The sequence below is a fragment of the Microscilla marina ATCC 23134 genome (assembly GCF_000169175.1).
In the GTDB taxonomy this organism is placed as follows: domain Bacteria; phylum Bacteroidota; class Bacteroidia; order Cytophagales; family Microscillaceae; genus Microscilla; species Microscilla marina.
Map to the genome: position 1 here is coordinate 173014 of NZ_AAWS01000013.1, position 57671 is coordinate 230684.

The 57671-nt window shown below is 39.7% G+C and carries 48 protein-coding genes and 1 tRNA gene (2 of these 49 only partly in view); 37 read left to right on the forward strand and 12 right to left on the reverse strand.

The annotated features are described in order from the left end of the window. On the forward strand, positions 1-1941 hold the final stretch of the coding sequence (gltB, locus tag M23134_RS14170; protein WP_002697216.1) for a glutamate synthase large subunit. 2517 nt of this gene lie to the left of the window's left edge; 1941 of the gene's 4458 nt are visible here — the last part of the coding sequence; the start codon falls outside the window, past its left edge; its stop codon occupies positions 1939-1941. Positions 1942-2191: 250 nt separating this feature from the next. On the opposite strand, the gene M23134_RS14175 is transcribed toward gltB, so the two are convergent. Further along, positions 2192-2704 (reverse strand): DUF2911 domain-containing protein, encoded by a 513-nt coding sequence (locus M23134_RS14175; protein ID WP_002697217.1) that lies wholly within the window; start codon positions 2702-2704, stop codon positions 2192-2194. A 1430-nt stretch (positions 2705-4134) separates the two neighbouring features. Between M23134_RS14175 and rpoN the strand changes: the two genes are divergently transcribed. The 7 genes from rpoN to M23134_RS14210 all read left to right on the forward strand — a co-directional run bounded on the left by rpoN (position 4135) and on the right by M23134_RS14210 (position 10369). Then, positions 4135-5613 (forward strand): RNA polymerase factor sigma-54, encoded by a 1479-nt coding sequence (gene rpoN, locus M23134_RS14180; RefSeq protein ID WP_002697219.1) that lies wholly within the window; start codon positions 4135-4137, stop codon positions 5611-5613. Between the two features lie 205 nt (positions 5614-5818). Then, positions 5819-6481: a phosphatase PAP2 family protein gene (locus M23134_RS14185; protein WP_002697220.1), complete on the forward strand. Its 663-nt coding sequence runs from the start codon at positions 5819-5821 to the stop codon at positions 6479-6481. A 36-nt stretch (positions 6482-6517) separates the two neighbouring features. Next, entirely contained in the window at positions 6518-7318 is an 801-nt protein-coding gene (locus M23134_RS14190) for an enoyl-CoA hydratase/isomerase family protein (RefSeq protein WP_002697221.1), read from the forward strand. A gap of 601 nt (positions 7319-7919) precedes the next feature. Further along, positions 7920-8282: a TetR/AcrR family transcriptional regulator gene (locus M23134_RS14195; RefSeq protein WP_002697222.1), complete on the forward strand. Its 363-nt coding sequence runs from the start codon at positions 7920-7922 to the stop codon at positions 8280-8282. Positions 8283-8293: 11 nt separating this feature from the next. Continuing rightward, complete coding sequence (locus tag M23134_RS14200; protein WP_002697224.1) at positions 8294-8491, forward strand: hypothetical protein; 198 nt, start codon at positions 8294-8296, stop codon at positions 8489-8491. 97 nt (positions 8492-8588) lie between these two features. After that, on the forward strand, positions 8589-9428 hold the full coding sequence (locus tag M23134_RS14205) for an SDR family oxidoreductase (protein ID WP_002697226.1): 840 nt from the start codon (positions 8589-8591) through the stop codon (positions 9426-9428). Positions 9429-9529: 101 nt separating this feature from the next. Further along, entirely contained in the window at positions 9530-10369 is an 840-nt protein-coding gene (locus M23134_RS14210) for an SDR family oxidoreductase (RefSeq protein WP_002697228.1), read from the forward strand. A gap of 202 nt (positions 10370-10571) precedes the next feature. On the opposite strand, the gene M23134_RS14215 is transcribed toward M23134_RS14210, so the two are convergent. The 4 genes from M23134_RS14215 to M23134_RS38140 form a co-directional block, all read right to left on the reverse strand. Further along, on the reverse strand, positions 10572-10769 hold the full coding sequence (locus tag M23134_RS14215; RefSeq protein ID WP_002697231.1) for a grasp-with-spasm system A modified peptide: 198 nt from the start codon (positions 10767-10769) through the stop codon (positions 10572-10574). A 403-nt stretch (positions 10770-11172) separates the two neighbouring features. Next, positions 11173-11877 carry a hypothetical protein gene (locus M23134_RS14225; RefSeq protein WP_002697235.1) on the reverse strand — a complete coding sequence of 235 codons (705 nt, stop codon included), beginning with the start codon at positions 11875-11877 and terminating at the stop codon, positions 11173-11175. A gap of 24 nt (positions 11878-11901) precedes the next feature. After that, complete coding sequence (locus M23134_RS14230) at positions 11902-12648, reverse strand: hypothetical protein (RefSeq protein ID WP_002697238.1); 747 nt, start codon at positions 12646-12648, stop codon at positions 11902-11904. A 3-nt stretch (positions 12649-12651) separates the two neighbouring features. Continuing rightward, positions 12652-17037: a hypothetical protein gene (locus M23134_RS38140; RefSeq protein WP_002697240.1), complete on the reverse strand. Its 4386-nt coding sequence runs from the start codon at positions 17035-17037 to the stop codon at positions 12652-12654. 265 nt (positions 17038-17302) lie between these two features. On the opposite strand from M23134_RS38140, the gene M23134_RS14240 reads away from it, so the two are divergent. From M23134_RS14240 to M23134_RS14250, 3 genes are all read left to right on the forward strand, one after another. Next, entirely contained in the window at positions 17303-18979 is a 1677-nt protein-coding gene (locus M23134_RS14240; protein ID WP_002697242.1) for a hypothetical protein, read from the forward strand. Further along, positions 18888-19337 (forward strand): hypothetical protein, encoded by a 450-nt coding sequence (locus tag M23134_RS41150; protein WP_157558484.1) that lies wholly within the window; start codon positions 18888-18890, stop codon positions 19335-19337. The genes M23134_RS14240 and M23134_RS41150 overlap by 92 nt, the downstream gene beginning before the upstream one ends. 739 nt (positions 19338-20076) lie before the next feature. Beyond that, positions 20077-20589: a DinB family protein gene (locus M23134_RS14250; protein WP_002697246.1), complete on the forward strand. Its 513-nt coding sequence runs from the start codon at positions 20077-20079 to the stop codon at positions 20587-20589. Between the two features lie 31 nt (positions 20590-20620). Here the strand turns inward: M23134_RS14250 and M23134_RS14255 are convergent, their stop codons facing one another. Then, the gene (locus tag M23134_RS14255) at positions 20621-21106 is read right to left on the reverse strand and encodes a hypothetical protein (protein ID WP_198145021.1); all 486 of its coding nucleotides are present in this window, start codon (positions 21104-21106) and stop codon (positions 20621-20623) included. A 132-nt stretch (positions 21107-21238) separates the two neighbouring features. Between M23134_RS14255 and M23134_RS14260 the strand changes: the two genes are divergently transcribed. Next, positions 21239-22240, forward strand: a complete 1002-nt coding sequence (locus M23134_RS14260) for a hypothetical protein (RefSeq protein WP_002697253.1) — start codon at positions 21239-21241, stop codon at positions 22238-22240. Between the two features lie 153 nt (positions 22241-22393). Here the strand turns inward: M23134_RS14260 and M23134_RS14265 are convergent, their stop codons facing one another. Next, entirely contained in the window at positions 22394-24766 is a 2373-nt protein-coding gene (locus M23134_RS14265) for a S9 family peptidase (RefSeq protein WP_002697255.1), read from the reverse strand. 13 nt (positions 24767-24779) lie between these two features. Further along, positions 24780-24977, reverse strand: coding sequence for a hypothetical protein (locus M23134_RS14270; protein WP_002697256.1), 198 nt, complete (start codon positions 24975-24977; stop codon positions 24780-24782). Positions 24978-25223: 246 nt separating this feature from the next. Here M23134_RS14270 and M23134_RS14275 point away from each other — a divergent pair, with 246 nt between their 5' ends. After that, positions 25224-26204 carry an NAD(P)H-quinone oxidoreductase gene (locus M23134_RS14275; protein WP_045113608.1) on the forward strand — a complete coding sequence of 327 codons (981 nt, stop codon included), beginning with the start codon at positions 25224-25226 and terminating at the stop codon, positions 26202-26204. A gap of 8 nt (positions 26205-26212) precedes the next feature. Here M23134_RS14275 and M23134_RS14280 read toward each other — a convergent pair whose 3' ends face one another. Continuing rightward, positions 26213-27451: a sensor histidine kinase gene (locus M23134_RS14280; protein WP_002697261.1), complete on the reverse strand. Its 1239-nt coding sequence runs from the start codon at positions 27449-27451 to the stop codon at positions 26213-26215. Between the two features lie 427 nt (positions 27452-27878). On the opposite strand from M23134_RS14280, the gene hemA reads away from it, so the two are divergent. The 5 genes from hemA to rpsA all read left to right on the forward strand — a co-directional run bounded on the left by hemA (position 27879) and on the right by rpsA (position 35396). Beyond that, complete coding sequence (hemA, locus tag M23134_RS14285; protein WP_002697264.1) at positions 27879-29156, forward strand: glutamyl-tRNA reductase; 1278 nt, start codon at positions 27879-27881, stop codon at positions 29154-29156. Between the two features lie 325 nt (positions 29157-29481). After that, positions 29482-31545: an OmpA family protein gene (locus M23134_RS14290; protein ID WP_002697265.1), complete on the forward strand. Its 2064-nt coding sequence runs from the start codon at positions 29482-29484 to the stop codon at positions 31543-31545. A gap of 8 nt (positions 31546-31553) precedes the next feature. Next, positions 31554-32498, forward strand: a complete 945-nt coding sequence (locus M23134_RS14295; RefSeq protein ID WP_002697268.1) for a C40 family peptidase — start codon at positions 31554-31556, stop codon at positions 32496-32498. 407 nt (positions 32499-32905) lie between these two features. After that, positions 32906-33427, forward strand: coding sequence for an HNH endonuclease (locus M23134_RS14300; RefSeq protein WP_002697270.1), 522 nt, complete (start codon positions 32906-32908; stop codon positions 33425-33427). 178 nt (positions 33428-33605) lie between these two features. Continuing rightward, entirely contained in the window at positions 33606-35396 is a 1791-nt protein-coding gene (gene rpsA, locus M23134_RS14305; protein WP_002697271.1) for a 30S ribosomal protein S1, read from the forward strand. A 103-nt stretch (positions 35397-35499) separates the two neighbouring features. Here the strand turns inward: rpsA and M23134_RS14310 are convergent, their stop codons facing one another. Next, positions 35500-36522 carry a DUF3829 domain-containing protein gene (locus M23134_RS14310; RefSeq protein ID WP_002697273.1) on the reverse strand — a complete coding sequence of 341 codons (1023 nt, stop codon included), beginning with the start codon at positions 36520-36522 and terminating at the stop codon, positions 35500-35502. Positions 36523-36747: 225 nt separating this feature from the next. Between M23134_RS14310 and M23134_RS14315 the strand changes: the two genes are divergently transcribed. The 19 genes from M23134_RS14315 to M23134_RS14405 all read left to right on the forward strand — a co-directional run bounded on the left by M23134_RS14315 (position 36748) and on the right by M23134_RS14405 (position 56086). Continuing rightward, positions 36748-36818 (forward strand) — tRNA-Cys (locus M23134_RS14315). A gap of 604 nt (positions 36819-37422) precedes the next feature. Then, positions 37423-38691, forward strand: a complete 1269-nt coding sequence (locus M23134_RS14320) for a cytochrome c3 family protein (RefSeq protein ID WP_002697277.1) — start codon at positions 37423-37425, stop codon at positions 38689-38691. Positions 38692-38763: 72 nt separating this feature from the next. Then, positions 38764-42138: a TAT-variant-translocated molybdopterin oxidoreductase gene (locus tag M23134_RS14325; RefSeq protein WP_002697278.1), complete on the forward strand. Its 3375-nt coding sequence runs from the start codon at positions 38764-38766 to the stop codon at positions 42136-42138. Between the two features lie 70 nt (positions 42139-42208). Then, on the forward strand, positions 42209-43669 hold the full coding sequence (nrfD, locus tag M23134_RS14330) for an NrfD/PsrC family molybdoenzyme membrane anchor subunit (RefSeq protein ID WP_045113582.1): 1461 nt from the start codon (positions 42209-42211) through the stop codon (positions 43667-43669). Positions 43670-43729: 60 nt separating this feature from the next. Then, a complete protein-coding gene (locus M23134_RS14335) occupies positions 43730-44260 on the forward strand; it encodes a DUF3341 domain-containing protein (RefSeq protein ID WP_002697282.1) in 531 nt (176 codons plus the stop codon). 53 nt (positions 44261-44313) lie between these two features. Next, positions 44314-45075: a c-type cytochrome gene (locus M23134_RS14340; protein ID WP_157558485.1), complete on the forward strand. Its 762-nt coding sequence runs from the start codon at positions 44314-44316 to the stop codon at positions 45073-45075. A 53-nt stretch (positions 45076-45128) separates the two neighbouring features. Next, on the forward strand, positions 45129-46475 hold the full coding sequence (locus tag M23134_RS14345; RefSeq protein ID WP_002697284.1) for a hypothetical protein: 1347 nt from the start codon (positions 45129-45131) through the stop codon (positions 46473-46475). Between the two features lie 57 nt (positions 46476-46532). After that, positions 46533-47594 carry a cytochrome c oxidase subunit II gene (locus M23134_RS14350; RefSeq protein WP_045113583.1) on the forward strand — a complete coding sequence of 354 codons (1062 nt, stop codon included), beginning with the start codon at positions 46533-46535 and terminating at the stop codon, positions 47592-47594. A 32-nt stretch (positions 47595-47626) separates the two neighbouring features. Next, positions 47627-49534: a cytochrome c oxidase subunit I gene (locus M23134_RS14355; protein WP_002697288.1), complete on the forward strand. Its 1908-nt coding sequence runs from the start codon at positions 47627-47629 to the stop codon at positions 49532-49534. Beyond that, a complete protein-coding gene (locus tag M23134_RS14360; RefSeq protein WP_002697290.1) occupies positions 49524-50549 on the forward strand; it encodes a COX15/CtaA family protein in 1026 nt (341 codons plus the stop codon). Before M23134_RS14355 ends, M23134_RS14360 begins: the two co-directional genes overlap by 11 nt. Beyond that, positions 50546-51466 (forward strand): heme o synthase, encoded by a 921-nt coding sequence (cyoE, locus tag M23134_RS14365; RefSeq protein ID WP_002697292.1) that lies wholly within the window; start codon positions 50546-50548, stop codon positions 51464-51466. The genes M23134_RS14360 and cyoE overlap by 4 nt, the downstream gene beginning before the upstream one ends. Continuing rightward, a complete protein-coding gene (locus M23134_RS14370; protein ID WP_002697294.1) occupies positions 51463-52071 on the forward strand; it encodes a cytochrome c oxidase subunit 3 in 609 nt (202 codons plus the stop codon). The genes cyoE and M23134_RS14370 overlap by 4 nt, the downstream gene beginning before the upstream one ends. Before the next feature lie 29 nt (positions 52072-52100). Continuing rightward, complete coding sequence (locus M23134_RS14375) at positions 52101-52955, forward strand: cytochrome c oxidase subunit 3 (RefSeq protein WP_002697295.1); 855 nt, start codon at positions 52101-52103, stop codon at positions 52953-52955. Between the two features lie 53 nt (positions 52956-53008). Then, entirely contained in the window at positions 53009-53329 is a 321-nt protein-coding gene (locus M23134_RS14380) for a cytochrome C oxidase subunit IV family protein (protein WP_045113584.1), read from the forward strand. 153 nt (positions 53330-53482) lie between these two features. Then, complete coding sequence (locus M23134_RS14385; RefSeq protein ID WP_002697297.1) at positions 53483-54055, forward strand: SCO family protein; 573 nt, start codon at positions 53483-53485, stop codon at positions 54053-54055. A 25-nt stretch (positions 54056-54080) separates the two neighbouring features. Then, on the forward strand, positions 54081-54632 hold the full coding sequence (locus tag M23134_RS14390; RefSeq protein WP_002697298.1) for a DUF420 domain-containing protein: 552 nt from the start codon (positions 54081-54083) through the stop codon (positions 54630-54632). A gap of 11 nt (positions 54633-54643) precedes the next feature. Beyond that, positions 54644-54916, forward strand: a complete 273-nt coding sequence (locus M23134_RS14395) for a hypothetical protein (protein WP_002697300.1) — start codon at positions 54644-54646, stop codon at positions 54914-54916. A 67-nt stretch (positions 54917-54983) separates the two neighbouring features. Continuing rightward, the gene (locus M23134_RS14400; protein ID WP_002697302.1) at positions 54984-55274 is read left to right on the forward strand and encodes a DUF983 domain-containing protein; all 291 of its coding nucleotides are present in this window, start codon (positions 54984-54986) and stop codon (positions 55272-55274) included. A gap of 197 nt (positions 55275-55471) precedes the next feature. Further along, positions 55472-56086, forward strand: coding sequence for a TetR/AcrR family transcriptional regulator (locus tag M23134_RS14405; RefSeq protein WP_002697304.1), 615 nt, complete (start codon positions 55472-55474; stop codon positions 56084-56086). A 69-nt stretch (positions 56087-56155) separates the two neighbouring features. On the opposite strand, the gene M23134_RS14410 is transcribed toward M23134_RS14405, so the two are convergent. Together M23134_RS14410 and hemH are read right to left on the reverse strand one after the other, a co-directional pair. After that, a complete protein-coding gene (locus tag M23134_RS14410; RefSeq protein WP_002697305.1) occupies positions 56156-56956 on the reverse strand; it encodes a DUF4097 family beta strand repeat-containing protein in 801 nt (266 codons plus the stop codon). Positions 56957-57093: 137 nt separating this feature from the next. Next, positions 57094-57671: the 3' portion of a ferrochelatase gene (hemH, locus tag M23134_RS14415; RefSeq protein ID WP_002697306.1), read on the reverse strand. It continues 538 nt past the right edge of the window; only the last 578 of its 1116 coding nucleotides appear in the window; its start codon lies off the right edge, out of view; it ends in the stop codon at positions 57094-57096.

Below are 57671 nucleotides of genomic sequence, written 5' to 3' on the forward strand. Positions count from 1 at the left end.
GGTGAAGTACAGCCAAAAGAAGACATCATGCGAAAATTTGGTTCTGGAGCCATGTCTTTTGGGGCGTTAAGTGCCGAAGCCCAGCGCGATATATTTTTGGCAATGCGCGAAATAGGCGGCAGGAGTAACAGTGGCGAAGGCGGCGAAAACCCTTATTATTACACCGAAGGCATTTCGGCTACCGCCAAACAAGTGGCTTCGGGTAGGTTTGGAGTCAATGCTTTGTATCTGGTGTCAGGCGATGAGGTACAAATAAAAATAGCCCAAGGAGCCAAACCAGGAGAGGGTGGGCAGTTGATGGGTAAAAAAGTCAATGCAGAAATTGCCTTTGCCCGCCATTCGTCAGAGGGAGTAGACCTGATATCGCCTCCACCTTTGCACGACATTTATAGCATAGAAGACCTCAAACAGCTCATTTATGAGCTCAAGCAACTCAAGCCAGGTATTAAAGTAACCGTAAAACTGGTATCGGGAGCTGGTATAGGCACCGTAGCTGTAGGGGTAGCAAAAGCTGGGGCTGATGTGATTCATGTGTCAGGTGGTGATGGTGGCACGGGAGCCGCCTCGCTCTCGTCTATGAAACACGCTGGCTTGCCCTGGGAGTTTGGCTTGTGGGCAGTACATCAGGCATTGGTGCACAATCAGTTGAGGGGTGGGATAGTGCTCAGAACCGACGGGAGCCTTGCTACAGGCAAAGACGTTGTCATGGCGGCCATTTTAGGCGCTGAAGAGTACGATTTTGGTAAACTGCTGCTTATTGCCCAAGGCTGTGTAATGGCAAGGGTATGCGAAAAAAACACCTGCCCTACAGGCATCGCCACCCACGCCGAGCGGTTCAAAGCAAAGTACAAAGGCACCAAAGAACACATTGTAAAGATGATGCGTTTTATTGCCGAAGATGTACAAAAAGAATTAAAGGCAATCGGGCAGCTGTCGCTGGAAAGCATCATTGGCAACACCGATTTGCTGGGTGCCAACCCCACCCATGCGGGGCTTATCAGAGAGAAAGAACTGGACTTGGGCTTTTTCTTATCAGAGCCCATTCCTTATGATCCAATTACCCAACATTTCGACAGCCCTTTTGTAGACGAAGTAAATGTGCTGAACCAAGAGATGGTAAAAGCCACTCAGGTGAGCTTAAGTCAAAATGTGCCCATTTCACTCAATTATGATATTATGGCGGTAGACCGTGCCGTGCTTGCCACCCTTGCCGGAGCTATAGCCTTACGGCAACACCAAAACATTGGCCATCAATTTACCTCGCAAAAAGCAGACAGTGAAGCTCCCACGCCTTATACCCAACAAATTACTGCTACTTTTACCGGAAGCGCAGGTCAGGGGTTTGGTGTATTTATGGTAGACAACCTGGACGTTACGCTTTATGGCGAAGCCAACGACTCAGTAGCGAAGGGCATGTCAGGCGGTAAAATGGTCATTCGTCCTCACCGAGAAGCCACTTTTGCTGCCGAACATAACGTAATTATTGGCAACTGTGCTTTGTATGGGGCAACCGGAGGTACCCTGTTTGTCAATGGTTTGGCAGGCGATCGTTTTGCCGTGCGTAACAGTGGGGCTCTTGCAGTAGTAGAAGGGGTAGGCTTGCACGCTTGCGAGTATATGACCCAGGGCAAGGTAATAATTTTGGGCACTACCTCTTACAACATTGGTGGAGGAATGACAGGGGGTGAAGTGATTGTGTTTGGGGAAAAAGAAAAGTTTGTCAACCAGGAATACCTACAAAAGTACCCGCTCAACAGCGAAGAGTTAAACGAACTAAAACAAGCCATTGAGCAATACCAGACAGCTACCCATAGCCACCGTGCCAAGGCACTGCTTGCTGGTTGGGATAAAAGCCAATATGCTTTTCAACGGTATTTGCCTATAGGTATGGTAAAAAAACGTAAGGATATACCAGAAGTGGTAGATGTGCCCGTGGCTTAGTAAGTAGCGGCAAACCTTGAGCAAAAAGTCGCAATTTTGAGAATGTGCTCAGTAATGACAATCCCTTTGCAATGAAAGTTGTGAAGGGATTTTTTGGTTATAGATAAGTGTAAAACCAAAAAGACCTGTCCGATAAAATCGAACAGGTCAATACATCTAAATTATATTACACTTATTTACTTAACCCTTTTTCCTTTAATATTATTGAAAGACTTGATTGTCTTTATTTATATCTCTTGATTATGTAATGTTATTTCACTTTAAAAGTCAATACAAGTTTTTCCCAGCGCATTTTTACTTGATTGCCTTCAATCTTAAAAGTCAACCTTTCCTGGTTTGTACTGCTTTTTTGGGAAGTAGCTTTTACTCGCAACGCATCTTTTGCTTTGTTGTAGTCATAAGCGCCCCATTGTTTGGCTTTTTTATTAAAAATAATTGTCCACTCTTTACTTCCCGGAATGGTAAACAATGCATACTTGCCTTTTGCCAAGGTTTTGCCTTGTATTTTTACATCTTTACTTATTTCAAAAGTTGTAGCTTCGTTAGCTCCCGTACGCCATACTTTGTTATAGGCTACTAGCCCTCCCCAAATTTTGCGTCCTTTTACTGCAGGTTGAGAATACTTGATTTCAACTTTTGTACCATTAATGGTGCCTTTGGTTGTGGCAGCGGGGCTTACCCTCTTCATACCTTGGGCATAAACTATAGACAGGTTGGTAATAATCACAACAAGTAGTATAGCAAATCTTTGTAGGTTTTTCATAACAAATGGTTTTGGTTTAAAACACCGCCAAAGATAATTTTTTCAATTACATACTGCTGTTAATTACATGTTAAAGGCCAAAATAACAAAAAAATAACCTGGTAATCAAACTTTCAACCTAAGACCTCTTGAAAAAAGCTTTTTTTAACATAATGGCTTTCAACCCTTTGACGCTGCTTTGTGCCCAGTGTCTGTTACTTTTAGATAGCTGCAGTTCCTTTAAAAACTTAACTTCCAGGCAATATTTACTTCATCATCCTGGGTATTTAGCCACAAAATTTTTTTGTACAAAAAACAAGAAATAGCAAATAATACCTGTGGAACCTCTATTGAGAGTCAAAATGTAGAATTTTCGGCGAATTACAGGTGTAAAAACGCAAAATGGTGTTTTGTCTATGCTTTGTCTATGGGGGTGTCTACGAATTGTCTACGCGTGTTTTCAGTCGTATGTCAAGGCATAGCGTATACTTATACAACAGCCGCTATCAAAATCACCAAGGCTTTTACCAACCAAAGTATTGTTGTATTTGTGGTCCTTCAACCCTAGATCCTTCAACCTTTTTTACTTCTTCTTGGTAAAAGCCTTTTCTTTTCTCATTGCTACCTTTCGGTCAATCGTTTTCCTCTCCTCTCCTCTCCTCTCTTTTCTTTAATTACTTGGCGTGGAAATATTCCTGATGTTATATCAAACAACGCACATAATTTGCTCGTATTTTTGACCTTAAAAAATAACTGGGCTAATAACCCTTATAAGTATTCTAAGGACTGTTTGAGCAAGTGTCTGGTTCATCTGGGTAGGCTCATTGAGAACGTGGTAGGTAACGACACTACCTCAAAGAAATGGCCTAGGTGCCAAAAAACAACTTTTGCCCCAACTTGGCAGCCTCCAGTTAAGAATAATGACCAATTTTTCTTCAAACTTTCCATATTTTTACACCCTTTTCCCTTTTTTTACGTCTGGAAAGTATCTTGGTGTCAATATTACTACAAACAACACTTTTGCCCAGGCTTTTATACTAACAAGAGAAGGGACAACAACTCAAAAAATATAGCTATTTATTGATTGTTTTATGTTGTGATGCTTGAGTGCTTGTTCTAGGTATAAAATATTTTCATAAAGGGATATCTATCAGGAAAGCTTTGCTTATTTTGTCAGTAAAATGATCAAACTACCTGACAAAAAGTGAGTTTTTGTGTTCAATAGATATGTAAATAAAAAGTTAGATTAACAGTGAATTTGTTCTGAGCTGTTGAACTCATCTGCTAAATTATTTTGCGAATATTGTTTTAAGTTTTGGATTAATAACTTATTTTAGCAAAAAAATCACCTTTCTAGCAATAATTATACCAGCAGTAAATTTTCTGGTACGGTTTTTACACAGTACTAGAATAACTTTGACACCTTTAAAAATTAACAGGAGATTTCACTTATGCTAAAACAAAACCTAAGCACATCACTCGTACAGAAACTGTCTCCACAGCAGATTCAGTTTATCAAGTTGCTACAGATTCCTACTGCTGAGCTTCATACCCGCATCGAAGAAGAATTAGAGATTAACCCCATACTGGAAGAAGGAAGAGAAGAAAAAGAGAAAGAAAAAGATGAAATGTCTAATTCTGACAGCTCAGACAACGACGATGAGGACTATGACGAGCAGCCAGAAGTAGACATGGAGGAAGAAATCAGCATAGAAGACTACCTCCACGAAGAAGAAATGAACGGCTATAAAATGTATGGCGATGGCGCTTCACGCGAAGAAGATAAAGAAATACCTTTGCCCATGAGTACTACCCTCAACGACAGCCTCCTGATTCAATTAGGCTTTTTGGGACTCGACGAGCGTCAAAAAACCATTGCCCAGCAACTCATCGGAAGCATAGATGGCGATGGCTACATTCGCCGGGCTATTGAAGCGATTGTAAACGACCTGGCTTTTTCGCAAAATGTAGAAACCACCGAAGAAGAAATAGAGCAAATACTCAACAAGGTTCAATATTTTGATCCTCCGGGCATTGCCGCCCGCGACTTGCAAGAGTGTTTGATGATTCAGCTTAAGCGCCGCGATGACGACGGAGAAGTAAGCGAAGCCGCGATGAAAATTGTAGAAAACTGTTTTGAGGAGTTTACCAAAAAACATTACGATAAAATAAAGAAAAAGCTGGATGCCAGCGACGAAATACTCAAAAAAGCAGTAGATACCATTACCAAGCTCAACCCCAAACCCGGTGGAGAGTCTGGCAGTTCTTTTGCCCAACGGCAATACATCATTCCTGATTTTATTCTTGCCAACAATAACAGTAAACTGGAGCTTTCGCTCAACTCGCGCAATGCACCTGAGCTACGCATTAACCAAACCTACGCCGAAATGCTGGATACCTACAGCAAGAGCGACAAAAAAGACAAGAAAATAAAAGAAACGGTGACTTTTGTAAAGCAAAAGTTAGACGCAGCTAAGTGGTTTATAGACGCTATTAAGCAACGTCAGCAAACTTTGCTCAGAACAATGAACGCCATCATAGAGTATCAATATGAATTTTTCCTGGAAGGTGATGAGAGCAAATTCCGCCCAATGATTTTGAAAGATATTGCTGATAAAATCAGCATGGATATTTCTACCATATCAAGGGTGGCCAACAGCAAGTCTATCCAAACCGACTTTGGAATTTATCCACTTAAATATTTCTTCTCTGAGGGCATTTCTACCAAAACAGGCGAAGACGTAAGTAGCCGTGAGGTAAAACATGTATTGAAAGAATTAGTAAACTCTGAAAATAAGAAAAAACCTCTTTCTGATGATAAGCTGGAAAAGTTACTCAAAGAAAAAGGCTATAAAATTGCCCGACGTACTGTGGCAAAATACCGCGAGCAATTAGGAATTCCTGTAGCTCGTCTACGAAAAAAGTTGTAATCTTGTAATCAAATAACTTATTTTGTTTGTTACTAGGTAACCGCTCAAAAGCAAGCCTACTTATTTTGACCCAAAACCTGATGCCCAGGAATTGAGTAATAGATAGTTGTACGCTGGTGGTTGCTCAAAATAAAAACAAGTTGGTGTGATTTCAAGAAAACAAATATTCCCCTATAATTCGCAAAAAGATATAAACAGCCAGCGAATGGCTTACTTCATATCGCTGGTCTTACATCCTTTATTGTTGCCTTCTATACTGTTGGCAGTGTTGTTTTATTTTACTTCTCCTACAGTAGCTCCAGTGAGCCACTCGCTCAAGCTTCCTTTTTTGGGCATTATCTTTATCATGACTTTTGTATTTCCAATGTGCACTGCCGCCATATGGTTGTTGTCGCGCCAAATACAAACCCCCCAACCCAAATACCAAACCGAAGACGAATCTTTGGAAACCTATCCAGAGGTAAACCTGCACATGCAGAACCGCCAAGACCGACGCTGGGTATTTGTATTCACCAGTTTGATCTATGTAATAGCTACAGTACTGTTTGAAATAAAAGCGCAAAACCCTTTCATCACTCTAGTGTTGGCAAGCGTCACCCTCTCTTTGCTTTTACTTACTCTTATCACTTTTTTTTGGAAGATAAGCGCCCATAGTGTGGGTATGAGTGGTATACTAGGCATATTGCTTGGCTTTAATTATCGTCTGGGCGAAAGTGCGTTGTTTTACCCTATCTTGATTGCCACTATATTGGTGGGGTTGGTTATGACAGCTCGCCTTTACCTTGATGCACACAGCCCTGCACAGGTAGCCGCTGGTTTTTTCATGGGCTTTGTAGTAAACTTTATCACTGTACTGGTACTTTTGTAGTCTTTGCCAAAATTTCCACCCTTAAAAATATTTTGAATGAACACCGAAAAAACTGCCGATTACCAGTGTATTTTATATCAGGTAACCGACAACACCTGCACCATTACCCTCAATCGTCCGAAGGTATACAACGCACTTAACAACCAACTATCTGCCGAATTGGTGCAAGCCCTTAAGGTAGCTGCCAATGATACCAACGTAAGGGTAGTTGTACTTACTGGCGCGGGCAAAGGGTTTTGTACCGGGCACGACCTCAAAGCACCCGAAAACATGCAAGGAAGGGCACCTTCTGAGATCATTAACCAAAATTATAAGCCCATTATAGAAGCATTGCGTCACCTTGCCAAACCCGTGATTTGTCGTTTGAACGGAGTGGCAGCAGGGGCAGGTTGTTCGTTGGCGCTTGCCTGCGATATGATCATTGCCAGCGAAGACGCAAGTCTGGTGCAGATATTTGTAAATATAGGGTTAGTAATGGACGCTGGGGCATCTTATTTCTTGTCACAACTTTTGCCCCGAAACAAGGCTTTCGAACTTGCTGCCAAAGGCACACCGCTTACTGCTGTAGAAGCTGAGCAGTGGGGGATTGTAAACCGGGTAGCGCCTGCTGAAGCCCTAGACGAAGTGCTGGCTGAAGAACTGGCTTATTTTGCCCAGGCACCTACCAAGGCTATAGGTATGATGAAGCGTTTACTCAACCAAGCGTACCAATCAGACTTACCCCACATGATAGAGATGGAAGCCACCTACCAAGACCATGCCTCTAAAACTAAAGACCATACCGAAGGCATTATGTCTTTTATTCAAAAGCGTAAAGCAAACTTTAAAGGCAAGTAGCTATGCCTGCTTATTCTTTCAAGCTAAACTCCACTGTACTTTTGCACTTTGCGTGTTCATTATTTGCCTGAAATCGATTCGGTAACTTCTTGAATGTTGCAAGAGATGTATTACGCTTGCATAAGGGCTATTTTTATCGAAAAATAGTCGAAAATTACTTTTTCTGATAGATTTATGTAGTTGATAGTCAATAGCTTGATAAAAAAATATCGAAAAAATAAAAAAAATAACTCCACTGTGGCATATTTCTTTAGTATATGAGTCCAAGTATAAATTAGTAGACGTAAGCAAAGATATGTAATGATCTTATGCAGGTTATTTTTGCAAGACTCAAGCTTATGGGTACATAAGGTAAACAGAGAGAGTAAGCCATACTGACCCTATAGGAAGAAATCTCTCATAAAACTTTTTCCCTGGCAATTGTACTACTTGTACGGTGGCTAACTCATAAGCTTTGGAGGATTGTTAATCTTATCAAAATTACACTACCCAAATGGTTGTTTCGCTCGCGAAACCTGTCTGTTTGGGTTTTTTTGCGCTTGTTTATGAATAAATATTCATTTTACTTGTATAGTGAATAAATGTTCACTATCATTGCATCGTGAGAGTTAAAGATGAGCGAAAAATAGAGGTGATTTATGAAGCGACACTCCACTTAATTCAGGAAGTGGGCATTGCTGGTATTACGGTAGCCAAGATTGCTAAGGAAGCTAAATTGGCTACTGGAACAGTGTATATTTATTTTAAAAATAAAGAAGAACTCATCAATCAACTTTATCTTCATCTAAAAAAACAAACTACCGAAAACCTGTTTGTAGGCTTTGACCCTACCGAACCCATCAAGGTGTGCATGAAAAAGCTATTTGTCAATGCGTTGAAAAACAAAATGGCAAGCTTCAAAGAAGGGGTGTTTATGGAGCAATATTACCACTCGCCTTATATTAGCCAGGAGCAAAACAAATAGGGCAGACCAAAATGTTGCCCATCATTGAACTAATGGAAAGAGGCAAGCAGGAATTGTTGATCAAACCCATAGAAAATGAAGTGTTGCTGGGTTTAATGGCAGGTTTTGTGCGCCAATTGGCACAGGCACACGTAGTGCAAAAATTTGAAATGACCCCAGAACGAATAGAACATTCTTTTCAAGTAATATGGGATGCTATGAAGGCATAAGTTGAGTAAAAAGCTTGAAAATCAGTCGTGGAATATTTTTTTACTTAATAGATGAATAATTATTCATTTTAATAAACTCTAAAACCAAACAAATCAGATGAAAACAGTACTAATCACCGGAAGCTCTTCAGGAATAGGCAAAGCAGCCGTTCAGTTTTTTCAGTCTAAAGGCTGGCAGGTGGCGGCTACAATGCGTAGACCAGAGCGAGAAACCGATTTAAACCAATTAGACAATGTAAAATTATATGAGTTGGATGTCACCAACAATGAGTTGGTAAAAGCAGCCATTGACCAAGCCATTCAAGACTTTGGCGGTATAGATGTAGTGATTAATAACGCGGGTTATGGCTTGGCAGGACCTTTTGAAACCGCCTCAGAAGCTCAAATAGAACGACAGTTTGACACCAACTTGTTTGGTGTAATGCGAGTTACCCGCGAAGTATTGCCTCACTTTAGGGCACGCAAAGCAGGTATGTTTATCAATATTACTTCTATTGGTGGCTTAATTACTTTGCCTTATTTTTCGTTGTACCACGGTACTAAATGGGCTTTGGAGGGCTTTACCGAATCGCTCAGATTTGAGTTAGACCCTTTCAATATCAAGGTACGCTTGGTAGAACCTGGTGGGGTAAATACTGATTTTGCCAGCCGTTCGCTTGCAATGACTACCACCGATACCGACATAGAGGCATACAACGAGCACTTAGAAAAAATATTTGCGGCGTATACCGACGAAAACCGCGCTTTACAACGTTCGGCACCTGCCCAAATTGCTGAGGTAATTTATGAAGCAGCCACCAGTGAAAGTGACCAAATGAAGTATGTAGCAGGCGAAGATGCCAAACAACTTTGGCAAGCTCGTCAAAGCATGACATTGGAAGACTTTCATGGAATGATCAAAACCAATTTTGGTTTGAACGAAAATGTAGAGGCATAAAACCTTTGGGGTGCTATTAAGCTGCTACCAGTTGGTGGGCAAAGTACCCTGTTTTTTTAATTACTTAATGAATATTTATTCACTTTAAAAATACTTAACAGATGAAAACAGTACTCATCACCGGAAGTTCTTCAGGAATAGGCAAAGCAGCCGTTCAGTTTTTTCAGTCAAAAGGTTGGCAAGTAGCAGGCACGATGCGCCGTCCTGAAAACGAAAATGAGTTAAACCAGTTAGACAACGTGAAGCTATACGCCCTGGATGTGACTAACAACGAATCGGTAAAAACTGCCATCAACCAAACCATTCAAGACTTTGGCGGTATAGACGTAGTGGTTAACAATGCAGGTTATGGTTTGGCGGGTCCCTTTGAAACCGCTACCGAAGAGCAAATAGCGCGTCAATACGATACCAACTTGTTTGGTGTAATGCGGGTTACCCGCGAAATATTGCCTCATTTTAGAGCGCGCAAAGCAGGTATGTTTGTTAATATTACTTCTATTGGCGGTTTGATTGCCCTGCCTTTCAATTCTTTGTACCACGGTACTAAGTGGGCGTTGGAAGGTTTCACCGAATCGCTTAGGTTTGAGCTTGAGCCTTTCAATATCAAGGTACGTTTGGTAGAGCCAGGTGGGGTCAAAACAGATTTTGCCGGGCGTTCGTTGGTAATGACCAATACCGATACAGACATTAAAGACTACGATGAGACTTTACAAAAGGCTTTTGCTGCCTTTATGGATCCAAGCCGGGGTGAGCACTACTCTGAACCAGCCCAAATTGCTGAGGTAATTTATGAAGCAGCCACTAGTGAAAGCGACCAAATGAAGTATGTAGCTGGTGAAGACGCCAAACAACTTTGGCAGGCACGTCAAAGCATGACGTTAGAAGACTTTCATGGAATGCTTGACGCTGACTTTGGTTTGGGCAAAAGTGTAGAAGTATAAACCTAAGCATTATAATTTTAGAGAAGCGTGTAAGGTAGGGGAGAATCCTTGCTTTATACGCTTTATTTTGTTTTTTCAGCATAGTTGCTAATAGGCAGTGCTACCCTTATGGGGATTGTGGATATAATAATTAAACTTTTTAGAACCAAGCAGCAGTATGCTACGATGAGCACACTGACTGCCTGAGGTTACTTACCACATATTAGCAAGAATCACCATTTTGAATACACTCAAGTCTTGGGTCAATTCCGTCGTGACTGTCGGTAACTTCTATAAGGCGACAAGTAAGCGGAATTCTCTGCCCACCCTTGATGTGTTGTTGGTGTGCACTGTTTAGTTTTTCTCCGTCGAACAATTCACTGTTTAATTTGCTCAACTTTGTTTTACGGTTAACTTTCATAATGAAAATTGGTTTTTAGTAATGGTTAAAAAATAAAGTATCCATTTGGAGATAGAAATTTGCTGCTGAGGTAAGCCACCTTTTTGCGTTCGTAGTACTTGCATCCGAACTTGATTCGGAGCAGCACTATGGGCAATAAAAACTCACCGTCCCGGCGGAACTGCCAGGGTAACAAAGCATCAGTAGTAAAGATCATGCCCTCAATTGAAAGCTTACAATCCCGATTCATCGGGAGGTATTTTTCATCCATTACTTAGTTAAAAAATGAGATTTAAAATGACTCAAACAATTGTTTAAATCAATACTCAAAAGTACTCGTGTAGCCGAGAGCAAACCGTAATTAGGGAGTAGACCTGTATTATATAAGCCTAAAATGTGGTTTGTGGGGGGCAAACCTTAGTGCTTATGCCAACCGCCAACCTTGTTTTAATAACTCCTGAACAGGGACATTGACTATGTTTGCTTGAGTTGAATCGTTAAAATCATAAATGCTCCAGTAAAATGATATGTCCAACTCGATTTCACTATACTGTTTAGATACCATCACTTCTACGGGAGCATACAACGAAAAAGGGGAAATGGCACCTGTAACCCATACTTGGTCATTCTTATGCTCTATTGGGCACTGGTAAATGTGTGCACGTTCTTTTACTGATATAGTCTCGTTTTTTGACTGATGCTGAGCAGGCAAAATGCAACGATTGGTTCTAAAGATCATTTGACTTACTCCCACAGATGACCCGTTTTGGGGTAGGTTGGCGTTACAGGCATTGGTTACCCAATCAATAGCCTTGGGGTAAGTAATGGTGGCTGTTTTTGTGATTGTTTCATTGATCCAATAGGCCTCTGCTTTTACATTTTCTGCCAAGTGGGTTTGTTTAAACATCCAAAAAGGCGCCTGAGGTGCATCTTCTGTTACTTCTGAATCAAACTCAGGATCAAAGTAAGCCAACCGTAAGTCGATTTTGAGTGGTTCAAAAAAAGTCAGCTTAAACACCGCTTCCAACATTTTTTTGGCAAAATCTATTTGTTTTACTTGGTCAGCATCTTCAGGAAACTGATACTTCAAACGAATAGATTGGTAAGGGTTTTCATAGATATGAATCATCTGTTGCACAAATTAAAGCTACTTTTATGTTGATGAGCCAATAAAAGGTACCGTAGATAATTTTAACTGCCAACCATTATTCTTAAGTTGATTTACCCTCTCTTCAATTAACTTTGCCCCAGGCATCTGCTTTTCTGTCCAGCATGACCACAATAAATAAATGGTTAAAGTTAAGCTATTGCCTCCATCATTTTCAAGCACCAGACTTGCAGGTGATTGTAAAATGTAGGAATCCATCGGAGCATTTACAAAAGTACCTTTATTAGTTGTTTTAGTAGGGTATTCAAACACCTTATTACCTGTTTGAAGCATCAGTGGCAGGTTCGGGTTCCAATCAGGAAGTAAGGTACGCAAAGACCGGAAAGAAATGTCTTGCCAGAAAACCTGGGCATGTTCAGAAGATGCATTGGGTGTTTTTTGAGTAATATAGTGTATAGCATCGAATACTTCAGCAGTGCTCAAGCAATCGACCTCTTTCAATTGTTGCTTGGTATAAAATGGCTTACAAACTACTTGCTCAGGAGTATGGCTGGTTTTAAGCATCCAAGTGGCAAATTCTTCGGGCAAATCTTCTACGGGATACCACAACTCGTGATCAAATAAACCGAGTGTGATATCTGCACAGAAAAACTCAAAATTATTCTTTGTAACCGTCTCAATAGCGTCTAAACCTATGTTGGTTACCTCTTCAAGAGATTGCATAGTGGTGGGCAAAACATATTCCATAGAAATCTGTTTACCCGGAAAATCATACGTTTGAATGGTGTTCATTTTTTATCTAATTCTAACCCAGTTAGCGCCTGTTTTTTCGTAAATAGCCAGTACATTGTTGGCTCGGTCTAAAAAGTTTATTTTATCTAGGTGTTGAATATTCAATATACCAGAGATTTGGTTTGTGAAATCATCAAAGATGTTGGTAGTTCTAAGTATATCACCTGTGTCAGGCCTTACAATTTGTACTGTACCATCTGCTAACCTAGTTACATTGGTTCTTCCATTAGTCGTCCCTATCTCTAGTGCCATCTGAATTGTTACTTCACGAGTTCCAGCGATTGGAATTCCTATTGATTGTCGTGTAGCTGCTTTATCAGCACCATGGCGAACTGCTACTTTTAGTTCTTTATCCTTGGCACTTTTTATTAATTTAGTAATTTTTGTAATCTCTGTACCCCTTACCATTGTGCCTGCTGCATTAGATGATGCTAAGTCAAATTGTGGTGCAGGGTTAGTTGTTCCTGGGTAAGTAGGGGCGTGTTGTTCCATACCTAGGTGAACTGTCTCACCAGCGTATTCGCCTGACATTCGTCTTGCTTCTTTTAATTCTATCAAAGCATCTTCAAGAGCAACTAAGTCTTTGTTGGCGTTAAAAGTTATCCAATCATCTAAACCGCTTACTTTTCCTGAGTTTTGTAATGATATTGCATTTTCTAACTCTGGCAGAATATTAAACTGGGCTAAATTAGCCAATGTGGAGTTACTCAACCCTCCCGTTAGGGCATTAGCTGGTCCTGAAGCTCGTAAAACTGTTGCCAACCTGTCCAAACGATGAGCATCTGCCCCCAGTGCAATCAAAGCTTCTACACGAGCGCCACTTCCGTAGCTGGTTAATAAACGCTCTACCTTAGCCGTATCTCTGCCTGCTGCGGCAAGCACTCTTTCCAGTTGAGCCGCATCTACTACCTTGTCCAAACACCTGAGCAAGCGGTCTGCATTGGTAAACTCCCTCAACAAGCTGGTCAAGTGTTTGGTATCTTTCACCTTGTTGAGCAACAACGAAAGCTTTTGCGCATCGCTTATTTCATAGAGTAGCTTAAACAATGCTTCAGGGTCACTGGCTTTGTTGAGCAAGGTAACCAATTGGTTAAGGTCTGTTGTTCTGTCCAGCATCTGCAACAGCTTTTCGCTGTCTGCCACCTTGTCAAACAATGCCAGCAAAGCCTCTGTATCTTGTACCTTGTTGAGCAAATAAGGAAGTTTTTCGGCGTTACTTACTTTATCCAATAAGGCAGTGAGTGTTTTCACATTGTCTACTTTGCCCAGTAAATACGACAATCTTTGAGCATTACCGGCTTTTTCCAAAAGTTCAAGAAGTACTGCGGTGTTTTTTGTTTTTGATAGTAATGACAGCGCCTGTTGCCCGTCATTGACCCGGTCTAACACCACCAAAAGATTTTCAATGCTGTCTGCCTTTCTTATCAGGCGCAAAGCAGTGTTTACATCGCCTACCCTGTCGGTTACTTGTCCAAACTTACCCAGCCATTGAAACCATTTGGCTGCCTTCACTGCTGGGGCAAAGTCTATAGCGATCAGTACTATGTCAAACAAAGCCTTGCCAAACAACTTACCTCTTTCATAAGCTGATAGTCCCTCGGTAGTAAATGCCAAATATAAAGAGTAAACAGCACTGGCTCCACCAAATATTAACCCTATTACCAACAACGCCTTGCCTACCACTACTAAAACCGTAACCAATGCGACTAAAAACGCTCCTCCAGTTACAATAGTAAGCACCACCGCAGCAATAATAATAAGCACCACTGCCACCGCCACGATGATCCAAAACAAGGCAGTTTGCATAAACGCCCAAATTGCTTTCAAAGCATCCCAGGCAGCTTCAAAAAAGCCCACAATCATTCCCCAAACGCCCTCAAAAAACGAGAGTACCGCATCGGCAAGCCAAGAGAAGAACCCCTGAAGCAATTCACCATCATTGCGTTGTTGTCCTTTGCCTACCTCACTTTCCAAATCCCTGATAAACTCTCGTATGGCATCGTCTTGTTTGTCCAATGCCTTGGTCACTTTGGTAGCTATTTGCTGGGCATAATCGTTCACTTCGGCAGACCATTTGGTTTCGGCTTCTTTGATTGATTGCTGATGCTCGCTGGTAAGTGCAATTACAATCTCGTTTAATCTTGTGTCATGTTTTTTGGTCAGTTCGGTGCTTTGGGTTTGCACCTCCTGGGTTATTTTGTTGGTTTCTTGGGTATATTTTGTGGTCAAATCCAGGAGCTTTGCCTCCTGAGCTGTTACCTGAGTCGTGGCCTCTTTTTGCGTTTGTGTAGCAGCTTCGCCTATGCCTGTGGTTACACCGCCCGAATAATCGTCCATTTTTTGGGCAAACTGCTGTACTTTGTTGTTTACCTCAGTTTCTAGCTCACCAAAGATAGGACTGTACCCACTGGCAATATCAAATTTTGCAACAAATGTATCTATTTCTGCTATTTGTTGTCTGGTTTGTTCATCCAACGTTTGCAGCGCAATACCAATGGCCTCATCTATTTGAGCAATGGCCCCTTGGGCTACCTGGTGTAACAAAGGTACTTGTTCAGCCTCACTGCTCTTTAGTTGAGCCAACATTCCCTCAGCTATTTCATCTAGCCGCGCAAAAGCTTTGTTTGCCATGTCCTGCAAGTTTTGCTTGGCGCCTGTATCTTCTTTAGTGATCTGGGCAATGGTTTCTTGATGAGATTTGTCAAATTCAGGCAACATCTCCATGGCTTCATTCCTGAATTTATCAGCTGCTTCTTTTGCATCCCTGCGAGCAATAGAGGTTATTTCACTGCCAGAGGTTTGTAACTCTTGCTGTAGCTTACTTATGTTTTCCAGAAAACCCGCAATCTCATCTTGGCTACCACCTTCTTTTTGAATGATTTTAACTTTGAGTCTTGCCAAACTACTTAAGCGGTTTTTATTTTTCTGGGTAATGTTCAAGGCTCTTTGCGCCTCTTTTTCTCCTATAGCCAACACCTCTTGTGCTTTATTTTCGGCAGTTTGGGTAAGCTTATTTTTATTTTCAGTTGTTTTGGTTGCCAACTCCTCCAGTCGGACAGAGGTTTGACTGGTGATTAAAGCAATTTTTTCGTCCCGGTCTTTAGTTATTTCAGCCTTACGTATTTGAGTATCTTCTTGTACTTGTTGGGTTGCTTTGGCATAGTTGGCACTCATCCTTTGAGTTTGCCCATCAACACCAGCTTGAATAGCTTGTCTGGCTGCAGCGCCCTTGTTTAGCAGGTCTTGCTTACGTTTTTCTTGCGATGTTTGAATGTGTGTTTTTTGCTGACTTACAACTGCCTTAAATTTAATATAGGCTTCTGAGGCTACTACTGGTTCGCTTTTATTTTGGTTGTCAGGTTTCTCTCCTTGCCCCCCATTGTTTGTCTGCACAACACCAGTGCCTTGTTTAGTATCTTTTGAAGGCTTTTGGGTCTTCTTTTTCTTGGTCTTCTTTTTTTGTCCGGTGGTTTCTTTAGAGGTCTTTTCTGAAGAAGGTGTGGTTGGTGTGTTTTCCTGAGTAGTATCGCCTGATACAGTAGAAGGGTCAGTAGTTAAAGGAGGGGAATCGTTGGGGCTTTTTTCTCCATTGGGTGCCTCTTTCAATGAAGGAACAGAAGTTTTTGTTTCCTTGTTGGACGTTTTACCCATCTTTTTCCCTTCACCACTTTTGGGTTGTTCTTTTTCTTTAGACTTGCTTTTTTCTAAGGTAGGCGATTTCGTTTTAGAAGAGGCACCAGAAGATAAAGGGTTGCTTACAGGAGTAACCTCTCCTACTTCTTTTTGAATCTCAGTTCCTTTGTCATCTGCCTCTTTTTCCAGCGATGGGTCATCATTGATGTTTACTGTCTTGACACCATCTACAGGGTTTTTAGTTGTCTTGGTAGTTTTTACCCTATGTTGTTTTTTCTGAACCTCATGCCATACTTCATGGGCAAGGTGGTGTTTTTTGCCGGGGGCGGTATGTACTTCTCCTCCGGTAGAAATGGCTTCTGCATTGTATTCCTCAGGTTTGGGCGAATTTTCAAAATATTTGACATCATCCAGTTTTACGCCCCCTTTCTTTTCAGCAGAGCTTTTGATAGGTTCAGGTAGACTTTGATTACTTGTTTTTTGTGAGCCTTTGGAGGCTCTTTGTATGGGGCGGTGCTTTGCCCGAATGGGTGGCTTTTTGCCTTGTGGCGATTGATAGCTAGATTGTTGACTTTGTTTGGTTGGAATAGGACCTTTCTCTCCATGGGTTGCCGGAGGAGGAGGCTTTAATCCTTCTTTACTTTGATAAGCCTGAGGATTTTTAAGCTGTGTTGGCTGCTTTTTGTCAACCTGAGCTTTCTGTTGAACTGTATTTTCCTGTTGATTAGTTGGGTCGTTGTGGTCTTGTTTGTGCATAGGTTTTGCAAGTTTTCTGATCACCTGTTTAAGCAGTCAAGTTAGATAAAATAAATCTTCATTAAAAAGAAAAACCACCTGTTTTTCAACTGCTTTTTTTAGTGACCTGCAAAAGTACCTAAAGATAACCTACAAAAGTGGTTTGGTTTCACGAAAGGTAAGTTTGAGTTTATGAATGGTAAAATTATGCTTGGGTTATGCAACTTTTCGGCAGAAATGCCTACTTTTCAGAGAATAATGGGGTCTTAATCGAACTATCTTACTTATGAATAAATCCTTACTCTTACTCATTTTGTCGGTGAGTTTGCTGGCAAGCAAGGCTTTTGCCCAAAATGCTTTTTATGATGCTTTGTATCTTGCCCAAAACGAAAAAAACATTGCTTTACTCAATCAGTATAAAAACGTGGTATACTTTACGCCACAAGAGCTACAGCAGGTCAATTTAGTCACTAACTTTATTAAAAAACCCTTTAGTCTTTATCAGCACAAACTCAACGTTGCTGTGCTAAAGGTGGTCATGAAAAAACTGGCTACTTCGTCTAAGGCTGAGCGCCCCCAAACAGTAGATGGGTCATTGCCTGTAATAGGTTCACTCATTCCTTCATCGTTCAAAAAGTTTAGTAACTTTTCCGGAACCAAAAACGCTGACTTTTATCAAGGCATTAGCAAATACATTGCAGCTGAATTTAAAAAAGGTGTCACCTTGTCGTTTTTTAATGCTTTCGAAAAAAGCTTAAGCAAAATAGGTGAGTTACAGATTTTGTTTCCTACTACCTATCAAGCACTCAAAAACCGCGATCCGTTTCGTTTTCCGGCGTTGGGTACCCAATGGAAAGAAGTCTTTCACCAAGATTTGCAAAACATTGTCAAAAACTTTGTGCAATATGTAGAAACTCCTCATAGTGAGGCAGCTTCTAAAGCCTTGTTTTTGACCAGTGACTTTGCCTTTAAACTCCAGAAAAACCCCCAATACCAACACCTTAAATTGGGCGATGACATTGCCTCTAAACTTATCAATAAGTTTCATCCGGTAGACTTGATGAACTACCTGGACATGAAGTATTTTCAGAACCCTGATGGCAACCACCAAAAAGTAGGCACCTTGTTGCACAAACTCAACGTATTGCAAACCAATCTACGCGATACCACAGGCAATACCTGGATCAATTTTGAGCAGTTTAATCGACTTGGTGCAGCACAAATGGGTATTTTTGTAGGCTTATTATATCAAACTTCACCCCAGGTTTTTGCCGATATGAAAGCCAAAGTTTCAGTAAATAATGAGGCACACCCTACCAAATGCAAGCGGTACTTGCTCAATAACATTTTACCAGTATACGAAGAGCTGATTCAAATACAAGAGTTTGAAAAAAGCAAAGGCAAAAGTTTGTACGACCAGGAGTATGGCAACTATATGCAACACTTTGCCAACTTGTTGCAAACCGCTGACCGTAAGTTAATGACACATTCGGTGCTTAACCCTGCGGCTCCTGATGGTAAGGGACTAACGGCAAATGGGGTGGCAGGCAGCGAAAGTATTTTGCAAAAAACTTTGGATGTATACAAGTCTATCCACCAGAAAGAGTACAACAACCTTATTCCTAATTTGAGCAAAATTTTGTTACAAATGCTCAACCAATCTGAGCAAAATACCTCTTATGCAAAAATGCTTTCCAAGCTTGATCGGTATGGCAGCTTTATGATTGGGGTAGTCAACGCCAAAGATGTAAACCAAATGCGTGACCTGATCGGGCGAGTCATTGCTACCTCTAGTAGTTACCTTAAAAAACGTACTGCTTTGCGCACGATGTCAGTTACTTGCCCATGCGGGTTATTATGCCAGTGGCGAATTGTTAGAAAAAACCGATACCTGGGGACTCAATACCGGGCTTACCATCCCATTAGGGTTAGAGTACACCATTGGGTTTACCTCAAGCCGTAAACCAAGACAAGCAAGCAAAGATTATTTTACCAAAAACAATCGCCAACGGTTTTATCGTGGTAGCTCGTTGGGAGTATTTCTGCAAATCATAGACTTAGGAGCAATGATGAACTACCGTTTGTTTGATGACCAAACCCAAACCTTACCCGATGACCTGACCTTTAAACAATTGCTGGCGCCAGGGGCTTCTATCAATTATGGACTCAAAAATACCCCACTTACTATAGGAGCAGGTTACCAATATATGCCACAAATAAGAAGAGTTAAAAAAAACGCAGAATTGAGCAATGCACATAGGATATTTTTGCGTGTGTCATGGGACTTGCCACTCCTACATATTTGGGCTAAACGCCCTTGATATGTTAGGGTTATTGGAATGTTATCAAAATATTGTTTTAAAAAAACGTGAATTAAGGCTTAAAACTTTCACGGTAGCATTTCTTTGTAAAGAAAAATAGTAGGCTTAAAAAAGTGCGAAAGGCCATCATTTATGACTGCTCAAGAGCAACGCCAAAGCGAGTGTTTTTTGATAAGTGCATCAATAGGTGTAACTTTGTTTTAAAGTTAAAGCTAATTGCCAAAGTCTTAAGACCTAATAATTCTATAATTGTTAGGTCTTTCCTCTTAATAGTATTGTATTTTTAATCAAAATCATACTATACCAATCGTTATTACCAGATTAACTTTAACCCTGATGAGGCTCTACTTATATTCTAATACAGCTGCTAATAAGCTGACAAAGAACAGATAGCATATATTAAAATATCATACAGGGCTTTCTGCCACCTTTAACGGCATTGTTGCGATAACAGTGCTTATTAAAACTAATAGAGTTCTATTAAACAGGTGTACTTCTATTATATTACTCACAGTGGCAAGAAATGTCTTCCCTTTCTAAAAACCTCTTAGGCTCTTAAGCCAGGGAGGTTTTTTTTATTGGCTAAAAATTAGCTTATTGATGTTTAAAACGATCTTTCTTGAAAAATTATTCACACTTTTTTGGGTAGAAAATGCCACAAGTAAGATTATATGAAAAAGTGGATAATTTTTTCATAAAAGCATTAAAAAACACTTCATAATTTTTAATCTGATACCCCATGATACAAAAACCATTGCCTCAGGAATACAGTGCTTATTATCAACCTTTTATAGATTTGATAGAAGGCGATGACTTGACTCAAATATTAGAAAACACCCACTCTGCTACCCATAAATTGATAAGAAACCTACCTGCCGAAAAACAAAATCATCGTTATGCCGAAGATAAATGGACAATCAAAGAAGTATTGTTACACTTGCTCGATACCGAACGAGTATTTGCCTATCGTGCGTTACGCTTTGCTCGCCAAGATAAAACAGATTTGCCAGGTTTTGAGCAAAATGGCTATGTGTTTGCTGTCAATGCCAGCGAACGCTCTATGGAGAGTATTGCGCAGGAACTTGCGGCAGTGCGTCGCTCTACTATTTTACTTTTTCAAAATTTCAACGAGCAAATGTTGAACAGTAAAGGGACTGCCAATGGTTTTACCATGTCGGTGAGGGCAATTAGTTTGATTATACCAGGGCATGAACTACACCATTGCAATATTATCCGGGAGCGTTATCTCTAAAAAAGTGGGGCAGGTGTTGAAACCTGCCTGTTTACAAATCTATGACTTCTGTTTTCACTGTAGGGTGTATGTTCGATTTAGGAATGAGCAGGTGGTATACCACAATAGGTGCTATGGTCAGTCTGCCTTTTTTAAGGGTAATAGTGAGCAGGTTAGATTCACAACTTTGAGCAAGCTCATAACCCAAGTCAGACAGGTTGCTACTGAGTTGTTTTTTACCAATGACCAATTCATATTTTGAAAAATCTATAGGAGTAAAACACTGCGATGGAGTGACTAGTTGGTTGAACCTTTCTTGAGTTTGTATAACAGTATACTCACCTTCTGGCAAGTTTACATCAATGGTAATTGGTGTTTTGCAGGTATTCAGTGAATCTAAACTAAGTGGGCGTAAATCAGGCATGACACAGCCTGTTTCTTTGTCCGATTTATTAGTACAGCTACTCAGACAAGCGACACATAAAAATATGCCCAGACATAAAAGTATAAACAGCCTTATTTTATAAATATTTTTCATGACAATTGTAGACAGGTATAGCATATAATCAGTTCTTAGCAAGGCCTTGTGAGCTTTACCAACCTTGCAGTTGTCTATTCGTTGAACAATACAAAAACGTTTCAATTCTAACACGTGTCCCATATTTACTGTATGCAACAGGTCAAAAAAGTATTACAAGAAGTATTTGCTTTGCAACCCCAGGCTCAAACCCATGTATGGCAGTGGCACCAAGCCCAACAGTGGAAGTATTTACCTGCCCTTCGGTATTCGCTCCAAGAGCTTGGGTATCACTTTGAGCTATTGCCTGAAAAAAAACAGGATTTACTCACCTGCGAAGAATACCTTAAAACCTATACTATCCGTGAAAACGGGCGAAAAACCTGGCCCAACGAATGGGTAGATGCTACCAAAGGTACACTAGACCAACAAGGTTTAGATCATTTGTGGCTTAAGCCCGATGAGGGGTATTTGGTAAAGCTACTTAAGGCATCAGGTGAGGAACAGGACTTGGAACGCCTCAAAAAAGTAGTGCAAAGCAAAGCTTTTAAATATCGTGGACTCGATAAAAACATTGAAGAACGCAAACAAGCCCGCCTACGCAAGCTCCAGCAAAGTATTGATAAGCAAGAGGTGGTGTTGTTTTTGGGTAGGCAAAACCGGGTATACAAGGCATTGCAACAAAAGCTAAATGAGCGATACGCTGGCAAACTACGCTTTATAAGCGACCATATATGGTCATCGCGAGGTTATATAGAGCCAGGAGTGAAGGCCTCAGACAATCGGCTGAGCCTTATTCAGGCAGCCGAAACTATTCATCGTTTGCCCACATTAGGGTTGAGTGGTGAGGCTATAGCCCAACGTTTTATTATGTTTTCTTTGGACAACTACAACGCCAAAACTTGTATGGCAGCCATGTACTCAGATTGTAATCGAATTGCGCGAAGTGATGGTAAACCTAAAATTGAGGGCATCGATAAATTTGCTTTTGCCTACACTGGTTTGACTGATCTTGAGCTTGCCAACATTGTAAGAAATAAACATTGGTTGAGTTATACCCGGTTTTGTCGCACTGGTGCCAATGGTGAACCTGAAGAATTGAGCCAACAGCAAGTGTTAGAAGAGTACGGCATTAAGGAAGTGCCACTCGTATAGAAATAGGCATTGTCTATCTAACAAACGCAATACATTAAAACCTCTACTTTACAAACTTAAAAATAGGAGCGTATAAATGTAGAGGTTGTAAGGGTGTTTAAGTGGGCAGTTTGGAGATGTTTGCCCTAGCCAAAACAATTTAAAAACAAGTTCTTACTTCAGGTTTTCCTCAAACAGCTTAAAAATGCGTTTATACTCGTCTGCCCAACTGGTAGGCTCTACAAAACTGTGGCGTTCTATAGGGTAAACTGCTAGTTCCCAATCTTCCTTCCTTAGCTCTATCAAACGTTGGCTCAAGCGTACAATGTCTTGAAATTGTACATTGTAATCAATCATTCCGTGACACATCAACAAGGCTCCCTTGAGTCCTTCGGCAAAATAAATGGGTGAACTTCTGGCATAAGCAATGCTGTCTAGCACCGGAGTGTTGAGTATATTGTTGGTATAAGGGTGATTGTAATGCGCCCAATCAGTAACTGACCTTAACGCAGCACCTGCTTTGAATACATCAGGGGTAGTAAACATTGCCATCAGTGTAATAAACCCACCATACGACCCACCGTAAATCCCGATTTTGTTAGGGTCAATGTTATAACGGTCAACCAATACCTTAGCTCCGTCTACATTGTCAGTCAAGTCTTTACCACCCATGTGCCGATAAATACCTGTGCGCCAGTCTCTGCCATAGCCCCTGCTTCCTCGGTAGTCTATATCCATAACCGTATAGCCATTTTGCACCAAAAAGTTATGAAACAGGTACTCTCTGTCGTAGCTGCTCCAGCCTTTATGGGCATTTTGTAAATACCCTGCTCCGTGCACAAAAATAGCTGCTTTACCCTGTTTAGGGGCAGTTTTTGGACGGTATACCCTGGCATATACAGTCGCTCCGTCGCGGGCTTTAAAACTAATTATTTCAGGAGCAAGCCATGCATACTGTTTAAAGGCAGAGGTGCGCGAATCAGTGATTTTTACTGCTTGAGCCTTTGCTTTATTGGGCATCAGGTAGAGTTCGGGCGGAGTGTTGGTATTAGAGTATAACACTGCTGCTTGTGTTTCATCGGGCGAAAGGGTCACATTGTTGAACCCGGTTTTAGTGGTAATTTGGGTACGTTTGCCCCCTTTTAAAGGCATTTTGTAAACATGGTAGACTCCTGGGTGTACCTCGTTGGTACGTAAATACCACCATTTTTTATCCCTGGAAATCCAAGCCTCTGTCACTTCAAACTTTCCTTGGGTCAATGCCTTGGTTTTGCCATTGTTTACATTGACTGTGTACAGATGTGAGTACCCCGTTTTTTCGGATTGAAAATATACCCGTTGGTTATCGGGCATCCAGCCTACATTGCCCATAAAAAAGTTCCAACTGATGCCCGGACCACCTATCCATGCTTCGTTGCGTTGGCGATTGAGGAGTTTAAGTTTACCAGTGCTGGCGTTTAATAGCACAATCCAACGGTCTTTAGAGTCTTGCGAACGAATGACCATTACTGCCTTTTTACCATCTGCCGACCAAATAGGTGAGTGTGGAATTACTTTTCGGGCTTTTTTCTTGCCAGGTTTGCGACCATATTCTTTATAATAAGCAGGTAAATCATAGATGCCCGCCAATTGCTCAAAATCGACCATTTTCACCTTGTTTGCCTTTAGGTCAAATATACCAAATGCATAACTTGTTTGGGGGCTGCCTACTTTAGGGCGTTGGTCTACCGGGTTGGTATAGCCCGATTTGGTAATAAATTGCATGACACTGGTACGCTTGCGATCGGGGTAACTTGACAACCTAAAAGTAACAAAATTTTTGCTAGGACTCAGTTGCAAATTATTTACGTATTTGCCTTTGAGGTAAATTACTTTGGGGCGTTTGGGACGGGGAGTTTGTCGGTTTTTTTTCCTAAATGCTTGTTCTTTTTGGCGTTTTTTCAAGACATCCATCAGCACCATTTGCTGGTCTTTCAACCATTGGTCTTGCTTATTGGTTTTTTTGTTATGCCTGGGATTACCCGATTTAAAGTTAGTCAGTTGTTTAAGGCTACCATCGCTCAAGCTCCATTCAAATAAATTATTCCCTTGTTGGTAAACCAAACTCTTTTCATCCCCCGAAAAACTCACGTTACTTTCTTGTGCTGTAGTATGGGTAATCTGGCGTATTTTACCGTTTTTATGCCAATAAACATCCCCGTTTTGAGTATACACTTTTTGGGTGCGGGCTTTGTTGTAGTTGCCAAATCTGTCTGGCATATTGGCTAGTTCATTTTTGCTTATCTTTTCAGGTTTACCCACTACTTTCCCATCACGTATTTTTACCCCGTACAGTGCTCCTTGGGGAGCTTGCTTAGGGTTCCAGTGAAAGTAAACCTTGCTGCCGTCTTCTGCCCAGAATATTCTTGAGGGAGCATAGCCAATAAATTTTTCCCCCTCCATGATTTGATCAATGCTCAGTTTTTTTTGAGCCATTGCCTTTTCACAAATACTTGACAAGCAAAAATAGGTCAAGCAAAAAAAGGTTTGTAAGAATAGTTGCTTCATTGTTATATGATTATTATTTATTGAATATATGAGAATATACTAGCCCTAATAAAGCCCCTGTGCTGGCGCCGCCTAGCGTCCAGACAATAAAACCTGTCACTGCTTTGGTTGGAATAACCTGAAGTAAATAAAGGATAATGGCAATTATAACCATCACCATAGCACCACCACCTACCAGTTGGAGCAAGTTTTTAAAAATTTGAGGAACCATTCATCAAGTGTTTATAAGAGAGGATGTTATGCATTTACATTGCCTGAAAATCAGTTGTTTAGTATTTTGGTAATAAAAAAATGCAGTAAAGCCACCTCCTGTGTTGGTATTTGACCACCACAAGGTGAGCAGCGAAAACTATTCACAGATTTTGTTCAAATATATGTTAAAACTACCTTAGATTGCGAATATCCAGAGTGGATTTGCTTGGTATTCTATGAATTTTACGATTTAGATAAAATAAAAATGAAAGCTGTAGTTATCAAAGAATTTGGTGGTCCCGAACAACTTAGGTTGGGAGAGTGGGACAAGCCAACCCCTGCAAAAAATGAAGTATTAGTAAAAGTACATGCGTCAGCGCTCAATCGTGCCGATACTCTCCAGCGCAAAGGAGTGTACCCACCACCAGCTGGAGCCAGCCCTATCTTGGGGCTTGAGCTTGCCGGAGAAGTAGTAGAGGTAGGAAGTGCCATAAGTCGTTGGCAAACAGGTGATCAAGTGTTTGGTTTGGTGCAGGGAGGGGGCTATGCTGAGTATGCTGTTATTCATGAATATATGGCCATGCCTTTGCCCCAAGGTTTTACTTTTGAGCAAGCTGTAGCTATTCCAGAAGTATTTCTGACGGCATTTCAGGCGTTACGCTGGCTTGCCCGTGTTCAACCCAACGAGACGGTGCTAGTGCACGCAGGTGCCAGTGGGGTAGGTACTGCGGCTATTCAACTTGCCAAAGCAATGGGAGCCAGGGTGGTAGTGACTGCCTCAGTGGGCAAACACCAAACTTGCCTCGACTTGGGAGCAGAGCTGGCCATTGATTATAAAACGGAGGATTTTCAGCAGCGTACCCTTGACTTTACCCAAGGCAAAGGGGTTGATGTAGTCATTGATTTTATTGCTGCACCATATTTTCATCAAAACATAGAAGCCCTGGCAGTAGACGGGCGTATGGTGATATTAGCTTTGATGGGGGGCACCAAAGTGTCAGAGTTTAACCTTGCCAAAATGCTGCGTAAACGTTTGTCAGTGATGGGGTCTACCTTAAGAGCACGTAGCCAAGACTATCAAATAAAGCTTACTCAAGACCTGGCTGAGTTTGCTATTCCATTAATAACCCAAGGTAAAATAGCACCTGTCATTGATTCGGTGTTTGACTGGACCGAGGTTGCCGAGGCACATCGTTATATGGAAGCCAACAAAAACGTAGGTAAAATTATATTGAAAATAAGTTAAAAGTGAGTTTATTCCTCTTCGGGTATTCCTTCTTTCAGAATAATGCTAAAAGTGGTGCCTTTATCAACCTCTGAGGTTTTGATAAAAATACGCCCTTTGTGGTATTCTTCAATAATTCTTTTGGCAAGTGTTAGCCCCAGCCCCCAGCCGCGTTTTTTGGTAGTAAAACCAGGGTTAAACACTTGCTTTACCTGCTGTTTGTTCATCCCTTTGCCTGTGTCGGTAATGTCAATTACTACGTCTCCTTCTGGGATTTCGCGTAAGCGCAAACGTAGTTCTCCACGGCCTGCCATAGCATCTACTGCATTTTTACAAATGTTTTCTATGACCCACTCAAACAAATAACGGTTCATGTTGACCATTTTTTCGGGAGGAAGCCAATCCTTTACTCTCACCTTTACCTGACTGGAAATACGCCTTTGCAGGTAGTTCATAAAACCTTGCACCACCACTGAGATATTTTCTGGCTGGAGGGTAGGCTCAGAGCCTATGCTTGAAAAACGCGCCGTAACCATTTGTAAACGTTGCACATCTTTTTCGAGTTCATCGGCTACTATTGGGTCAGCGGTTTCATCCAGACGCAAGTATTCTACCCAAGCCATGAGCGACGAAATAGGTGTGCCCAGTTGGTGGGCAGTTTCTTTGGCAAGCCCTACCCAAATCCGGTTTTGTTCGGCACGACGTGAATAGTTAAATGCCATATAGGTAAGCAAACCAAAGATAACAATGACAACAAACTGTACATAAGGATAGTAACGGAGTTGCTCTAACAGGTCAGAGTTTCGGTAGTAGATGTAGTTTTTTTCACCCAGAAATGAGACTACTATAGGTAGGTTTTCTTCTCTCATAATGGCAAGCTCTTTTTGAAGAATCTTTTCCTCTTGCTCGACAATCTTTTGTGCTTCGCCTACCGACAGTAGCTTTTGGGGTTCTTCGATGGAGCTATTTTGCTCGCTGGGTAATTTTATGTTACGTGAATTGATAATTTTACCTTTCTCATCAGTCAAAATCATAGGAACTGAGTTATTGGCGCCTACTATTTCTTGCATCAAAAATGTTAGTTCATCCCCTACTTTTTCATCTACAGCAAACTCCAGCCCTTTGGCATACAAGTCAATCAACCTTTTCTCTCGTTGTTCAAGTTTTTTTACCAATGTGTTGGTATAGTATAATGACACCCCAGCAAGCAGCAAAGCAATAGCTACTATTCCAACCTTAAACTTCGATTTGTTGTTGTATATATCCATAAAACCTCTGTGTGCTTCTTCAAGAAAGAGTCGAGCCTGCAAATATCAAAACTAAAATGGTATACGTAAATATAAAATACAAAATTAAAGCTAATAAAAAGACTTGGACATGCGAATATTTACATTGCCAAGCGCCTAGTCAAAAGGGCAATTGATTGGACAAATACCAGTGGGTGATGTAATAAAATCGTACATAACGAACAAACTTAAAGCCTTTTCAGGGTGTTAAACCAAGTAAAATTGACATATATCATTTTCTTATCAGAGGGAATTGGCTTCCTTGCAACATCTTTAATAAGTCAAACTTAAAGACTAAAAAACACAAGCCCTTATTTGGAATCTATCTAAATTAGTAGGGTGTGGCTCTGTTACTTTCTATGTTGAAAAATTAGATATTACTTTTGTGAAAAATAATCGTGCGGCTCATATGTATAACAACTTCAAATCTGTTACATTATCATACAAAAACACTCCAATCAATATTCGTGAAGCTTTGTCATTAAATGAAAATGATTGCAAGGCTTTGTTGCGTGAACTTAGAGAGTTGGAAGACATGACCGATATGTTGGTACTGTCTACCTGTAACCGTACTGAAGTGTACTATACCTCGTCACAGGATTATTCTGCTGAAGTAATTCAACAACTGGGCGTTTTAAAGAATATCCCGCATATTCAAAACTATACCGAATACTTTACCCTCCTTAACAATTCGCAAGAAGCAGTACATCACTTATTTAGTGTAGCTATGGGGTTAGAGTCTCAGGTGGTGGGCGATATGCAAATCTCTAATCAAGTAAAAAATGCTTACCAGTGGGCAGCCGATATAGGTACAGCCGGACCGTTTCTGCACCGTTTGTTGCACACTATTTTCTTTACTAATAAACGAGTAGTACAAGAAACAAATTTTCGCAGTGGGGCAGCCTCCACTTCTTATGCTTCAGTAGAACTGATAGAAGACCTTGCTAATGACATTCGTGACCCTAAAGTATTGGTATTAGGCGTAGGCGAAATAGGTACCGATGTGAGTCGGTCGTTGGAAGGCAGCTTTATCAATGATATTACGATATGCAACCGTACCTTGGCAAAAGCCGAAAAACTTGCTGCGGAGTGTGGTGCAAAGGTGATACCGTTTGAAAATGTAAGGCAAGCCATTCTGGAAGCAGACATTGTCATTTCTTCGGTAGCCCTTAACGAACCCTTTATTACTAAAGAGAGTTTGAGCCAACAAGACCTACACTCGTTTAAGTATTTTATAGACCTTGCCGTGCCTCGAAGCGTAGAGCCAGTAATAGAAGATCTGGCTGGAATGGTGGTATACAACATTGATGATATCAACAATAAAGCGTCTAAGGCACTTGAGCGTCGCCTTCAGGCAATTCCTGATGTAAAGGCAATTGTCAATGAGGCTATAGCCGAGTTTGGTGAGTGGTCAAAAGAAATGGAAGTGTCGCCTACCATTAAAAAAATAAAAATGTCGCTTGAGCAAATTCGCCAGGAAGAGCTTGAACGTTATATGAAAGACCTTACTCAAAATGAGTCGGACAAACTGGAAAAAATCACCAAAAGCCTCATGCAAAAAATTATTAAGCTTCCGGTGCTACAGCTCAAGGCAGCCTGCAAAAGAGGGGATGCCGAATCTTTAATTGATGTTTTAAATGATTTGTTTGACCTCGAAAAACAACCTACCCAAAAAATACGCAAGTAATCTTACAAGTTACATACTAAGCGTTAAAATAATGTGTTTATAACAAACATAATTACAAATCAGATTATTTTTGTTAGGGCATATATGCCACAATGCTTAGGCTAAGTTGGATTTCATTACCCTTTTTTATAGCTTTACCCGCTTAGTTTAGCATTCTATAAGCATTGTAAATTTATTTTTACAAAATGTATCAGGAATTGTATATTTTTGCTTGAAATATGTATTTGTAACATTTAAAATTACATCCTATCCCTTCAACGTGGATTGAATAATTTTTAAACTGATAAAAGGCTTATTTTTTGGTATAGCCTAACCAACCTAAAGTATGATGTACTTATTAACTACAAAAAAAACTTGGCTACTGGTTTTATTTTTTTTCACCACTACTTTCATACAGGCTCAAACTGTTCAGTGGGCATCCAGTGTGTTGGGTGTTTCGTCTGAGCGTAGAGAATTAAACCCAGAATCTAAGTCACCCGAACCACATCAGTTTCGGGCAAAACAAGCATTGGGCATCCCTAATAAATTACCTGCGTTAGGCAGTAGCAAATGTGCCTGGTCACCGGCTCAGTCAAAAAATGCTACCCCTGAGTGGATCAAAGTAGGTTTTGCCAACCCTATGCAAATAAGCCAGGTGGCTATTGCCGAAAATCATAACCCTGGAGCCATTACTCATATATATGTGTACGATGAGGCTGGCAGAGAACATTTGCTTTATCGCAATACCAATGTTGCTCCACTTACAGTAAGCGGTCGTATTTTTCATTTTTTTGTTAAAAAAACAGCCTATAAGGTAAAAAGCGTAAAAGTTACCTTAAACACTGCCCGTGTGCCTGGTTATAACCAGATAGACGCCATTGCTATTTCAGATTCAAATGACCCGGTACAAGCAAAAATTAATTTGGCAAAAAAATTAAATGTAAAGTCTAAACCACTTAACCTGGGTACCAATATCAACTCTCGCTATGACGAGATTTCTCCTGTAGTAGCCCCTGATGGTTCGGCTATCTATTTTACCAGAGCCAAGCACCCCCAAAACATTGGTAAAGAGCACAAGCAAGATGTGTGGTATGCCAACCTAAGACCTGACAATAACTTTGATCTTGCCAAAAATATGGGTCCCCCCATTAACACCGAACACCACAATTCGTCTTTTTCTATTGCTCCCGATGGTAATACCATGTTGTTAAACAATGTATACCGTCCTGATGGTAAACTGGTAAAAGGTCTGTCAATTACCCGTAGAGGTGCAGATGGTAATTGGACTCGCCCCGAAAAAGTAATTATTAATGGCTATAAAAACCTCAACAAATACTCTGAGTTTTGTTTGTCACCAAATGGCAAGGTATTGTTAATGACAATACAACAAACCGACACAAGGGGAGGTAAAGATATTTATGTATCATTCTTAAACTCGGATGGTAAAACCTGGTCGAAGCCGCGAAACCTGGGCAGTAGAGTAAATACGGCTGAAAGTGAAACATCGCCTTTTTTGGCTGCTGATGGAGTAACACTATACTATTCTACTTCAGGCTTTAGTGGTTTTGGTTCAAACGACATTTTCGTAACTCGTCGTTTAGATGATAGTTGGTCAAACTGGAGTACTCCTAAAAACCTGGGACCTGAGATTAACACCAGCAAATGGGATGCATACTTTAGCATTCCTGCCAAGGCTGATTTTGCCTATTATATTACTTACCATCGTTCAATTGCTGGTAGTGGTGATATTTTTAGAGTAAGTTTGTCAGAGTCAAACAAGCCTAAACCAGTAGCTTTGGTAAAAGGGAGGGTGTTCAACGCAAAAACCAAACAGCCTATCAGCGCAAGCATCGAGTACGAGATTTTGTCTACTGGAAAAAATGTAGGTAGGGGACGGTCAAACCCCAAAACAGGAGAATACAAGGTAGTATTGCCTCTGGAGCAAAAGTATGCATTATTGGCAGAAGCCAAGGGGTTTTTATCGGTAGACACGACCATTGACCTCAAAGGAATTACTAAATATACAGAAATTGTTGCCGATTTGTACCTGGTACCTATAGAGTCGGGCGGATTGGTAAGGCTAAACAATATATTCTTTAGTAGAGGTAGTGCTCGTTTGTTGCCAGAATCTTATCCAGAATTGAATCGCCTGGCCAAAGCAATGAAAGAAAACCCTACTATGAGGATTCGCCTTGAAGGACACACTGAAATTTTTGGTAATAAGAAGTTCCTGATGAACTTGTCTAAGCAAAGGGTAAAGTCTGTACAAAAATATTTGTCAGAAAAAGGAATCAACGACCGAAGGGTAAAACTCAAAGGGTTTGGATATAAACGTCCGCTGAGTCGTAAAAAAGACGAAAAGTCCAGAGCGCTTAATAGAAGGGTAGAAGTAAGAATTTTATCAAAATAAATTAAGGGATGTTGTCTGATTTCAGACAACATTTTTTTTTGCCTGTGACAGAACAAAGTACATATACACATAAGTTTGGAATATGCCATCTGGGTATTATCCCGGTAAGAGCAGCACCTGCCAGCAAAAGTGAGCAGGTAACCCAATTGCTTTTTGGCGAAACATTCCAGGTAACCAAAGTAAGTGCAGATCATAAGTTTGTATGGATCATTGCCGACTATGATGAATACAGTGGGTGGGTAGACATCAGTCGCTGGCAAGAAGTGTCTGAGGCTTTTTATCAAAAAGCAAAGCAAGCCCAACATTTGATGGTTGACCAGGCCTTTGCTTTATTGACCAAGTCGGTTTATACAAATACCTTGTCTTTTGGTTCTACCTTACCTACTTATACCAAAGGTGAATTGTATTGGGAGGAGACAATGTGCTACAATGCCAAAATAAGGGATACCCGAAATAAGGTAGACAAGCATCAAATAATATGGATAGCTTTTATTTTTTTAGGTACTCCTTATCTCTGGGGTGGTAAGTCTATATTTGGCATAGATTGTTCAGGTTTGACACAATTGGTATACAAGGCAGGAGGATATTTTTTGCCACGAGATGCTTATCAACAAGCAGCATTTGGTGCCAAAGTAGCGCGTCTGACGGAAGCCAAAACGGGAGATTTGGTATTTTTTGCCCGTAAAGACAATATTATTCACGTAGGTATTGTTTTAATAATCAGTGACATATATAAAACTTTTCCTGCAATTGCCCAAAAAATGGAAGAAACTGTCACAATATTGGAAGGGCAAAAGTTGGAAGTCAATCCTGCAACCAAGCAACCTTACCAGTGGGTGTTACATGCGTATGATTGTGTACGCATAGATATATTAGACAGCAAGGGTATTTACAATGCAAATGAAAAACAATATACTCATTACACACATTCTATAAAACAGATCATTCCATAGATGGATGGCGTATAGGGAAACAAAGGCTGGTTCAACTCTAATGGTTGGCAGCATTGGTAAATTAGATTTAAATAAGATGATGAGCGTATCACAGTTACTTTTACGCTGGTTTATTGAACAAATATAATTTTAAGCTGAGCTGAAAGTGACAAATTGATTTTGGTTTTATGAGTTATATATCATAATTTTGTCGCTATTTGGAGCATAACATGTGTAATATGTGTAAATGTTAATTTAAATACACGTGTTTTTGAAGTAATTTAAGGAGCTATTAGAGCGACTTGTCTTGAAAGAGTGATGGTAACCAGATGTTTGAACGTTGTGCTACTTCATAACACATTACAAAACCAACCCAAAGCAGAGTGCTTTGTTCACAATTTATTACCAAAAATTAAATTCAAGGGAAGATGAGTCTCAATGGAAGAAAGGTTCTTATTTTAAACCAAGACTACACTGCACTGACAATATGTACGGTACAGAAGGCGTTTATATTGGTTTATTTGAAAAAGGCTGAGATGATTTCTGAAAATGAAGATCAGCCACTGCGTACAGTGTCCAGTACTTATCCAATGCCATCTATTATTCGTTTGTTTCGATATGTAAATCTTCCATATAGAGGAGTGATGCTGAGTCGTCAAAACATTTTTAAACGAGATGGCAATGTGTGTCAATACTGTGGGTCGCCTTATGACCTCACGCTGGACCACGTAATTCCTAAATCGCGAGGGGGACGTTCTACTTGGGACAACCTCGCCACAGCTTGTAAAGGTTGTAACTCAAAAAAGGGAGATTTAACTCCTGAAGAAGCAAGCATGCCTCTTAAAAGACCTCCTTTCAAACCTTCATTTATTATGTTCCTGAGAGATTTCTCTGGCGCCATAGATGAAGAGTGGAAGCAATATTTAGGAAAAAGATTTAAAATTTATTAATCAACAAGTTTAATAGTTGTTGATTTTCTTTATAACTTTGCATTTCTGTTTAGCACAGGTGTTTTTTTAGAAACATTTTTGCTAAACAGAAATGCATTTTTTATTTTATTGTTAAACCTTAAAATCTGCTCTCAATGGCTCTATGAGCAGATGTATGACAGAGCCATAATTCAAAAATATGGGTAATTCTCCAGAAGAATTTGATTGGGATAATGTAGAAACTAAAAGTTTCGGATTAGGTTATTCAGAAGAAAAGCGAGCAGAGCTCGAAAAAATGTACGATGAAACCCTTACTCAAGTACAAGAAAAAGAAGTAGTAACGGGTACTGTTGTAAAAATTGTTGATAGAGAAGTCATCTTAAACATAGGTTTTAAATCAGATGGATTAGTTCCTTTGTCGGAATTCCGTGATATGCCTGATTTAAAGTCTGGTGATGAAGTTGAGGTTTTTATCGAAAACCAGGAAGATGCTAACGGACAGTTGATCCTTTCGAGAAAGAAAGCGAAAATTTTGACTGCCTGGAAAAAAATTCAAGCGGCTTTGGACGAAGATACCATCATCGAAGGTATTGTAAAACGTCGTACCAAAGGTGGTTTGATTGTAGACATTTATGGTATAGAAGCGTTCTTGCCTGGATCACAAATTGACGTGAAGCCAATCCGTGATTTTGACATCTACGTAGGTAAGAAGATGGAAGTAAAAGTTGTGAAAATTAACTACGCAAACGATAACGTAGTAGTTTCACATAAAGTACTTATTGAGAAAGACCTCGAAGAGCAGAAAGCACGTATTTTGAACAACCTTGAAAAAGGTCAGGTACTTGAAGGTGTTATCAAGAACATGACTAACTTTGGGGTATTTATAGATTTAGGTGGTGTAGATGGATTACTCCATATTACTGACATCTCCTGGGGACGCATCAGCCACCCAGAAGAAGTATTAAACCTTGATCAAAAAGTGAATGTAGTAGTGTTGGATTTCGACGATGAGAAAAAACGTATTTCTCTTGGTATGAAACAACTTACTCCTCATCCTTGGGAATCATTGCCAGAAGAAATTCAGGTGGGTACAAAAGTAAAAGGCCGCATTGTAAATGTAGCTGATTATGGTGCTTTCTTGGAAGTAATTCCTGGTGTAGAAGGTTTGATCCACGTTTCAGAAATGTCTTGGTCTCAGCACTTGCGCAATCCTCAGGATTTCATCAAAGTAAGTGATGAGCTTGAAGCCGTTGTATTGACTTTAGACCGCGAAGAGCGTAAAATGTCACTAGGTATCAAGCAATTGACCGATGACCCTTGGACTAAACAAGATGTATTGGATCGTTATGCGATTGGTACTAAGCACAAAGGTATCGTTCGTAACCTAACTAGCTTCGGTTTGTTCATCGAACTTGAAGAAGGTATTGACGGGCTTGTACACGTATCTGACTTGTCTTGGACTAAAAAGGTGAAACACCCTTCTGAGTTCGTAAAAGTAAACGATGAGTTAGAAGTAGTAGTACTTGAGTTAGACGTAGACAACAAACGTTTGGCACTTGGACACAAGCAGTTGGAAGAAAACCCTTGGGATACTTTCGCTACTATCTTTACCAACGGATCTGTTCATCCTTGTACTATCTTGTCTCGCAGCGAGAAAGGTGCGATTTTGGAACTTCCTTATGGTATTGAAGGTTCAGTAGGAGTGAAACACCTTAAGAAAGCAGATGGTTCTTTACCAGAAGTTGGCGAAACTCTTGACTTTATCGTATTAGAGTTTTCTAAGGACGAAAAGAAAATTGTTTTATCTCACGCAAGAACTCACGAAACTGAGGAAGAGAGAGAGCAACAAAAGAAAAAGGCTCCTGCCAATACAGGAAACAAAAAGAAGAAAGGAAAAGATGTGGCTGAAAGTAAAACTACTTTAGGCGACATCGAAGCTTTGTCTTCTTTAAAAGAGCAAATGGATAGTAATGACGGTGACGCCTCTTAATTATCCCTGTTCGTTATAAAATATAAAAAGCGTGGTATAGCAATATGCCACGCTTTTTGCATTTTACGAAAGCTTGTCTTAGATTACACCCAAAAGATTAATTTTATCTACTCATTCGATTGTATAAGTTAACCATTTGGCTATATAACTCGAAAAGCTTGGCTGGAGAACCTTTATCAGGAATACTAGGGTGAACAATGCTATATTTGAAATTATTGGTTTTAATTCTTTCTTTTAAATTCCGAATATTTTTAATAAAGTCTACCCCATTGGTTACATAGCTATCCAAATTTGATCTTTTAAACACCGCCATATTGCCAAATGCTTTTTCAAGTTGTGCCTCATCGTTTTGTAGGTTTTCCAGCTTATTATGACTTTCCTTGAAGGCCTTCATCTTTTCGTCTAAAGATTTCATGTCAACCTTTTTTAAGTCGCTTCCGTCCAGGCTATCAATAAGTGTGGCTATATCTTCCACGTTTTTGAGGTTGATCATTAAATTATAGCGAATAGCCTGTCCGTTTGCTTTAAATTTTTCTACATCAAACCTAAAGGTTTCATCTTGTAACTGTTGAAATGGCAAGCTTATTTTTTCGTAGGCAGCAAAATACTCTTCAAAGGCTTTCATGAGTTGAGGGTGCAGTACTTGCCCTTTAGCAAAGTCATCATCTTTATAATCTTCCTTTTCATAATACCCGTTAGCAGTGTTTATCAGCTGATATAAAGCGTCAGCTTTTTCAACAACTTGTCGCATAGGTTGATCAATGCCTTTCATTTGAGGGTCAAAATCCACTTCTTTAGCTACTTTTTCAAGGCTTCTCTCGTGCAACTCATACAACGTTTGTGGAGTGTTTTTGCCGTATTTAGGTCCTTTAGCTTTATCTACCCAAGCGAGATATTTTTCGTAGCTTTTGGTAGCGCTTTTATGAAAGCGGTTGCTAAAATTTATGTAAGCATTAAATTTTTTAGCAAAATCTGGGTGTTCAAATAAGTTGACAGGTTCAGCATCGCTTTGGGCTGTTTCAGTAGCAATATCTTCGTTTGTGCTGTTTTCAGTGTGCTTGTTTTTAGTACCACAACTTATGATCACTATACTAAATAGTAATAAGATAAAAAATTTACTTTGCATTATGTTTGATCTTTTGTGTTAGTTAAATAGAATAAGACGGAGGCAAGGCTTGTTTTGTTCTATTATATTCAGCCACCTTTGAGTTACTGAAGGATTAATTGGATAGTTCGCAAAAGAAGGAGCAAAGCTTTTTTATGAAATTCTATTAAAAAATATAGGGAATATTTTGAACATAAAATCTTATTGCGTACTATTGCAATCCCTTTTGGGAAGCACTTCTAAAAAGGTCGGATGGCCGAGTGGCTAGGCAGAGCTCTGCAAAAGCTCGTACAGCGGTTCGAATCCGCTTCCGACCTCTTTTTTTTACCCCAATTCACACTTATTTTTACGTATTTAACCAGTAATATTTAATAATTACAAAAACAGAAAATGAGTGTCATCAAATCCTATACTCCCCCTAAATTCAAATCACCAAATCATATCATTTGTATTCAAACCATTTCCCCTTTTCTCTGTTTTGATTATACCTCAATCTTACTGAAATTTAGCTGAACACATTATTGGACAAAACACAGGCAAGATAGTAGCTTAGCCAAGAATTAGTTATTTATAATAGTTCTAAATTAACAGCACATTAACAATTGTATTTAGTAATGTGTTGATAAACAGCTGCTTATAAACCTTTAGTTTACCCATGCCTCAGAAGTTTTGTAGGGAAATTTCAAAAACAAATCTTTGATACAATCCATTTGTACATTAGATTTGTGTCCAAAATTAAGTGAGGCTTGTTCAAGCAAATAAGTATAATAACTATTGCCCAGTAAGTATATTGTCTGGTAGTAAAATAATTATATTATTTGCCTGAAAGGTTCAAGAGATTCAAAACAGAATTTGGTCACTTAACTTTGGAAAAACATTTAAGAGAATAATTGCGAAACTCAATAGATTTAATAGTTAGGTATGTTTTCAAAAAATCGACTAAACTATCTCAAATATTTAAGCGTGTGGGCTTTTGCGCTTTTGTTGATACCTGGTGCTCTATGGGCACAGGACTCGACCAAAACTGGTGGAGGAGGAGATGTAGAGGCTGGTAAAACGCTCTTTGACAACAATTGTCAGCAATGTCATAGCCCCGGAGCTGATGTGATAGTAGGCCCTGGTCTAAAAGGGATTATGGATCGTCGTTCAATGGAATGGTTGATCCCTTGGGTGAAAAACTCAGCAAAAGTAATTGCAAGCGGCGACCCTTATGCGGTGAAGTTGTACAACAAATACAACAAAACTGCTATGCAGAGCTTTAACCTAAGCGACGAAGAAATTAAAAACATCTTTGCTTATGTACAGGCATATAAGCCTGGTGGTAATAAAGATGAGCAAACTACGCCAGGTCAAACAACTGCAAATGCAGGTGGAGGTCAGTCTAACTACTTCAATCTGGTACTAGGAGTATTAGTATTTGTTCTCATACTTATCTTAGCGGTTCTTTTCCTCATCATTTCGGTATTGCGCAGGTACCTCAATCAACAAGAGAATGAAGGTAAACTGGATGAAGAAGACAAAGAAATTCTACACGAAAAATTCAACATTGGAAAGGTTCTACGCCACCCGGCATTGCTTGGAGGAGTAGCGGCTATTTTCTTATTGGTATTTGCTCAGGCAGGTTTAGACACCTTACTTTCGGTAGGTGTACAACAAGGATATGCGCCTACTCAGCCAATCCCTTTCTCACATAAATTACACGCTGGTCAATACGAAATAGGTTGCGAATACTGCCATACCGGAGTAAGAAAAGGTAAAAATGCAGGTATTCCTTCAGCAAATATTTGTATGAACTGTCACAATGCTGTAAAGCAAGGTTCGCCAAGTATGCAAAAAATCTATGCAGCTATTGAAAACAACAAGCCTATAGAATGGGTGCGTGTACACAACTTACAAGACTTTGCTTATTTTAACCACTCTCAACACACAGTTGTAGGAGGCATTGAATGTGAAACTTGTCATGGTGAAATCAAGGAAATGGAAGTTGTTCAACAACAATCTCCACTTACTATGGGATGGTGTATCGACTGTCACCGCAAAACTGTGGTAGAAGGTGCAAAAGACAAGGGTGATGGAAAAGCCAAAAACGCTTACTATGATAGGCTACTGGAAATCCATCAGAAAGATAGTAAAAAACCAATCACTGTAGAAAACATTGGTGGGCTTGAATGTGGTAAGTGTCACTACTAAGAGCAGGTTTATTTATACATCCCAATTACACTTAAAAACTTGATTTTCATTTAGGAAGAGATTCATTAAATTATGGAAAACAATAAAAGATATTGGAGAGGCATAGAAGAATTCACTAATGATACAGAGTTTGTAAAAAACGCAGAAAGTGAATTTCCTGAGTATTTGCCGATCAACGAAAAAAGTCCTACAAAGGAAGAGGAAGGAATGTCTGGCGGACGTAGAGACTTCTTAAAGCTTATGGGGTTCAGCATTGCAGCTGCTTCGTTGGCTGCTTGTGAAGCTCCAGTCAAAAAAATTGTCCCTTACCTTAACAAACCAGAAGACATAGAGCCGGGAGTTCCCAACTTCTATGCTTCTACTTATTTTGCCGAAAATGAGTACGCCAGCGTTGTGGTGAAAACCCGCGAAGGTCGTCCTATAAAAATAGAAGGTAATGATTTGTCGCCTGTAAGTATGGGCGGAACATCAGCTCGTATCCAGGCATCAGTGCTTGATCTGTACGACACCACTCGTTACCAAGACCCACAAAAAAGTGGTAAAAAAGCAAAGATAGAAGACATTGATAAAGAAGTAATGTCGCAACTAAGCGGTAACATTCGCATAGTTTCTCACTCTATCATCAGTCCTTCTACTAAAGAAGCAATCAAAGAATTCATCGCTAAATACCCTTCTGCCAAACACGTAATGTATGATACCAATTCATCTTACGGAATCTTGAAAGCAAACAAAGATTCATTTGGCAAAATGGCAGTACCTAATTATGACTTTAGCAAAGCCAATACTATAGTAAGTATTGATGCTGACTTTTTAGGCACTTGGGTAAACCCTATAGGGCACGCCCGCCAATACGCTAAAACCCGTAAATTGAATCAGGGCAAGACAGACATGTCACGCCACTATCAATTTGAGGCTCGTTTATCTCTTACCGGATCAAACGCTGATTACCGTGTGCCAACTAAACCCTCTCAACTGGGTCTAGTGGTGGCAGCCTTACATAGTGCAGTTGCTGGCGGAGGCGATACCAAAGGGTTGAGCAAAGATGTTGTTGCGAAAATTAAAAAAGCAGCGACTGACCTAAAAGCAAATAAAGGCAAATCATTGGTTGTATGTGGGTTGAATGATCCAGCAGTACAAACCTTGGTAAATGACATTAACAACAAGTTAGGCAATTACGGAGAAACCATTGATATGTCAAAAGCATCTAACCTTCAGCAAGGAAACGATGCAGAAATGAACAAGTTTATTGATGATGTAAAAGGTGGAAGCGTAAACGGTGTTATTTTCTTTGGAACTAACCCAGTATACAATCACCCACGTGGTGCAGAACTTAAAGCTGCTTTGTCAAAAGTAAAATTAAGAGTTTCTTTGGCTTCAAAACCTGATGAAACAGCCACTGCTTGTACCTATATAATGCCAGATAATCATTTCTTAGAGTCTTGGAGTGATGCCGAGCCTGTAGAAGGAATGTTTAGCGTACAACAACCTACCATTCGTCCTTTGTTCCGCACACGAGCGGCTCAAGAGACATTGTTGGCGTGGACAGGCAAAAAAGCCTCTTTCTATGATTACGTTCGTGATTACTGGAAGAAAAACTTGTTTAGCCAACAAAGTAAGCATAACTCTTTTGAGAAGTTTTGGACAAATGCTTTGCACGACGGTGTATTTGCTGGAAAGGCAGCACCAAAAACTGAGAAAGCTACTCCAAAACCTCAAACACCTACCGATTCTACCCAAACAGAGACCCCTACCATTGTTGCAGGAGGATCTGTAAACTTTAGCGGAAATGTAAGTGCAGCGATGTCAGCTGTGGCTAGTAACTATACCGCATCAAGCAAAGACATAGAGCTTTCTTTGTACGAAAAAATCTCTATTGGTTCTGGTTACCAGGCAAACAACCCTTGGTTGCAAGAAATGGCAGACCCTATCTCTCGTGCTTGTTGGGACAACTATTTGGCGGTTCCTTTAGCTTATGCCAAAGAGCAAAAGCTTAAGCAAGGAGATATTGTAAAGCTTACTGCTGGAAAAGCAAGCATTGAAATTCCAGTATTGGTACAACCAGGACAAACTCGTGGCACGGTGTCGCTTGCGGTAGGTTATGGACGCACCAAGATTGGAAAAGTGGGGAAAGGTGAAGCTGAAACGATTGCTTTTGGTAAACAAACCTGGGGTGGACAAGATGCTTATCCGTTTGCCACAGTGAAAAACGGTGTAGTAGTAATGGGTAACCCAAAGGTTTCTATTACTAAGACAGAAAAGAAAATGGAAATTGCTCAAATACAAACACACCATACTATTATGGGGCGTGATATTGTACAAGGAGCAACTTTAAAAGAATATCAAAAAGAGAACCACGCTGGTAGAACTTATCCAAAAGTGACCTTCAAAGGCAAAGAAAGAAAGCCCTATGATATGACACTTTGGAAGTCAAACCACAAATATCCAAACCACTCATGGGGGATGGTTGTAGACCTTAACTCTTGTATTGGTTGTGGAGCTTGTACTATTGCTTGTCAGTCAGAGAACAATGTTCCTGTGGTTGGAAAGCAAGAAGTACTAAACCGACGTGAAATGCACTGGATTCGCATTGACCGTTATTACACATCATCGTTTATTTTGGATGAAAAAACTACCCCAGGACTAAGCGACTACCAGAAAATGGAAGAAGCGGCTGAGAATCCTCAGGTAGTATATCAACCTATGATGTGTCAGCATTGTAATAATGCACCTTGTGAAACAGTTTGTCCGGTATTGGCAACTACCCATAGTACCGAAGGTTTGAACCAAATGGCTTATAACCGTTGCTTTGGTACTCGTTACTGTGCAAACAACTGCCCTTATAAAGTACGTCGTTTCAACTGGTTCAATTATTTTGATGATAAGCGTTTTACAGAAGTAAACTACTCACAGTCAAGTGACTTAGGTAAAATGGTATTGAACCCTGACGTAACAGTACGCTCTCGTGGAGTAATGGAAAAATGCTCTATGTGTGTACAACGTATTCAGGCAGGTAAACTTCAGGCTAAGAAAGAAAAACGTCGCCCAACTGATAAAGATATCAACGTTGCTTGTGCGCAGTCTTGCCCTACTCAGGCCATCACCTTTGGAGATATGAACAACGAAGATAGCAATATCTTTAAAATGTTGAAAATCAAAGAAGTAGAGCAAGAAAAAGAAGGAGAGCTGACTAAGGGACACGGTCATAAAAAGGAAAAAGAAGGAGATCAGGGACATGATAAACACTTCCTAAACCTTCAGGATCGTGAGAAAACCCGTGGTAAGGAAAAAGAAAAAGTGTGGGTAATTACTGAACCCCGCGCATACCACGTGTTAGAAGTCATCAATGTTCGCCCACAAGTTTCTTATCTTACTAAGATTCGCAACAATGAAAACGAACTTGTTGAGGATATTATTAAGAAATCTGAAGAAGGAAAGAAAAAAGCATAGATAATTAGGGAATTGGTCTTTTGACCAATTCCCTCTTAATTTTGAAAAAACTAATAATTGCCAAATACATATGCAAGTAACATCACCGGTAAGAGCCCCTCTTGTATTAAAAAAAGAGGAAAACGGACAGAAACGAGCAACTACATATCACGATATTACTGAGGATATTTGTAGACAGGTGGAGGCTCCACCTACAAACCCCCGCTGGTTATTGGCTATGCTGTTGTCATTAGCAGCCTTAGGTTGGGGTGGTTATACATTATACCGCACTTGGTGGTTTGGTCTCGGAGAATGGGGACTAAACAAAACCGTTGGATGGGCGTGGGATATTACCAACTTCGTATGGTGGGTAGGTATTGGTCACGCTGGAACCCTTATTTCTGCAATTTTGCTTTTATTCCGCCAAAAATGGAGAACATCTATTAACCGGGCGGCAGAAGCAATGACCATTTTTGCGGTATTGTGTGCAGGTAGTTTTATTTTAATGCACATGGGACGTGCCTGGATGGCTTATTGGGCATTGCCTTTACCAAATACTTATGGATCGTTGTGGGTAAACTTTAACTCACCACTTGTATGGGATGTATTTGCAATTAGTACTTACCTTACTGTATCTGTAGTATTCTGGTACATAGGATTAATTCCTGATTTAGCAACTATCCGCGAAAGAGCCATTGCCCGTGGTGATAAAATTAGAGCTTTTGTATATGGTATACTAAGTTTTGGTTGGGACGGCTCAGCCAAAACCTGGGCACGATACGAAGAAGTAGCTTTGATTCTTGCTGGTTTATCTACTCCGCTGGTACTGTCTGTACACACCATTGTAAGTATGGACTTTGCCACCTCATTGATTCCTGGATGGCACACAACTATCTTCCCGCCATACTTTGTGGCTGGTGCGATCTTCTCAGGTTTTGCAATGGTACTTACCTTGATGTTAATTACTCGCCACGTATTTAAACTACAAGCTTATATTACTCTTGAGCACATCGAATCTATGAATAAGGTAATTGTTCTAACAGGTTCTATAGTAGGTATTGCTTACCTGACTGAGTTTTTTATTGCTTGGTACTCAGGGGTAGAGTATGAGTCTTATGCATTTATTAACCGTGCTTTTGGACCTTACTGGTGGGCGTATGCTGCCATGATGAGTTGTAACGTACTTTCTCCTCAATTTTTCTGGTTTAGATCACTTCGTCGTAACATTTATGTTACATTTATCCTGTCTATTGTGGTAAACATAGGTATGTGGTTTGAGCGATTTGTAATTATTGTGACTTCTTTGCACAGAGATTACTTGCCCTCAAGCTGGGCTATGTTCTATCCAACCTGGGTAGATTTAGGAGATTATATATTCACTTTCGGTTTATTCTTTACTTTGTTTTTCTTGTTCGCTAAATTTTTGCCGGTAATTAATATGGCAGAGGTAAAAGCAGTACTAAAGTCTACTTCTCAAACTACTCTTGAGAAAGTTCAGGCGCGTTCTGCTGAGAGTGTAGCAAGTGATACACATCAGGGTGATGATAAATAATAAGTGAGTCATAATTATTCAAAAGATCCAAAATACTAAATCTTACGATTGATTAAAGATATGGCAGAAACTAAAAAATATATAGTAGGGGTATTTGACGACGAAGATGTTTTGTTGCCTGCGGTAAAAAAAATACGTGCAGAAGGTGTGCAAATCCACGATGTATATACTCCTTATCCAGTTCACCACCTGGATACTTACCTGGGTTATAAAAGAACAAGACTAGGTAAAGCAGCTTTCCTTTTTGGAGCTACTGGTACTACCCTGGCAATTACAATGATTAGCTATATGCTGGGCTTTGACTGGCCAATGGATATTGGGGGTAAAGATTTTTTACCTGCACCTAACTTTGTTCCAGTTACATTTGAATCTACAGTATTAATCTCTGCATTGGGTATGGTAGGTACATTTCTGGTATCTCGTGGGCTTGGTCCTGGTAAAAAAGCTATAATGTTTGATCCTCGAAGTACAGATGACAAACACGTAATGGCGATTAACTTGGACAAAAACACCAAACACTCAAAAGAAGACATTGTGGCTATTTTGAAACAAAATGGTGTGACCGAAGAACCCAAAGAAGTGGATTTATAAAAGTATAAATGGCAGATAATTAGTGAATATTTCTACTTTAAAAAATTGCAAAGATGTTACTTAGATCAAAAAAATATATACCGTTGATGTTAGTCCTGACTGTGATGGTCTTGAGCTCTTGCTCTCGAAACCCCAACAGTCCAGGAACAGAATATGCGCCTCAAATGTATGTGTCTATTCCTTATGAGCCATATACACAGGTGAAGAAAAATCCTTTGAACCCTACTGGAATGAACTTGCGCAAGCCACCTGAAGGAACTGTGGCTCGTAAAGGACACTATAACATGACAGTAGAGAATGATAAGGGAGAAAGAAGCGCATTGTTGGTTTACAATTTCCCAGCAGGCGAAGAAGGTTTGAAAATGGCATCAAAAGTAAGCAATCCTTTGGCTTTGCCTAAAGATTCTGCGGCTATTGATAAATATGTACTCGAAGAGTGCCAGCCTTTGTACGAGCGTTATTGCCAGCACTGTCATGGTGCTACTGGTAAAGGCGATGGAAAAGTCAACGATCAGTACAAAGGGGTGGCAAATCTCACAGCTGGTGCCCAAAAAACAAATACTAGTGGGCATATCTTCCACGTGATTACACACGGTAAAGGGCGTATGTGGCCTCACAAGCAAATTGTGACTCCTGAAGAACGTTGGAAAATCGCTTATTATGTTCATAAGTTGCAAGGACGTTTGCACGAAGCAGTTGCTAATAATCGCTCTGACGACAAAGCTCCAAAGGCAAAGACAGACGAGGATACAAAAACAGATAGTACTGCTAAAAAAGAGGCTAAGAAAACTGAACCTGAAAATAAAGGACATTAATAGCAGTGTCATCATAATAAACAGAAGAAAAGCTTAAAAGAATCTATAATATTATGGCTGGAGACAAACATATTACGCTTTCAGACTTGTCGCAGGAAAAGAATTTTGAATTTACCCCGAAACTGCGTAAACAGCTGATGACTGCTATAGTAGTTGGAGCTGCTTTGCTGATAGTGGGGATTATTTTATGGACGCAAGGCATAGGGCTTGGTGGCGAACATCACGGTGGAGGTCACGCTCCCGAAGGACATGGTGCCGGAGGTGGTGGAGACGAAGGTGGACACGGTGCTTTCCACTGGACCAAACGCCTGTATGCTGTACTTTGGCATGACAGTGTATTTTTTACTGGCATTGCTCTGGTAGGGGTTTTCTTTGTTGCATTCAACTACCTGGCACTTTCTGGATGGCCAACAATGATTAAAAGGATTCCCGAAACTTTTGGTAAATTCTTGCCAATTACCGGTGTGATCCTATTGGCAGTATTTGCCCTAGGTGGTCATGACCTTTTTCACTGGACTCACCACGAGTTATTTGACCCTAATAGCCCTAAATATGATAAAATCATTGCAGGCAAAGAAGGGTATTTGAATACACCTTTCTTCGTAATAAGAACCGTTTTATATTTTGTTTTATGGTACGTTTTATACGTGTTATTACGCAAAATGTCTTTGAAAGAAGATGAGGTAAACGATTTTTATGCTTACACTAAAAACCCTGTTTTTCATAAGAAAAGTGGTGTTTATGCAGCAATCTTTATCGTGATATTTGCCATTACAACCTCTACTGCTGCTTGGGACTGGGTGATGTCAATCGATGCACACTGGTTCAGTACAATGTTTGGCTGGTATACATTTGCCAGTTGGTTTGTTACAGGCTTGGCAGCTATGGCGCTGTATGTAGTGGTGCTTAAAGACCATGGGTACTTCAAGTATGTAAATGAAAATCACATTCATGATTTAGGTAAATTTATCTTTGCATTTAGTATTTTTTGGACATATATATGGTTTGCTCAGTTCTTGTTGATCTATTACGCCAACATTCCTGAAGAAACTGTGTACTTCCTCCACAGGATGGAAGATTTCAAATTCTTGTTCTTCTTTAATATCATTATCAACTTTGCCTTCCCGTTCTTGTTCTTAATGCCAAGAGCAGCCAAAAGAAAAACTTTACTTGTAAAGATTGCGGCTGTTGGGGTTATCTTTGGTCACTGGTTAGATTTTTATATGATGATTATGCCAGGTACAGTAGGTAAACATAGTGGTATTGGATTGGTGGAAATAGGTACGGTAATCTTATTTATTGCGGGTTTTATTTGGGTAACAGCTGCTGCTTTGGCGAAGGCTAACATTATCCCTAAAAACCACCCAATGATTGAGGAAAGTTTGCACCACAATATTTAAACATTTACCTTAAACGAATTTTTATAGAACCAAACAGATAAATAATAGATTGATCTTATGGCTAACTTGATATTGGGTCTTGCAATCGTATTAATTTTCGTGATTCTGTTAATGCTTTTCAGAATCCAAAGGTTAGTATCTGTTGCAAAAGGCGAGCATAAAGAAAAAGTAGACGGATTTAACAATCTGAATGCTAACTTGATGTGGATTTTCCCCCTAATAGGCGTAATCGCAGCAATTTGGTATTCAGGAGAGGCTGCCAAGAATTTTTTACCTGAAGCATCCTCTATACACGGACAACAAACAGATAGTTTGTTTTGGTCTTCTACTGTAGTTATCTTAATAATGTTTGTGATTACTAACGCAGCGTTGTTTTACTTTGCTTTCCGTTATCGGTACAAAAAAGAGAACAAGGCATCGTTTTTCCCTGAAAATCATAAACTGGAAATAGCTTGGACAATTACTCCTGCTATCATACTTACTGTATTGGTATTTTATGGTAATAAAGTGTGGTGGGACATTATGGGAGAAGTTCCAAAAGATGCTGAAGTTGTAGAAATAGTAGGGCAGCAATTTGCCTGGAAAACCCGTTATCCTGGCAAGGATAAGAAAATGGGTAATTATGACTATCGTTTGATTGATGCCACCAATGAATTAGGCATCGACTTTGGACACAAAGATGCAAACGATGACTTTGTGAGTGGTAAGCTTGTATTACCTGTAAATCGTCCAATTCTTTTTAAGATTAGAGCTAAAGATGTGTTGCACAGTGTTTTTGCACCCCATTTTCGCTTAAAAATGGATGCTGTACCAGGGATGCCCACCCAGTTTCATTTTACCCCAACTAAAACAACTGCACAAATGCGATCTGAATTAGGCAACCCTAAATTTAACTACGAGATTGCTTGTACAGAGATTTGCGGAAAGGGGCACTACAGTATGCGCTTGTTGGTAGAGGTTGTTGAAGAAGCTGAGTATAAGAAATGGTACGCATCTCAATCTCCTTTCCTCAAGGATAACCCTGAGTATAAAGGGAGAGATTTAAAATGGCTGCGCAAGAAAAAGAATTTTGCCAGCAAAAAGCAGGAAGAAAAAACAGCGCACGCTAAAATTGACTAGACTTGTAAACATTAAAAAGCGAATTGACTATTATGGCAGATAATCATAATCAAGGTGATGCAATCAAGGAGGTAGGTCACGATCACGCTCATGATCATGGACACGACCACGACCATCACCATGACCAAAGCTTTATTTCAAAGTATATTTTTAGCGAAGATCACAAGGTTATCGCAAAACAATTTTTATTTACTGGAATCTTCTGGGCGGTAATAGGAGGACTTATGTCACTTGTTTTCCGTTTACAGCTTGGTTTTCCAGAGATGAGCATGGAGTTTCTTCGCCCTATTTTGGGTGGATGGATTACAGAAGCAGGAAAGCTAGAACCAGAGTTTTATCTTGCTTTGGTTACAATGCACGGAACCATTATGGTATTCTTTGTATTGACTGCAGGTCTGAGTGGTACTTTTAGTAACTTCCTTATTCCTTTGCAGATTGGTGCCCGTGACATGGCGTCAGGTTTTATGAACATGCTTTCATATTGGTTCTTCTTTGGATCAAGTGTAATTATGTTTGCTTCTATCTTTTTAGAAACAGGACCAGCTTCTGGTAGTTGGGTTATTTACCCACCACTAAGTGCTTTGCCTCAGGCAATGTCAGGCTCAGGTGCAGGTATGACAATGTGGTTAATCAGCATGGCTTTGTTTATTATCTCAGTATTATTAGGAGGTATAAACTATATAACCACTGTAATTAACCTAAGAGTAAAAGGAATGTCTTTTACTCGTTTGCCGCTGACTATATGGGCTTTCTTTATTACAGCTATCATTGGTCTGTTGTCATTCCCTGTGTTATTCTCAGCAGCATTGCTGTTGATTTTTGACAGAAGTTTAGGGACAAGTTTCTTCTTGTCTGAAATATATATAGCAGGCGAAGCTTTGCACCACCAAGGAGGTAGTCCTGTACTATTCCAGCACTTGTTCTGGTTCTTAGGACACCCCGAAGTATACATTGTATTGATCCCTGCACTGGGTATTACTTCTGAAGTAATAGCAACCAATGCCCGCAAGCCTATTTTTGGCTACAAAGCAATGATTGGTTCTATTTTAGGTATTGCTGTCCTATCATTTATTGTATGGGCACACCATATGTTTGTGACTGGTATGAACCCATTCTTAGGGTCTGTATTTATGTTCCTTACATTAATTATTGCAGTACCATCAGCAGTAAAATCATTTAACTATATTACTACATTATGGAGAGGTAATATCATTTTTACCCCAGCCATGATGTTCTCTATTGGACTGGTATCAATGTTTATCTCGGGTGGGGTTACAGGTATTATACTTGGAAACAACGCAATGGATATTCAGTTGCACGATACCTACTATGTAGTAGCTCACTTTCACCTTGTAATGGGTAGTGCTTCTTTCTTTGGAATGATGGCAGGTGTGTATCACTGGTTCCCAAAAATGTTTGGGCGAATGATGGACGAAAAGCTGGGGTATATCCACTTTTGGTTTACATTTGTAGGTGCCTACCTTGTGTTTTTCCCGATGCACTACATCGGTATTGCAGGTTTCCCTCGTCGTTATTATGCTTTTACTAACTTTGACTTTACAAAATCATTTACTGATTTGAATGCTTTCATTAGTATTGCAGCAATCATTACTGTATTCTCTCAGTTTGTATTTGTATTCAACTTTATATATAGCATTTTCCGAGGTAGAAAAGCCTCTGAAAATCCTTGGGGATCAACTACACTTGAATGGACTACTCCTGTAAACCCTGGACATGGGAACTGGCCAGGAGAGATTCCTCAGGTATACCGTTGGCCTTACGATTACAGTAAACCAAACTCAGAAGAAGACGGATTTGGAGATTTTATTCCTCAACATATTCCATTATCTCAAACACCACATTCTAACTTGCCACACGAGAAAGAAATGTTGGAGCGTGGAGGGAATAATGAGGATGAAATAACGATAAATGAGCAATAAAAACACACATAAGGTTTTCAGGAAACTGGGAATTGTAACTATTGTTGCTGTATACTTTTTGATTGCCGTTGGGGGCATCGTCAGAACCACTGGCGCTGGCATGGGGTGCCCTGACTGGCCAAAGTGTTTTGGAAGTTGGATACCTCCTACTGAGGTATCCCAACTCCCAAAAAATTATAAAGAAAAATTCAAAGTACAGGGAAAAGAAATTGCAGATTTTAACCCTATAAAGACCTGGATAGAATATATTAATCGATTGATTGGAGCATTGATCGGATTACTTATATTTGCAACTTTCATCGCTTCCTTTACTTATTGGAAATTAGATCGAGGCATTGTTTTTTTGAGCTTTGCAAGTGTGTTGCTGGTAGGATTTCAGGGGTGGATAGGTGCAAAAGTAGTCGCTACTGATTTAGCAGTTTCTATGATCACCATTCACATGGTTTTGGCACTTGCCATTGTGTTTTTGTTAATATACACCATTATTAGAGGATTTAAAGTAGTTTGGAAAACTACTCCTATAGCAAATAAAAAACGAATCAACCAAGTCATTATCTTAAGTTTGGTTTTGTCTTTTATACAAGTAGTGCTGGGGACACAAGTGAGAGAGGCAATAGATTTGATTGCCCGAAATATGGGAGAAGCTCAGCGAGGTTTATGGGTAGATAACTTAGGGATGACATTTTACATCCATCGCTCATTTTCTTGGTTAGTGTTTCTAACCCACGTGTATTTGGTTTATTTACTTTATACACAACTTAAAGAAAGAAATCATTTTGTATTTAAATATACAATATACCTGTTTTTGATAATAATTAGTGAAGTCGCTACTGGAATAGCAATGGCTTATTTCGGGATACCTGCATTCTTGCAGCCCATTCATTTATTGTTGGGTTCACTAGTGCTAGGCATTCAATTTTTCTTATTGCTGGCGATTAATTATGAGAGAGTTTTTGTGAAGAAGGGAGTAAATTCGTTGGGAGAACTTTCTCAAGAGCAACTAATTTCGCAATGATAACAACTGAGACAAACATTAATACATCAACCTCAGTATTGGTAAAATTTAAAACCTATACTGAGCTATTAAAGCCGAGATTATCATTTCTTGTAGCTTTTTCGGCAGCATTTGGGTACCTGTTGGCATTCGAAGGAACCATCAACTGGGCAACCTTTATTAGCTTGTCAATGGGAGGTTTTTTGGTGTCAGGAGCATCTATTATGATCAACCAAATCATAGAAAAAGATTTGGATCGAATGATGGACCGGACTCAAAACAGACCAATCCCCTCAGGTAGAGTAACAGTAAACGAGGCCATTTTCTATACAATTATTACTGGAATAGGCGGCTTGTTTTTGTTGCTTAGCTATACCAATATACTAACTACTGCCTTAGCATTTGTTTCAATGTTGCTATATGGCTTTGTATATACACCACTTAAAAGAGTAGGTTCTATAGCTGTATTTGTGGGAGCTATCCCCGGAGCTCTACCTCCTATGTTGGGTTGGGTGGCGGCAACTGGACGCATTAGTTATGAAGCCATTATTATTTTTGCGTTTCAGTTCATTTGGCAATTCCCTCATTTTTGGGCAATTGCTTGGGTACTGGACGATGACTACAAGAAAGCAGGGTTCAAACTGTTACCCTCCAAAAAAGGCAAAGATGTAAGCACTGCATTTCAAATAGCTGTTTACACAATGTTCCTGATTCCTATGGGGTTGTTACCCACACAAGTAGGTATTACAGGTTTAACAGCAGGAGTTATAGCAACTGGGTGCGGCATTTTATTTTTAGTGCCTGCATTACAGTTATTAAAGATATGTTCATCAAAAGGGGATGCAGAACTAGCAAAACAACAGGCTAAACGCATTATGTTCGGGTCGTTTATTTACCTTCCCGTTGTACAAATTGCATTTTTGATTGATAAGATATGATAGCAGGAAACACATTGGATAATAAAGCCGATTTTATAGAAGAACCACAAGAGACACTATCAATGCACCCTCAAAAGTTTGCATTGTGGTTGTTTATTGTTTCTATAATCATGTTATTTGCGGCATTTACCAGTGCTTATATAGTACGTAGAGCCGAAGGTAACTGGTTAGAGTTTGATTTGCCGAATCTATTTTGGGTAAATACCATCATTATATTAATGAGCAGTGCTTCTATGCATTGGTCTTTAATTTTAGCGAAAAAAGATAACATAGATTTGCTTAAAATAGCGGTAGTCATTACTTCTCTTTTAGGTTTCGCATTTTTAGTGGGGCAATTGTATGCCTGGAAAGATTTAGTAGCCTCAAGCGTATGGTTTGCTGGTGAGCAATCTAACCCTGCCGGATCATTCCTGTATGTAATTACAGGTTTACACGCGGTTCACTTGATAAGCGGGATTGTCTTTTTAGCTATAGTATTAGTATCAACCTTTAGATTAAAAATACATTCCAAAAGATTGGCCAGAATAGAAATGTGTGCTACATATTGGCACTTTTTAGACATTCTTTGGCTATATTTGTTTGGCTTTTTATTATTGAATCACTAAAAGAAGTTTAATAATCACACGAGAAAATTATGGCAACAGTCGCAACAGCAGACGAGAAGAAAAAAGGGATTGACTGGGGTGGGGGTAATCGCCCACTTGGAGGTGTTCGTTATGGAAAACTGATGATGTGGTTTTTCCTCCTTTCCGATGCGTTTACATTTTCTGCATTACTGATCTCTTATGGTATGATCCGTTATAGCCATGAGGGTTATAGCTACGAGCAAACATATCAAGTAGAACAATATGGGCTCAATGTTCCAACTGCCCACGTTGTAATGGAAAACGGTGTAGCAGTAACCAAAAAAGGAGAATTTTATTTTTCCCAAAAATATTGGCCAGTACCTGAAAAAGTATTTGAGGCTGTTCCTTTCTTACACGGAAAGTCGCTTCCATTGGTCTTTGTGGGTATCATGACCTTTATTCTCATTATGAGTAGTGTGACAATGGTTCTGGCGGTGGAGGCTGGTCATAGGCGAGACCAGCGAGATGTAGAAAAATGGATGCTCTGGACGATTCTCGGAGGAATTGTGTTTCTGGGTAGCCAAGCCTGGGAGTGGGCTCACTTTATAGTCGGTACCGACGGTGGGGGAGCGCTGCGGACTTCCGGGGATGGAAGAAACCTCGGTGAAGTTATCTACGGAGCAGGCTTATCTGAAAACCAATATGGTCCTACGACTTTTGCTAACCTGTTCTTTTTTATCACAGGTTTTCACGGAACACACGTATTGAGTGGAGTGATTATCAACATTATTATCTTTTATAATACTGTAATGGGTATCTATGCCCGTAAAAATGACTACGAAATGGTCGAAAAGGTTGGTTTATACTGGCACTTTGTAGACTTAGTATGGGTATTCGTATTTACATTCTTTTACCTTGTTTAACAGTGTTTTAAATAAAGTAGGAAATAAAAAAAGATTTTAAATATATAGATATTATGTCAAACGTTCACGAGACATCTACTGGTGAGATTCCAAAGGCTAAAACCAAACAAATTTGGAAGGTTTTCTGGATACTGTTAGGCCTTACAGCTTTAGAATTTGTGATTGCATTTGTATTTCCTCCTTCTATGTGGAGAGTGGGAGTGTTTGTAATCTTGACAATTGTAAAAGCATTTTATATTGTGGCTGAGTTTATGCACTTAGGGCATGAAGTAAAATTCTTGGCTTGGAGCATCATTCTCCCAATGATCTTTGTTGCCTGGTTTATTCTTGCAATGATGGTTGAGGGTGAATCTGTATTTACCTTACGCCTTTAAACATTTGAGTTAATGAACGGTTTTCGTATTTGAATAACTAAACTCAAAGATTTAATATATGCGAAATTTAACAAACTGGTTTACTAATAGTTCTATTGGTATTACCAGTTTTTTGTTTCTGTCTTGCGAACATTCGGTGAGAACAAGTATAAGTTGACTATATTTTATCCACAGGGGGTAGATTCTGTAAAAGTAAACGGTCAATGGAAAGTTGACTCTATATACCATACCATTACACCGTTCAAGTTTACTAATCAGAACAACAAAGAGGTGTCTAACAAAGATGTAAAAGGCAAAATATATGTGGCTGATTTCTTCTTTACACGTTGTGGTAGTATTTGCCCTAAAATGACCTCGCAACTTACCCGAGTGCAGAATGCATTTAAAGACAATAAAGAGATAAATATTCTCTCTTTTTCGATTGACCCTGAACATGATTCGGTAGAAGTATTGAAAAACTACGCCGATCAATATAAGGCAATCTCTGGACAGTGGCACTTTCTGACGGGGAATAAACACGAAATATATAACTTAGGGGTCAAAGGGTTCAAAATTCCTGTAGGAGACGAAGGGCAAGAGGTAACCCCTGACTATTTCCACAGTTCAAGACTGATATTGGTAGACCATAAGGGCAGAATAAGAGGGTATTACAATGGGGTTAGCCGAGACGAGGTAGACAAGTTAATCTTAGAGATTAAAGTATTACTTCAGGAGTATAAAGATTGATTGATGATTTAATAAATATATAAATATGACTAACGCGTTGATTGCTGAAAAAAACAAGCGTTTTATGCCTGTTATCTGGACAGTATCAATACTGATTCCACTGGTAGTGGCAGTACTATTTTATCTACAGCGAAAAATGGGTGGTTTAGGTAACTTGAATGTTTCTTTTTTGCCCCACTTGAACGCCATATTAAATTCTGCTACTTTTATATGTTTGCTAGGTGGTTTCTTTTCTATCAAAAACAAGAAAGAACAATACCATCGAATGTTTATGATGACTGCTTTTGTGTTGTCATCATTGTTTTTGGTATCTTATGTAATATACCATTCACAGGGGCATGAAGTGCCCTTTGGTGGACAAGGAGCAATTCGGTACTTTTACTTTGTAATACTCATTACCCACATTGGTTTATCTCTGTTTGTGGTGCCTTTAGCGCTGTTTGCCATATACTTTGCTATTACCAAGCAAATTGATCGTCATAAAAAAATAGTGAAGTGGACATTCCCCGTATGGGCTTATGTAGCGTTTACTGGGGTATTGGTTTATTTAATGATTAGCCCTTATTATCCAGCGTAATTGATATAAATATGAAAAAATTACTGACTTTACTTGCCTTATTTTCTATTCAAATTATTTTCGTTACCCAAAAAGCGGCAGCCCAATGTGCTATGTGTCAGGCAACTGTTGAGAGTAGTATGAGCGAAGGAGCAGGTATTGGAGCAGGGCTGAATGCTGGTATACTATACCTGGCTGCTTTTCCCTACTTGGTTTTGGGGGGCATAGCTTACTTTTGGTATAAACACAGTAAAAAACGTCGTGATGCAAAACGTATCCAAATTTCAGGCAATTACTCAGTGTAAATGTCCTAAATGTCGTAAAGGCAATGTCTTTCAATATCCTTGGGCCAGACTCAACAAATTCAGTGAAATGCACAAGTGTTGCCCAGTTTGTGGGGTAAGGTTTGAGGTAGAACCAGGTTTTTTCTTTGGGGCTATGTACATTAGTTACGCATTTTCAGTGGCTACTTTTATTATATGTGGTTTAGCAACTTATTTGTTGGGCAATAACCCAGAAGTCTGGGTATATGTGATGGTAGTGATAGTAGTAGTATTGCTTACTTTTCCCTCCTCATTTCGTTACTCAAGAATTTTGATGTTGCACCTGTTCTCAGGAATAGGCTATGAACCGGATGCTGCTGATAAAGAAGGTCAAACATAAAAGCTGACTTTATAAATATTAAAAATATACAAGGTTGAGGCAATGTCTCAACCTTTTTTTGTCGACTGTTTTTAACTGTAAACACCGTATATTAAGGATAAGCTTATGTGCTGGAAATTTCGCTTTGAGGTAAAACTTCCTACCTTTATTTGATAGATGTCGAATAATCGGCTTTTTGTATGAAATAACAGAGAAGAGTGAATAAAGCAGAGCAAACCAAAACACATATTTTAAATACAGCCTTCCGGCTTTTTTTGCAAAAAAGCTACCGCGAAGTAACAATGCAGGAGTTACAGGAAAATGCCCAAGTGAGTAGGGGAGGGTTATACCACCATTTTAAAAATAAAGAAGAAATATTTCTTGCTACAGCACATAAGTTTTTCTTTTCTATGATGGATGAATCCCTCGATATGGGAGTAATGGCAGAGCAGCCGTTTATGGAAAACTTTCAGTCATACCTTGTCCATAAGCAACAAGTAATGGATAAGATGTTGACTCACACTGAGTTGGAAGACTTAGATGCAAACTATTTTATGCTGGTCTTTCAAACCATACAGTACTTCCCTGAGACCCGCGAAGAGTTGAAAAAACAAGTGGTCCAAGAAACCAAAAACTGGGCAAACATTATTAAAATAGCTCAAAATAAAGGAGAGATTAAGCAGCATTTAGATGCGGAGGCTCTAGCCAGACATATTTATTATTTGTTAGATGGAGTGGAAATGCATTTAGTAATGATGGGTAATATTAATAGTGAAATGCACAACCGTATTACTACCATGATTGAGCAGTTGTATGAGCTTATTAGGTGGTAGGTGATGAAAGCAAAACCGTCTGTTTGATGCTTTAGGCAGACGGTTTTTAAATGAGTATAATTGTAATGTTTACATATCCAATTTTATGCGTCCGTCAGAAGTCCTCATTTGTATAAGCTTCCCTCCACCGTTCATTTTTCCATTGATACGCTTTTTAGTGGCTTTTCCGCTAAAGTTTTGTAAAGGAATATTCAATGATTCTCCTCGGATATCTAAGTCTAAACCTTGTTGTTTGGGCAAGGCGATTCTAATATTACCATCACTGGTTCGTGCCTTGAGGCTATTTTTTAGTTCTGTAAGATTTCCATGAATACTTCCATCAGAAGTGGTTAAATCTATCGAACCCGCCACATCCTCAAAAGTAATGTTACCATCAGAAGTACGGGCAATGATATCACCTTTGACTTGCATAATTTTAATATCTCCGTCACTGGTACGTAGACTTTGACGGTTTGTCAAACCTTTGATCATAATATTGCCATCCGAAGAATGTAAGTTACAGGCAGTTTGGGTAGGAACATATACCTCAAGGTGAATATTAATGGAGTTGCCATAGTTTCTCATACGTTTCTTTTCTTTAATCTTCACCTCCAGGTTATTTTGTGAGTGTGTGACAATAAAATCAAACTCTTTCTCTAGCTCAGCCTTAGATATTTTCAAGGTTCGATTATGACGTCGGGCAGTATAGAAAATTTGTACTTGATTGTTACTTGATGCATGCACCTTTACATCTCCATCAGAGGTGTAAAGACTTACCTTAGGAGCATTGGAAACAGGATAAGTTTCTTTAAATGAGTAATCGGTTTTTTGTGCTTGACACACTAGAGTAATCAAAGCAAATGTAAGTGTAAATAATAACGGTTTTCTCATGAGTATAATAATGGGTTATGTTGTCTGCTTATAAGATATCTTTAGGAAGGGAAAGGTTGCATTTATTGAGGAAGAATTTGTATATGCATAAAAAAAGCCCTGACTTATACCAGAGCTTATATCGGATAAAAATAAATTTATTCTTCTACTGTGGTGCTTCTGCTTTCTAATACTTTGGGTTGAAGCTGGGCATTTTGCAAAACAATTGCTTTGAGGCAACCTATCCAGAGAGGATTGCTATTGAGGCTTTCAACCAATTGCCAATGTTCACCACCTGCTTCTTCAAACACTTCTTTATATTCTTCTCCTACTTCAATGGTTGTTTCCAGACAATCGGCAACAAATGCCGGGGAAAAAGCCAATACTCTTTTTTTTCCTTTTTGAGCCAATTCTTTAATAGTATCTTCGGTATAAGGCTTGAGCCATGGGTCGCGCCCTAAGCGAGACTGAAAACAAGTAGTCACTTGATCATCTTTGAGCTCCAGTGCCTGAGCCAGTAGGCGGGTAGTAGCAAAGCATTGTGCTCTATAACAACCACGGTTATGGCTATGTAAAGTAGCGCAACAATTGGCTTGCCCCTCAAGGTAAGGGTTGGCTGCCGCCTCTTTCAAACAACTACCTGTATGATCACCTTTACGAATTTGTCTTTCAGGTAAGCCATGATAACTAAATAGCACATGATCATACTCAGCTTCTTTCAAGTATTTTTTTCCTA

Excerpts from the sequence above, each read along its gene's own strand:
- M23134_RS14175 (WP_002697217.1), bottom strand. The coding sequence starts at position 2,704 with ATGAAAAACCTACAAAGATTTGCTATACTACTTGTTGTGATTATTACC.
- rpoN (WP_002697219.1), top strand. The coding sequence starts at position 4,135 with ATGCTAAAACAAAACCTAAGCACATCACTCGTACAGAAACTGTCTCCA.
- M23134_RS14185 (WP_002697220.1), top strand. The coding sequence starts at position 5,819 with ATGGCTTACTTCATATCGCTGGTCTTACATCCTTTATTGTTGCCTTCT.
- M23134_RS14190 (WP_002697221.1), top strand. The coding sequence starts at position 6,518 with ATGAACACCGAAAAAACTGCCGATTACCAGTGTATTTTATATCAGGTA.
- M23134_RS14200 (WP_002697224.1), top strand. The coding sequence starts at position 8,294 with ATGTTGCCCATCATTGAACTAATGGAAAGAGGCAAGCAGGAATTGTTG.
- M23134_RS14205 (WP_002697226.1), top strand. The coding sequence starts at position 8,589 with ATGAAAACAGTACTAATCACCGGAAGCTCTTCAGGAATAGGCAAAGCA.
- M23134_RS14210 (WP_002697228.1), top strand. The coding sequence starts at position 9,530 with ATGAAAACAGTACTCATCACCGGAAGTTCTTCAGGAATAGGCAAAGCA.
- M23134_RS14215 (WP_002697231.1), bottom strand. The coding sequence starts at position 10,769 with ATGAAAGTTAACCGTAAAACAAAGTTGAGCAAATTAAACAGTGAATTG.
- M23134_RS14225 (WP_002697235.1), bottom strand. The coding sequence starts at position 11,877 with ATGATTCATATCTATGAAAACCCTTACCAATCTATTCGTTTGAAGTAT.
- M23134_RS14230 (WP_002697238.1), bottom strand. The coding sequence starts at position 12,648 with ATGAACACCATTCAAACGTATGATTTTCCGGGTAAACAGATTTCTATG.
- M23134_RS38140 (WP_002697240.1), bottom strand. The coding sequence starts at position 17,037 with ATGCACAAACAAGACCACAACGACCCAACTAATCAACAGGAAAATACA.
- M23134_RS14240 (WP_002697242.1), top strand. The coding sequence starts at position 17,303 with ATGAATAAATCCTTACTCTTACTCATTTTGTCGGTGAGTTTGCTGGCA.
- M23134_RS14250 (WP_002697246.1), top strand. The coding sequence starts at position 20,077 with ATGATACAAAAACCATTGCCTCAGGAATACAGTGCTTATTATCAACCT.
- M23134_RS14255 (WP_198145021.1), bottom strand. The coding sequence starts at position 21,106 with ATGAAAAATATTTATAAAATAAGGCTGTTTATACTTTTATGTCTGGGC.
- M23134_RS14260 (WP_002697253.1), top strand. The coding sequence starts at position 21,239 with ATGCAACAGGTCAAAAAAGTATTACAAGAAGTATTTGCTTTGCAACCC.
- M23134_RS14265 (WP_002697255.1), bottom strand. The coding sequence starts at position 24,766 with ATGAAGCAACTATTCTTACAAACCTTTTTTTGCTTGACCTATTTTTGC.
- M23134_RS14270 (WP_002697256.1), bottom strand. The coding sequence starts at position 24,977 with ATGGTTCCTCAAATTTTTAAAAACTTGCTCCAACTGGTAGGTGGTGGT.
- M23134_RS14275 (WP_045113608.1), top strand. The coding sequence starts at position 25,224 with ATGAAAGCTGTAGTTATCAAAGAATTTGGTGGTCCCGAACAACTTAGG.
- M23134_RS14280 (WP_002697261.1), bottom strand. The coding sequence starts at position 27,451 with ATGGATATATACAACAACAAATCGAAGTTTAAGGTTGGAATAGTAGCT.
- hemA (WP_002697264.1), top strand. The coding sequence starts at position 27,879 with ATGTATAACAACTTCAAATCTGTTACATTATCATACAAAAACACTCCA.
- M23134_RS14290 (WP_002697265.1), top strand. The coding sequence starts at position 29,482 with ATGATGTACTTATTAACTACAAAAAAAACTTGGCTACTGGTTTTATTT.
- M23134_RS14295 (WP_002697268.1), top strand. The coding sequence starts at position 31,554 with ATGTTGTCTGATTTCAGACAACATTTTTTTTTGCCTGTGACAGAACAA.
- M23134_RS14300 (WP_002697270.1), top strand. The coding sequence starts at position 32,906 with ATGAGTCTCAATGGAAGAAAGGTTCTTATTTTAAACCAAGACTACACT.
- rpsA (WP_002697271.1), top strand. The coding sequence starts at position 33,606 with ATGGGTAATTCTCCAGAAGAATTTGATTGGGATAATGTAGAAACTAAA.
- M23134_RS14310 (WP_002697273.1), bottom strand. The coding sequence starts at position 36,522 with ATGCAAAGTAAATTTTTTATCTTATTACTATTTAGTATAGTGATCATA.
- M23134_RS14320 (WP_002697277.1), top strand. The coding sequence starts at position 37,423 with ATGTTTTCAAAAAATCGACTAAACTATCTCAAATATTTAAGCGTGTGG.
- M23134_RS14325 (WP_002697278.1), top strand. The coding sequence starts at position 38,764 with ATGGAAAACAATAAAAGATATTGGAGAGGCATAGAAGAATTCACTAAT.
- nrfD (WP_045113582.1), top strand. The coding sequence starts at position 42,209 with ATGCAAGTAACATCACCGGTAAGAGCCCCTCTTGTATTAAAAAAAGAG.
- M23134_RS14335 (WP_002697282.1), top strand. The coding sequence starts at position 43,730 with ATGGCAGAAACTAAAAAATATATAGTAGGGGTATTTGACGACGAAGAT.
- M23134_RS14340 (WP_157558485.1), top strand. The coding sequence starts at position 44,314 with ATGTTACTTAGATCAAAAAAATATATACCGTTGATGTTAGTCCTGACT.
- M23134_RS14345 (WP_002697284.1), top strand. The coding sequence starts at position 45,129 with ATGGCTGGAGACAAACATATTACGCTTTCAGACTTGTCGCAGGAAAAG.
- M23134_RS14350 (WP_045113583.1), top strand. The coding sequence starts at position 46,533 with ATGGCTAACTTGATATTGGGTCTTGCAATCGTATTAATTTTCGTGATT.
- M23134_RS14355 (WP_002697288.1), top strand. The coding sequence starts at position 47,627 with ATGGCAGATAATCATAATCAAGGTGATGCAATCAAGGAGGTAGGTCAC.
- M23134_RS14360 (WP_002697290.1), top strand. The coding sequence starts at position 49,524 with ATGAGCAATAAAAACACACATAAGGTTTTCAGGAAACTGGGAATTGTA.
- cyoE (WP_002697292.1), top strand. The coding sequence starts at position 50,546 with ATGATAACAACTGAGACAAACATTAATACATCAACCTCAGTATTGGTA.
- M23134_RS14370 (WP_002697294.1), top strand. The coding sequence starts at position 51,463 with ATGATAGCAGGAAACACATTGGATAATAAAGCCGATTTTATAGAAGAA.
- M23134_RS14375 (WP_002697295.1), top strand. The coding sequence starts at position 52,101 with ATGGCAACAGTCGCAACAGCAGACGAGAAGAAAAAAGGGATTGACTGG.
- M23134_RS14380 (WP_045113584.1), top strand. The coding sequence starts at position 53,009 with ATGTCAAACGTTCACGAGACATCTACTGGTGAGATTCCAAAGGCTAAA.
- M23134_RS14390 (WP_002697298.1), top strand. The coding sequence starts at position 54,081 with ATGACTAACGCGTTGATTGCTGAAAAAAACAAGCGTTTTATGCCTGTT.
- M23134_RS14395 (WP_002697300.1), top strand. The coding sequence starts at position 54,644 with ATGAAAAAATTACTGACTTTACTTGCCTTATTTTCTATTCAAATTATT.
- M23134_RS14400 (WP_002697302.1), top strand. The coding sequence starts at position 54,984 with ATGCACAAGTGTTGCCCAGTTTGTGGGGTAAGGTTTGAGGTAGAACCA.
- M23134_RS14410 (WP_002697305.1), bottom strand. The coding sequence starts at position 56,956 with ATGAGAAAACCGTTATTATTTACACTTACATTTGCTTTGATTACTCTA.